This is a genomic window from Arthrobacter sp. KN11-1C, assembly GCF_052180225.1.
Classification (GTDB): domain Bacteria; phylum Actinomycetota; class Actinomycetes; order Actinomycetales; family Micrococcaceae; genus Arthrobacter.
The window spans coordinates 2,786,385-2,843,805 of record NZ_CP197467.1 but is presented as its reverse complement, the minus strand read 5'-3'; the positions used below and the strand labels follow the sequence as shown (position 1 = coordinate 2,843,805).

Below are 57,421 nucleotides of genomic sequence, written 5' to 3'. Positions count from 1 at the left end.
CCCTAGGGTGACCGGCCCGACGTCGTACGTTCCGAAAATTACGGCAGGTGCCGTTCGTCCACGCCGTTGTATGCGCTGAGCGGACGGATCAGGGAGTTCGATCCGAGCTGCTCCATGACGTGTGCGGTCCAGCCGGTGATGCGGCTGGCAACGAACAACGGGGTGAAGGTCGGGGTGTCGAAGCCCATGAGGTGGTACGTGGGTCCGGCGGGGTAGTCGAGGTTGGGCTTGATCGCCTTGGCCTCGTCCATGGCCTGCTCGAGGCCGTTGTACAGGCCCAGGATCTCGGGCCGGCCGTAGTGTGCGATCATCTTGTCCAGTGCGGCCTTCATGGTGGGCACCCTGGAGTCGCCGTGCTTGTAGACGCGGTGCCCGAATCCCATGACCTTCTTCTTCTGCGCCAGGGCGTGTTCCATCCAGGTCTTCGCCCGGCCGGCAGCCTCATCGAGGGATTCCTCGGTGCGGATGCCGATTTCCTCGAAGGTGTGCATGACGGCCTCGTTGGCACCGCCGTGCAGCGGGCCCTTGAGGGCACCGATCGCCGCGGTGACCGCGGAGTGGAGATCCGAGAGGGTGGAGGTGACCACACGCGCCGTGAAGGTGGACGCGTTGAAGGAGTGCTCCGCGTAGAGGATCATCGAGACGTTGAACGCCTTCACGACCTCATCCACAGGATCCTCGCCGAAGGTCATCCACAGGAAGTTCGCGGAGTAGCTGAGGTCCTCGCGGGGATCCACGACTCCCTGGCCGCGCCGGCGTCGCTGGTCGTAGGCGACCACAGCGGGCATGGCCGCGAACAAGTCAATTGCCTTGGTCATGTTGGCCTCGGGCGTGGAATCCTCGGCCAGGGGGTGCCGTGCACCGAGCACCGAAGCCGCCGTCCGGCAAACATCCATGGGATGGGCCGTCGTCGGCAGCGTATCGATGACCTGCTTCACTACAGGGTCAAGGGCGCGGCCCGCACGCTCGCGGGCTGTGAATTCTGCGAGCTCCTCCGGCGTGGGCAACTCGCCGTTCCACAGCAGGAAGGCAACTTCTTCGAAGCTGCACTTGGCGGCGAGTTCCTGTACGGGATAGCCGCGGTACAGCAGCGAGTTGGTGTCCGGGTTGACCTTGGAGATCGCGGTGTAGTCAACCACGACGCCGGCCAGGCCCTTCTTGATCTCTTCAGCAGCCATGCTGAACTCCTTCGTTCATCGGCAAGCACTCCGGAATAGCCGGAGCGCCTGCATCCCTTGGTTGATCCAGTTACCGGCTGAGCCCAGGAACCTGGAAGTTGAAAACGCTCGTGTCGAAGTGGTTGTAAGCCTCGTAGTCCACGAGGTCATAGAGCCGCGCACGGGTGAGCATGTTCTCCACCTGCGCCTCCTGCGTTCCTGTGGCCTTGATCGTTTCCAGCGTACGCTCTGCAGCCCCCATGGCAATGCGGAGCAGGGTGACCGGGTAGATCACCATGTTCACGCCGACGCCTTGAAGCTGTTCCACGGTGAATAGCTCGCTCTTGCCGAACTCGGTCATGTTGGCCAGGATCGGCACATCCACTGCATCACGGATGGCTTGGAACTCGCTGAGATCCTTCATGGCTTCCGGGAAGATCGCGTCAGCGCCGGCATCGACGAGCGCCCGGGCGCGTTCCTGCGCTGCCTCGATCCCGTCGACGGCGCGGATGTCGGTCCGGGCCATGATGAGGAAGTTCGGGTCCCGCCGGGCGTCGGCTGCCGCGCGGATGCGCTTCGCGGCGGTGTCGACGTCCACCACATTCTTGCCGTCAAGGTGCCCGCAGCGCTTGGGGTTGAACTGGTCCTCGATGTGGCAACCGGCCAGCCCGGCGTTCTCCAGCTCCTGGATGGTGCGGGCCACGTTCATCGGTTCACCGAATCCGGTGTCCGCGTCCACGAGGCACGGGAGCTCGGTCATGCGGGCGATCTGCCCTGCACGGGTGGCGACCTCGGTGAGGGTCGTGAGCCCGATGTCCGGCAGGCCGAGGTCGTTGGCGAGGACGGCACCGGAGATGTAGACGCCGGCGAAGCCCTTCTCCTCGATCAGCCGTGCCGAGAGCGGGTTGAACGCGCCCGGGAACTGCTGGATGGTCCCTGAGTTCAGCAGCTCCCGCAGGGCGAGCCGCTTCTGCTCAGGGGTGTTCTTGGAATACAGCATCTAGAACAGCCCCTTCGGTGCGGCGGCGAGGTCGATGACGCCGGGAGCGGCAGTGATGTTCAGCTGGTCCAGCTCGCCCGGGCCGAGCTCCGGGAGGCGCTCGACGGCGTCGAGGAACCTTTCGATCTCGGACGCCTCGACCAAACCGGCAGCAAGCGTGCGGAACTTGTTCACGTACTGTTCGCGGGCGAACGGCCGGGCGCCGAGCGGGTGGGCATCGGCCACGGCGATCTCATCCGTGATGACGGTGCCGTCGTTGAGCGTGATGACAACGGTGCCGCCGAAGGCCTTCTCCGCGATGTCGAGGGAGTGGTAGCGGCGGGTCCATTCCGGGTCTTCCACGGTGGTGACCTTGTGCCACAGTTCCACCGTGTCCGGGCGGCTCGCGCGTTCCGGGCTGTAGGAGTCGACGTGGTGCCAGGAACCGTCCTGCAGGGCGACCGTGAAGATGTACGGGATGGAGTGGTCCAGCGTCTCGCGCGAAGCGGTGGGCGAGTACTTCTGGGGGTCATTGGCGCCGGAGCCGATCACGTAGTGGGTGTGGTGGCTCGTCTTGATCAGGACGGACTTCACGTTGGCCGGGTCCGTGGCCTCCGGGTGCTCACCGTGGAGTTTGCGGGCGAGGTCGATCCAGGCCTGGGCCTGGTATTCGGCGGAGTGTTCCTTGGTGTAGGTGTCCAGGATGGCGCGCTTGGCTTCGCCGGCCTCGGGGAGCGGGACCTCGTAGGAGGCATCCGGGCCGTCGAGCATCCAGGCGATGACGCCGTCTTCGCCTTCGTAGATCGGCACGGGGGAGGTCTGGCCGCGCATGGAGCGGTCCACGGCTTCGACGGCCATCTTGCCGGCGAACGCGGGGGCGTGGGCCTTCCAGGTGGAGATCTCGCCCTTGCGGGACTGGCGCGTGGCCGTGGTGGTGTGCAGGGCCTGGCCGACGGACTGGAAGATCGTCTCGACGTCGAGGCCCAGGAGGGTGCCGATGCCAGCGGCGGCAGAGGGGCCGAGGTGCGCGACGTGGTCGATCTTGTGCTTGTGCAAGCAGATGGCCTTGACCAGGTTCACCTGGATTTCGTAGCCCGTGGCGATGCCGCGGATCAGGTCCTTGCCGCCCGCGCCGACGTGCTGCGCCACGGCGAGGATCGGCGGGATGTTGTCGCCCGGGTGGGAGTAGTCCGCGGCCAGGAACGTGTCGTGGTAGTCGAGCTCACGTACCGCGACGCCGTTGGCCCAGGCGGCCCACTCGGGGGAGACCTTGTCGCTGATCCCGAAGACGGACGAGCCCTTGCCGTTGGTGGTGGGCGCGTGGGTCAAGGCCTGGGCCCGGGCGGCGACGATCGGGGCACGGTTAAGGGAGGCAATGGCAACGGAGGCATTGTCGATGATCCGGTTGATGATCATGTCGGTGACCTCGGGAGTCACGTCGACGGAGTCGGTGGCGACGGTGGCGATCTTGTGCGCCAGCTGCTCCTCGCGGGCAAGGTTTTCTTCGCTCTTATAGACGCGGACGTGGTTGTTCTTCACCATGGTGCTCCTTAGTGAGGTGTGTGGGTGGCTTTGACGTGGGAAAGACTGCGGTGGAGATGAAGGGTGGTGGCCGCTTCGGCGAGCCTGGGGTTGCCTGCCGCGATGGCTTCGGCGATCGTGGCGTGCTCGGCCGCGGCGGCATGGAGGCGTTCGGCGTCGTCGGCTGCGAGGCGGCGGACCCGTACGAGGTGGACGCGCAGGCTGCGCATGGCCTGGGCGAGGTAGGAATTGGAGATGGCTTCGTCGATCGCGTCGTCGAGCCTTCCCACGAGGGCGTAATAGTCGTGCCGTGCGGGATCGCTGTCGTTGAGCATCTCCGGGGCCCGGAGGAGCTCGGTGTGCAGCTGCTCGAACACCGCACGTTCACCCCGCTCGGCGGCGAGGGCAGCGGCTTTGCCTTCCAGGGTTTCGCGCAGCTCGAACAGTTCGTCGATGTCGTCCAGCGAGATGTCGGTGACGACGACGCCGCGGCCGCCTGCCGCCGTCGTCAGCCCTTCCGCGCTGAGCCGGCTCAGCGCCTCCCGGACGGGCGTGCGGGACACGCCCAATCGTTCGGATTGTTCCACTTCCGCGAGGACCGTTCCGGGTGCCAGGCGCCATTCAATGATGTCTTCGCGCAGGGCCGCATAGGCTTTGTCGCTGGCACGCATGGACCCTCCTTCACTGGGTGGACGTCCTCAGTGTATACACAAACGGCGATCAAGCCTAGCTTTTCTGGAGAATACTCGCCAGATGATCGATTTGTGTATACATCTATCGTGAATTGCGGACTAACTTCGGTTCCAGCGGTACTCGTTCTCCGGCCGTCCCGGAGTGCCGTACCGGGCATTCCGCGTGACCATTCCGGCGTCGGCCAGGTACTCGAGATAGCGGCGCACGGTGACCCGGGACATCCCCAGGGCGACGGTTGCCTCGCTCGCGGACACCGGCCGGCCAAGGCTCGCGAGGAGGTCTTTGACGGACTCCAGGCTATGGGCGGAAAGGCCCTTGGGCAGTGGGACTTCGGAGGGTGCGCGGAGACTCGCAAATGCCTGGTCCACATCGCTTTGGGACGCACCGCTCGGCCGCGCGCCCGACGCCGGTGCGGCGAGTTGCTCGCGGAAGGCGCGGTAACTGGCAAGCTTGTCCGCGAACGTCGCGAACGTGAACGGCTTGATGAGGTACTGCACCACGCCGATCGACACCGCGCTGCGGACAATGTTCACTTCCCTGACGGCGGTGATCGCGATGATGTCCGCAAGCAGTCCCGAAGCACGCATCCGGCGGGCAACGTCCAGTCCGTGAAGATCCGGCAGGTTCATGTCCAGCAGGACGAGGTCCACCGGCTGCCCGGCAACAGCGAACTCGTTGAGCAACCGCAGGGCCGATTGTCCGTCAGGGGCCGTTCCCGCAACGGTGAAGCCGTCGATTCGGCCGACGTAGACGCCATGGGCATCGGCGGCGATGGGTTCGTCCTCGACAACGAGGACGCGGATTTCGGTCATTCGGCTTCTTTCCTGGAGTCCGGCGCGGGGAGCGCTACGCGGAAGAACGCACCGCCCAAGGCGCTCGTGGAGTCGCTGATGGACAGCGTACCGCCCAGCCGCTGCACCGCTTGGCGAACCAAGGCCAGCCCCACGCCGCGCGAAGGGGCTCCGGCTTGCCCGCCTTGTCCGACGCCGGCCGCTTTCGTGCTGTATCCGTACTGCCAGACGTCGTCCACGATGCCCGGATCGATCCCGTGGCCGGAATCGACCACCGTGAACGTGGTTCCTTCGGGGCCCGACTCGATGCCCAGTTCCACTTTGCGGGGCGGGGGAGCGGCAGCCGCGGCGTCGAGCGCGTTGTCCAGCAGGTTGCCCAAAATCGTCACGAGGTCCTGGACAGCCAGGCCCTGGAGGCCGTCCCCGCCCGTCACCGTGACCGTGAGCTCCGCCCCGCGTTCGTGCGCCTCGGCGGACTTCCCCATGATGAGCGCACTCAGGACAGGTTCGTCCACCGATGCCACGAGGTGGTCGGTCAGCTGTTGACTCAATTCAAGGTCCTTGGTGGCAAACTCCAGGGCGTCGGTGGTCCGTCCGAGTTCCATGAGGGACACGATGGTGTGCAGCCGGTTGGCATGTTCGTGTGTCTGGGCCCGCAAGGCGTCGGACAGGGTCTTCATGGTTTCGAGTTCGCTGCCCAGGGACTCGATTTCCGTCCTGTCCCGGAGCGTGGCCACGGTCCCGAACACGGCCGGTCGCTGCCGGCCCCTCATTCCCGGGGGTCCCACGGCGGGCGCCTGGTTCACCACCAGGATCCGGGACCCTGTCAGGTGGATTTCGTCGTGCGCTGTCCGGCCGGACTCGAAGAGCCCATGGAGGCTGGGCTCGAGGGGCAGGTCCGCGAGGCGCGGAGCGGCTCCCGCGCCGGGATCGACGTCGGAGCGCTCTAGTCCCAGCAGCTCCGCGGCCTGGTCGTTGTACATGACCACGCGGCCTCCAGTGTCGATCAGGACCACGCCTTCGCGGACCGAATGCAGTACCGACTCGTAGTAGGCGAACAATTGCGCCAATTGCTCCGGTCCCCAGCCACGGGTGACCGAACGCAGGTAGCGGCCCAACAACCAGGAGGCCAGCGAGCCTCCGGCGAGCATGGCCAGGGAGAAGGCGATGATCGTCGTGAGCCGGGCTGAGACCGCGACGTCCACCGTCCGCACCGTCACACCCGCTGCCACCAGGGCCCGGACCTTCCCGGAGGAATCCTCCACGGGAACGATGGTGCGGACGGACGGGCCGAGCGTACCGGCGGTGACCTCGGTGAAGGTCTGGCCGTGGAGGGCGGGGTCGATGGTGCCGATGTAGGGTTTGCCGATTTCGTCGGGGTTCGCATGGGTCCAGCGCGTCCGGTCCGGGGCCATGATGGTGATGAAGTCGGTATGGGCGTTGGCCATGACCACCTGGGCGTAAGGCTGCAGGGCGGCGGAAGGGTTCGGTGTGCCGGCGGCCTGAAGGACGAGGGGGTTGGCTGCGATCGCCGCGGCCACAGCCTGCATGCGCTGGCCGGCGTCGTTGTAGGCCCGGTCCCGGGCGTCCACGAAGGCCACCGTTCCCACGATCGCGGTGAGCGCCAGGATGAACAGCAGATTTGCCACGAAGAGTCTCCGGGCAATGCTCCAGCGTCGGATCACGTGCTCCTTTCCACGGGCCATCCTGTGACCAATATGAACGCAACAGTGATACATGTCACGCCGCGCCTAATGATGGGTATCACAGCAGAGCGACGCAGGGACATTTTGCAGGGACCACGGCGCTTTCCAGAGTATCTATAAGGAGCAAAGCCATGACCTCTCAAAGAGGAGAGATTGCACCCGCGAAGGCCGGGCGCAAGGGGCTGGACAAGTCGCATTACCTTTACATCGCCGTGATCGCCGCAGTTGTGCTGGGCGCCGTCGTCGGCCTGCTTTTCCCCGAAGTGGGCAAATCACTCAAGCCTTTGGGTGACGGATTCATCAAGCTCATCAAGATGATGATCGCCCCCGTCATCTTCTGCACCATCGTCCTGGGCATCGGGTCGATCGCCAAGGCGGCCACCGTCGGCAAGGTCGGCGGCCTCGCACTCATCTACTTCCTGGTGATGTCCACCTTCGCGCTCGCCATTGGTTTGGTGGTCGGCAACATCATCCACCCGGGCGAGGGACTGAAGCTGATCCCTTACAACCCCAATGCGCCTGCTTCTTCGAACAGCACCGCCGACTTCCTGCTGGGCATCATCCCCGGAGACATTCCCGTGCTGCCGACGCTCCTGGTTGCCATCCTGGTGGGCTTCGCGCTGCAGCGCATGGGCTCCCAGGGCCAACCGGTACTCAAAGCCATCCAGCATGGACAGGCGCTCGTCTTCCGCATCCTCATCATGATCATGTGGCTGGCGCCCGTCGGTGCCTTCGGCGCGATCGCCGCGGTAGTCGGCGCCACCGGAGTGAAAGCCATCTTCGGCATGCTCACCCTGATGGTCGCTTTCTACATCACCTGCGCGCTGTTCATCGTGGTGATACTCGGCAGCTTGCTGCGGGTTGTTGCCGGCGTCAGCATCTTCCAGCTGATGAAGTACCTGGCCCGCGAGTACCTGCTCATCTTCTCCACCTCATCCTCCGAAGCGGCGCTGCCCAGGCTCATCGCCAAGATGGAGCACCTCGGCGTTTCCAAGCCGGTTGTCGGTGTCACGGTGCCTACCGGCTACTCCTTCAACCTGGATGGAACCGCCATCTACCTGACCATGGCATCGCTGTTCGTCGCCAACGCCATGGGCATTCCGCTCGACTTGGGCGCCCAGGTATCGTTGCTGGTCTTCATGATCATTGCCTCCAAGGGAGCGGCAGGCGTTTCCGGTGCCGGCCTGGCCACCCTCGCAGCCGGCCTGCAGGCACACCGGCCCGAACTCCTGGGCGGCGTCGGGATGATCGTCGGGATCGACCGCTTCATGTCCGAAGCACGCGCCCTGACCAACTTCACGGGCAACGCGGTGGCCACCGTGCTGATCGGTACCTGGGTCAAGGAAATCGACCGCACGCAGGTCACCAACGTCCTGTCCGGTGCGACGCCCTTCGACGAGCTGACCATGATCAGCCACCACGCCGAAGCCGAGGTGAAAGAGCCGGTAGCCGCATAGTCCGGCACACTGTTTGGAGCATCCACGCAGGCAAGGCAGGAACCCGTCCGGGGACCTGCCTTGCCTGCGTTTTACCGGCACGTTTTGTTGCAGACGGACCCAACCTTCTACCTCAGCTAGAAGGTCAAGGCTCAAACTGCGGGCAATGTCAAGTTCCGCAGAATGCCGTGTCGGGCGCTGTAGCCTAGGTGGGGAGCAGTGCTGGTGCTGGAGACAGCCGCAGGAAATGACCGTCGTGGAGAGAGTGGATAGATACGTGAGCAGCGAACGGGGAACGACTACGCTGGAGGGCACGGATTTCGATCTGGAAGACGCCGTCATGGGGCCCACGGGCCGCCCGTACCGCGACTTCCCCGAGCCCGCGCCGCTGGCCTCCCATGGCCCGGCCCGCGTCATTGCCATGGTCAACCAGAAGGGTGGCGTGGGCAAAACCACGTCGACCATCAACCTCGCCGCCGCGCTCGCGGAATTCGGCCGGCGCGTCCTGCTGGTCGACTTCGACCCGCAGGGAGCTCTTTCCGCAGGCCTGGGGGCGAACCCGCACGAACTCGACCTCACCGTCTACAACGTCCTGATGGACCGCAAGGTGGACATCCGCGACGCCATCCAGAAGACCGGCGTCGAAGGCATCGACCTCCTCCCGGCCAACATCGACCTCTCCGCCGCCGAGGTCCAGCTCGTCAACGAGGTAGCCCGCGAGCAAGTGCTCGACCGCGCGCTCAAGAGCGTCGAGGACGACTACGACGTGGTGCTCATCGACTGCCAGCCGTCCTTGGGCCTCCTGACGGTCAATGCCTTGACCGCTGCGCACGGCGTCATCATCCCCCTGATCTGCGAATTCTTCGCCCTCCGCGCGGTGGCACTGCTCGTCGAAACGATCGAAAAGGTCCAGGACCGCTTGAACCCGCGCCTGCAGGTGGACGGCGTGCTCGCCACGATGTACGACGCGCGCACCCTGCACAGCCGCGAAGTCATTTCGAGGCTCGTGGAGGCGTTCGGGGACAAGGTCTTCGAGACCGTCATCAAGCGTTCCATCAAGTTCGCCGACGCCACGGTCGCCGCGGAGCCCATCACCAGCTACGCCGGAAACCACATCGGTGCCGACGCCTACCGCCGCCTGGCCAAGGAACTGATTTCGCGCGGCGGCGCACCCTAGCCAGCGTGGCAGAGCCACTCACCGCCGAAGCCGCGACCGTCCTGGCGGGCGACGCGCCGCCGTCGTACCCTCCTGAAAGCAACGCGGACGACGCCGGAGCCCCGCCTTCCGGACGGAAGGCCGGCTTCGAAGTCAGGCTGGCGAACTTCACCGGGCCCTTCGATCTGCTGCTCGGCTTGATCTCCAAGCACAAGCTGGATATCACGGAGGTTGCGCTGGCCACCGTCACGGATGAATTCATTAAATACATCCGGCGCCTGCAGGAACTGGGGGAGGACTGGGCCCTGGACGAGGCCAGCGAATTCCTGGTCATCGCCGCAACGCTCCTGGACCTCAAAGCCGCGAGGCTCCTGCCGGCCGGCGAAGTCGAAGATGCCGAGGACATTGCCTTGCTGGAGGCCCGGGATCTCCTCTTCGCCAGGCTGTTGCAGTACAAGGCCTTCAAGCAGGTGGCGGCGATCATGTCCGGCACCCTGGAATCGGAAGCCCGGCGCTTCCCGCGGCAGGTCGCGTTGGAAGGGCATTTCGCGGCGATGCTGCCGGAGTTGATCTGGCGCCACACACCCGAACAGTTCGCCGCGCTGGCGGCCAAGACGCTGGCACCCAAGGACAACACCCCCGAGGAAGTCGGGCTCGACCACCTTCACGGAACACCCGTCAGCGTCAAGGAACAAGCCGAGATCATCGGGTACCGCCTGCAGAGGGGCCAGACCCAATCATTCAGGGCACTGATCGCCGACGCCGAGTCGACGCTCGTTGTCGTGGTCCGGTTCCTGGCGCTCCTCGAGCTGTTCCGCGATCGTGTGGTGGCGTTTGATCAACCGGGTCCGCTCGCTGAACTGACAGTCCGCTGGACAGGGCGCCCCGAAGGGTGGAGCAGCGACAATTTGAGCGACGAGTACGAGCAGATCGACCAAGGAGAGGAACCGCTGTGAGCGAGCAAGATACAGGCGGGGACGGCCTCGCCGAGCTTGAAGCCTTGCCGGGCGGGGCCCGGGCCGCACTCGAAGCCGTCCTGATGGTCATCGACCAACCGGCCACCGCGGAAGAGCTCGCCGCCGGGCTCAACGTGACGGTCGCCGTCGTCGAGGATTTGCTGGAGGGACTGCGGCAGGAGTATAGCGGCTATACTGTTAAAGCCCCGGGCGGGGACGCTGATGACTTGCACACTGATGCAAGTGCCAGCGCTGCACCCCGGGGTTTTGAGTTGCGGAACGTTGCCGGAGGGTGGCGGATCTATTCACGCGCGGATTTTGCCGATGTCGTGGGCAGGTTCGTTCTCGAAGGCCAGACCGCGCGGCTGACGCAGGCAGCCCTTGAAACCATGGCGGTCATCGCGTACCGGCAGCCGGTTTCCAGGGCCAGGGTGTCTGCCATTCGCGGCGTCAATGTCGATTCAGTCGTCCGGACACTTGTCCAACGCGGGCTGATCGAGGACTCGGGTACCGATCCTGAATCGGGGGCCATCCTTTACAGGACCACCTCGTACTTCCTCGAGCGCATGGGCATTGGCTCGGTGGCGGAGTTGCCTCAATTGTCCCCCCACCTTCCGGGGCTGGAGGGCATCGAGGAGTTCTTCGACGCCGAACGCATGTAATCGCGGGAACCCGCGGCCGCAGGCAGCAGAACAACTCAATTTTGCAAGGATCTACAAACGCCCGGCTAGTAGCGGGCAGACACACAGGACAGATATTCTCTGTCCGGCTGGCTTACGTTGAGAAAGAACAAGCCGGCCACCATAACAAAAGGACGGGTCATGACACAGGCGGGACGCCAGGGTTCACCACGTAATAGTTCGGGACGAAACAATTCCGGACGCAACGAGTCGCAAGACTCAGGCCGCAACAATGCAGGCCGCAGCAGCGCAGGAGGCAGCGGCTTCGGTGCCGGCCGGGGTGGCGCAAGCCGTGCCGGTGGCGCCTCCGGAGGCAGCAAGCGCAGCTTCTCCCCGGGCGGAGAACGCCCCTTCAAGCCCACGCGTCCGCGTGAAGAGCGCCCCTTCGACCCGGACAACCCCACGTCGGCCGGAGGTTACGAGCGCCGTGAAGAGGCGAGGCCGGCCAAGGCCCCCCGCAAGCCTGGCTCCAACAAGCCCGGCTTCGGCAAGGCTCCGGGCACGCCGGGCGCATTGAAGCCCAAAGCCAGCAACAAGAAGCAGTACGCTTCCCGCGCCTTCGGCAGTGAGCGCTTCGGCCAGAACCTTGGCCCGATCCGCAAGCCCCGCGGCCGCCGCGGCGAGGTGGCCCAGTCCGAGCAGCACGACGCCGATGGCGTACGCCTGCAGAAGGTCATGGCCCAGGCGGGCGTGGCTTCCCGCCGCGTCTGCGAGGAAATGATCGAGGAAGGCCGCGTCGAGGTCAACGGCCAGCTCACCACCGAGCTGGGCATGCGCGTGGACCCCACGTCCGCCGTGATCCACGTCGACGGCATCCGCATCCAGCTCGATGACACCATGCTCTACATGGTGTTCAACAAGCCCAAGGGCGTCGTTTCCACCATGGAAGATCCCGAAGGCCGTCCCTGCATCAGCGACTTCCTCAAGTCCGCCAAGAACAAGGGCGAGCGTCTCTTCCACGTCGGACGTCTCGACGTCGCCACCGAGGGCCTGCTGCTGCTGACCAACGACGGCGAACTCGCCAACCGCTTGACGCACCCCTCCTACGAGGTGCCCAAGACGTACCTGGTCCAGGTCCGTGGCCCGTTCCCGCAGGGCGTCGGCGCGAAGTTGAAGGAAGGCATCGAGCTCGAAGACGGCATCGCGTCGGTCGACTCCTTCAAGCTGGTGGACTCCACTCCGGGCCACGTCCTGATCGAGGTTGTGCTGCACTCCGGTAAGAACCGTATTGTCCGCCGTCTCTTCGAAGCCGTCGGGTTCCCCGTGCTGCGCCTCGTGCGCGTCAAGATCGGTCCCATCGGCCTGGGCGACCAGCGCCAAGGGAGCATCCGCAACCTCGGCAAGCAGGAAGTCGGACACCTCCTGGCCTCCGTAGGACTGTAAGGCATGTCGGCATTCCACTCGCACGGCCGGGGCCACCTTGACGGCCCGGTGGTCGTTTTCGGCACCGGCCTGCTCGGAGCCAGCATCGGTCTCGGCCTGCGTGGCCGGGGTGTCTCCGTGTTCCTTTCGGACCCGTCGCCAACCAACCAGGCCGTGGCCGTGGATATCGGTGCGGGCAGGCCTCTGTCCGAGCTTGCGAACCCGCCCCAGCTCGTTGTCGTCGCGGCGCCACCGGACGTGACGGCCGACGTCGTCGAGCGTGCCCTGGGTGAATACCCGGAGGCCGTTGTGGTGGATATTGCCAGCGTCAAGCTGGCGATCCAGGTCGAGCTCCGGGGCCGTGGAGTGGACATGTCCCGTTATGTCGGGACGCACCCGATGGCGGGGCGCGAGAAGTCGGGGCCCGTCGCTGCCCGCGGCGAGCTCTTCACGTCCATGCCCTGGGTCCTTTGCCCGTCCGAGGAGACCAGCGCCGACGCGCTTCAGACTGCGCGTTCCCTGGCCGGGGACCTGGGGGCAATAGTTTCCCAGTTCACGGCCGAGGACCACGATGAAGCCGTTGCGCTGGTATCGCATTTGCCCCAGGTGATGTCTTCGCTTCTGGCCAGCCGCCTGCAGGGGACACCGCTCCACGCGCTGTCCCTGGCAGGCAACGGATTGCGGGACACCACGAGGATTGCTGCCAGCGATCCCACCCTCTGGGTGCAGATCCTTGGCAACAACGCCGCGAAGATGGTGGATATCCTTCATGGTGTCCGCGAGGACCTCAACCGCTTGATCGGTACCCTGGAGGATCCCACGGCACCCGGCGCCCGGCTGGACCTTGCCCAGCTCATCAGCGAGGGCAACGCCGGGCAGGCCAGGATCCCGGGAAAGCACGGCGGACCCCCGCAGGCATATTCATGGCTTACAGTTCTGGTAGACGACCGGCCCGGGCAGATCGCCAGGCTGTTGACGGAGATCGGTGAGATCGGCGTCAACGTTGAAGACCTCCGCCTGGATCACTCGTCCGGGCAGAACGTTGGCATGGTGGAACTCTCCGTCATGCCCAACAAGCATGACCTCCTTGTTGAAGCCTTGACCGACCGTGGATGGCGGGTACTCCAGTAATGAGACGTGAACTTTTCGGCCCGGAGACCGTAGTTCGTCCGGGCAAGCCGCTTGTCGTCGCCATCGACGGCCCGTCCGGATCCGGCAAGTCCAGCGTGAGCAAGGAAGTTGCCCGGCGCTTGAAGCTCGCCTATCTCGACACGGGGGCCATGTACCGTGCGTTGACCTGGTACTGCCTCAAGACGGGGATCGACCTCAGCGACGGCGCCGCCGTCGAGCAGGCCTCAAAGGACCTGCCGCTGGAACTCAGCACCAGCGCCAACGCCGAATACGTCAGCGTTGCCGGCGTGGACATCACGGAGGAAATCCGTGAGCCGAGGATCTCATCGTCGGTCAGCGCAGTGGCGACCACCCTGGGCGCCCGCAACGAATTGATTCGCCGCCAGCGCCAGCTGATCGAACAGCACCACCGCCGCATGGTGGTGGAGGGACGGGACATCACTACCGTCGTCGCGCCCTCTGCGGAGGTCCGTATGCTGCTGACCGCCAGCGAGGAAGCGCGGCTGCGGCGACGCGGCCTCCAGTTGGGCGGAACGCAGAGCCACGAGCAGCTCGCCGCCCAAGTGATCCACCGCGATGCCAAGGACTCCACTGTGGTGAACTTCACGCAGGCGGCCGACGGCGTCGTCACCTTGGATTCCTCGGAATTGGACTTCGAACAAACGGTCGAAACGGCGCTGAGCATTGTAGGCAAGGTCATTTACGGTGACTGAAGCCCGGCTCCCGGCACGCTGGACCATGATCTGGAGCCGGCCTGTTGGCTGGCTGTTGGACCATGTCCTGTACCGGACCGCGATTACGGGACGCTCCAATGTTCCAAAATCCGGCCCGGTCATTTTCGCGGGCAACCACATCAGCTTCCTGGACGGGCCGGTGATGTTCGGCGCGGCTCCACGGCCCATGCACATCCTGGTCAAGAAAGAGATGTTCAAGGGTTTCCTGGGAAAAGTGCTTCGTGCCTCGGGACAGATTTCCATCGACCGCACCGGCGACCGCTCGGCGCTCCAGCTCGGAAAGAAAGTGCTCGACGCCGGCCGTTGCGTGGGGATTCTCCCCGAAGGAACGCGGGGGAGCGGCACCGCCGGCAACATCAGCAACGGCGTCGCATGGCTCGCGCTGATGACCGGAGCCACAGTGATACCCGTGGCCATCCTCGGAACGCGGATCGGAGACGAACACCGTGATTACATTCCGAAGTTGCGCCGCCAGCTGCAGGTCAGTTTCGGAGCCCCCTTCAATGTGACCCGCAGAAATGGCGAGTCGGGGCGTGTTTCAATGGACAGGGCGGCCGCGGAGATCCGCGCTGCGCTGGCTGGACACGTCCAGGATGCCGTCAAGACCACCGGTCAGTCCCTTCCGAGGGACTAATGCGCCGGCCCACAGCCAATGCAGCACCGCCAAGAAGAAGTAGCCGGGACGCCGGCAGATCACCACTAAGGAAAGTGCAATGAGCGATACGACTCACAAATCCGGCAACATCGGAGCCGGCGACGACGAATACACGCCCACCGGCACCGACCAGGTGGCTGAAAACCTCGCCGCCCTGGACGACGACGAAGCCGAACTCCGCGCGGCCTCCCTCCGGGCAGGCCTGGAAGACTACGACCTCGACGAGGACGACGCAGCCCTGCTGAGCGGACTCTACGACGACGAAGGCGAAGACGGCCCCCTCAAGCTTGACCCGGTCCTGGCCATCATCGGCCGCCCCAACGTCGGCAAGTCCACGCTGGTGAACCGCATCCTCGGCCGCCGCGAGGCCGTCGTCGAGGACACCCCGGGCGTTACCCGTGACCGTGTCATGTACTCGGCTCACTGGAACGGCCGCAACTTCACGCTGGTGGACACCGGTGGCTGGGAGCACGATGCCAGGGGCATCCACGCCCGGGTCGCCGAGCAGGCCGAGATGGCCGTGGAACTCGCTGACGCCGTGCTCTTCGTGGTGGACTCCGCCGTTGGCGCCACCGCCACGGACGAGGGTGTCATGAAGATGCTGCGCAAGTCCAAGAAGCCGGTCATCATGGTGGCCAACAAGGTCGATGACTTTGCGCAGGAAGCCGACTCGGCAACGCTTTGGGGCCTTGGCTTCGGCGAGCCGTATCCGGTGTCCGCGCTGCACGGCCGCGGCGTTGCCGATCTCCTGGACCACGTCATGGACACCCTGCCGGAGTTCTCCACGGTGGAAGGCGTCGAGCGCTCCGGCGGTCCCCGCCGCATTGCCCTCATCGGCCGCCCGAACGTCGGCAAGTCCTCCTTGCTGAACAAGCTGGCCGGCTCCGAGCGCGTCGTCGTTGATCCCCTCGCCGGGACCACCCGCGACCCCGTGGACGAGTTCATCGAACTCGGTGGCCGCACCTGGCGCTTCGTGGATACCGCAGGCATCCGTCGCCGCCAGCACATGGCACAGGGCGCGGACTTTTACGCTTCCCTGCGTACGCAGTCCGCGCTCGAAAAGGCGGAGGTCGCCGTCGTGCTCCTGGCCGTCGACGAGGTGCTCAGCGAGCAGGACGTCCGCATCCTGCAGCTCGCCATCGAGTCCGGTCGCGCGCTGGTGCTCGCGTTCAACAAGTGGGACCTGCTCGACGACGAACGCCGCCGCTACCTTGAGCGTGAAATCGAGCAGGACCTGGCACACGTTGAGTGGGCTCCGCGCGTCAACATCTCCGCCAAGACCGGCTGGCATAAGGACCGTCTGGTGCCCGCTCTGGACCTCGCCTTGGAGAGCTGGGACAAGCGCATCCCCACGGGTCGCCTCAACGCGTTCCTGGGCGAGCTCGTGGCTGCCCACCCGCACCCGGTCCGCGGCGGCAAGCAGCCCCGCATCCTGTTCGGCACCCAGGCATCCAGCCGTCCGCCGAAGTTCGTGCTGTTCACCACGGGCTTCCTGGACCCCGGATACCGCCGGTTCATCACCCGCCGGCTGCGCGAAACCTTCGGCTTCGACGGCACGCCGATCGAGGTCAACATGCGCGTCCGTGAAAAGCGCGGCAAGAAGCGTTAATTGAGACGCGCATCACAGATGACACCCACCAAGGTGTCATTGAGAACCTCGAACATCGTGTAAGCTTTTTGAGGTGGTTCGGCCGGACTGCTTAGGTGAAAACCTAGGCGGAGAACGGCAGGACTGACGGGCTGTAGCGCAGCTTGGTAGCGCACTTGACTGGGGGTCAAGGGGTCGCAGGTTCAAATCCTGTCAGCCCGACCAATGAAAGCCGTGGGAACTCTAGAGTTCCCACGGCTTTTGCGTTTAAGCGTTGATGTTGCCTCGCCAATGCGGCGGATTCTGCCGTCCGGATGGGGTCGTCAGTGCCCGGATGTCGGATTCTGCTCAATCATTCGAATGGATAAATTCCGTGTCCGCGGAATCACAGGGCCGGCAACGTCGGCGAAGCGAGTGATCCAGCAGAATCCGACGGTGTCCGTAGATCGTCGAACCAGCTTCGCTTACCGGAGCTAGTTGCCAGGCGGGAACGTGCGTCAACGGAATGACTGGGCCGTGCCGAACGAAGCAATCCTCGCCTGGCCGGAGGTGCCCAGCCACCAGCCAAGGAACACTTCCAGTTCAGCGCGCCCGCTGACATCCGGGCGTTCACGCGAGCGGCTCGGCCCGCATTTCAGACACTGGTAACGCTGCATGCCGGCGGCCGTTCTCCCGTTCCGTACCAGGGCCTGACCACAGATCAAACATTGCAGAAGTATGCAAGCCCCCAGTCACACGAAGCTCCGAAAGCTTAGCTACCCCGGAATTCGCCCGCCCGCACTGGGAAGCGAGCCCCTCCCATGTCGGATTCTGCTGTCCGGATGGGGCCGTCTGCGCACGGATGTCGGATTCTGCTCAATCACTAGAATGGATCAATTCCGTGTCCGCGGAATCACAGGGACGGCAACTTCGGCGAAGAGAGTGATCCAGCAGAATCCGACGCCGCCCCCGTGATTCCCGCCCGACCTGAACGCGCCGTCCTGACCTTGTTTGAAGGTCCAGAGGGTTGAAACGACGTGACTCGCCGTGTCGAAAGCGATTTCCCAAACCAAAGAAGGTCAGGACGGCGCATGCATCGAGGTGCGTGCGATTCTGCTGGATCACCGGTTCTGGCAAGTCCCGCAACCCCGGAATCACGCAGTGAGAACGTTTGAGGGGCGGCATGATCCGGCAGAATCCGGTGGTCTCCGAGGAAGGCGTACTCATTTCCAAGGCCATGAGGACAGCTCTGAAGCCGATTAACTCAAAGTACCCGGGAATCCACTGGTTCGGGAGCGTTCCATAGAGAAGCATCAGTTCGGCCCTGCCAGGCGCCGGATACCTACGAAAAGAATCAGCGTCAGGTAGATCCAGGCAGAAGAGAAGATGCTCAGCCCGGCCTGTTGGCTTGCCGCTAAATGCAAGGGTTCGGCGAGAATTGTCGACATTGCACGCGCCACCAGCCCAGGTAGGGCGCAGACTGTCATCAGTGCGAAAAGCCTGGGCGAGCGAAGGTATATGCCGACGAGCAGCCATCCGAGGGCGAGCCCCCATAGCGGCAATTGCACGGGTCGCACACCACCTTTCGATTTCTTGGCCATCAGCAATCTATGGCCGACATATGGCGTCTCAGTGGCCAATCCCAAGAATTAAGTGGTCTGTAGTTCCTGTCTACGTGTTCAATTCCGCGAGATCCCGGGATTCTCCCCGGGCGTCTCCGTGTGCCAAGGCCGCCGTCTACGTGTTGGAACGGCCCCAACTATCATTGGACGGTGAGCGAAACACTTCCCCCTTGCCCCGAATGCGCCAGCGAATACACCTACGAGATGGGTGCCTTGCTGGTCTGTCCTGAGTGCGCGCACGAATGGTCGCCGGCCGCGTCTGATGAAGCGGAAACTGAGTCAGCGGAGATCAAGGACGCCGTGGGAAATGTCCTTGCAGACGGGGACACTGTCACGGTGATCAAGGACCTCAAGGTCAAGGGGAGCGCAACAGCGATCAAGGTCGGAACCAAGGTCCGCAACATCCGCCTCGTGAACGGCGTGGGGGAGCACGACATCGACTGCAAGGTGGACGGCTTCGGGCCCATGCAGCTCAAGTCCAGCGTCGTCAAAAAGGTGTAACGCGCCGTCGCACGCGGCCCAACGGCACGCCTCGCCACGCGCCCCAACGCGCCGCCGCAACCCGCGCCCCGCCCCGCGAAAGAAACCTCAAGCCCCCTGCAGCGCCCCCAACGCCTTGACTAGGGGCTCAAGCTCCGGCACCGATTCTGCGGCCGCCAGCGATTCCGCGAGGGTTTCGTCGTGCACCGGCCGGGCCGCCAGCAAGAGCTTCTGGCCGGCCTCGGTAAGCTCCGTGTAAATGCCGCGGCGGTCGTCGGCGCACAGGATCCTGGTCAGCAGTGCACGGTCTTCGAGTCGGTTCACCAAGCGCGTCGTCGCGCTGCTGGACAGGGCCGTCGCCCTCGCGAGTTGCTGCATGCGCATGTGCCAGCCGTCCTGGCGGCTCAATGCGTCAAGCACGGTGTACTCGACCACTGAAAGATCAGCGGCGGACTGCAACGCCTTCTCCAGGGCTGCCTCGATGTTGCCGTGTAGCGCCGCGAGAGTCCGCCACCCCTGCGCGCGTACCTCAACGGCGTCGTCCTTGATGCCCATGTCTGCCGAAACTCCTGCCGATTGATGAAGAACCAGACGCACGCAAAGTAGTTGCTTGCGCAATTACATGGCGTGTGCAACTATATATGCAGCGTCTGCAACTAATATTCTACGGTTCTCGGCGGCGCACTTCCACTCTCACGGGAATCATCCCCACAAAGGAGCAACAACATGCCCGCAGGGTTGATCGCCCTTGCCCTAGGCGGATTCGGCATTGGCTTGACCGAGTTCGTCATCATGGGCCTCTTGCCCGAGATTGCCACGGACTTCGGAGTCAGCGAAGCGGCCGCCGGCTGGTTCATCACCGGCTATGCGCTGAGCGTCGTTGTCGGCGCCCTCCTGGTGACAGCGGCAGTCACCCGCTTGCCGCGCAAGCCCGTGCTGATCGGGCTCCTCGTCCTGTTCATCGCCGGCAATTTCCTCTCCGCCATCGCGGACAGCTACCAGGCAATGCTGATCGGACGCGTTGTCGCAGCGCTCTGCCATGGAGCCTTCTTCGGCATCGGCTCAGTGGTCGCAGCCGGCCTGGTCCCGGCCCATAAAAAGGCCGGCGCCATTGCCATCATGTTCACGGGCCTCACCGCCGCCAACGTGCTGGGCGTGCCCTTCGGAACCTTCCTTGGCCAGAACCTCGGTTGGCGGTCCACCTTCTGGGCCATCACGATCATCGGCGTCCTCGCCCTTATCGGCATCGCCCTCATGGTCCCGCGCACCGAAGAAGGGGCAGCCGCCAGCAGCCTCCGCAGCGAGCTCGGCGCGTTCAAGTCCGGCCAGGTCTGGCTGTCGATTATCGTCACAATTCTCGGATTCGGCGGCATGTTCGGTGCCTTCACCTACATTGCCTTCACCCTGACCGACGTCTCCGGGTTTGATCCCCGCGCCGTCCCGTGGCTCCTGGTCCTGTTTGGCGCCGGGCTGTTCGTCGGCAATATCGCCGGCGGCAAAGCGGCCGACAAGTCCATCGACAAAACCCTCACTGTCATCCTCGCGGGCCTGGTGGTGGTGCTCGTGTTCTTCGGACTCACCGCCGCGAGCCCGGTGGCCACCCTGTTCTCGCTGGCACTCATGGGCGGCTTCGGCTTCGCCACCGTTCCGGGACTGCAGATGCGCGTCATGCACTTTGCCGCCACCGCACCCACCCTCGCCTCCGGTGCGAATATCGGCGCCTTCAACCTGGGCAACGCACTCGGCGCCTGGCTGGGCGGCGTCACCATCACCATGGGACTGGGCTACACCTCGCCGATCTGGGCCGGTGCCGCCATCACCGTAGCAGCCCTGCTCGTCATGATCGCGGCCGCGGCGGCTGCGCGCCGTGGGGGAGCGGCGCAGTCCGTTTCCGCACAGCAAGCAGCCCCCGACGTCGTACGCGAACCTGAGGAGGCACCGGTCGCCTAAGCGAAAAGCGGGTCCCTGAGGATCAGTTGTCGCCCGAGCCGCGTTTGGCGAGGATCTCGCCGTCGGTCTGGCACGTGGGGCAATACTGCAAGGAGGTCCCCACGAAGGCAACTTCACGCACCGTGTCCCCGCAGACCGGGCAAGTCTCGCCGGTCCGGCCGTGCACGCGCATCGAGTCTTTCTTTGCCGCCTTCAGCTCTTCTGGCTTCTTGCCCGAGAACCCCTTGATGGCACCCGTGAGAATGTCCTGCATTGCGGTGAAGAGACGCTTCACGGCGTCCGGGTCCAACGAAGAAGCGTGAGCAACGGGAGAGAGCTTCGCCGCATGGAGGATTTCGTCACTGTAGGCGTTCCCGATACCCGCCATAAGCTTTTGGTTCTTCAGGATTCCCTTGATCTGCTGCCTGTGCGTAAAAAGCCGGCTGAACTCGTCCAGGCCGAAACCGGGGTCAAGGGGATCCGGCCCCAGTTCCGCAATGCCGTGGACTTCCGCCGGCTCGCGAACGATGAAGAGGGCCAATCCCTTCCAGGTTCCGGTGTCGGCAAGCGTGATGCCAAAGTCGCTGCCATCGTTCGAAAAGTCCAATTGCGCCGCGAAATATCCACCCACGGCAGTTGATTCGCTACCGGGCTGTTTGTCCGAGAAGGTGAGCCAGCCGGACTTCGCGAAACTGACGATCAAGTACAGGGGCTCTGCCGAGTCTCCGCTGTCCGGAGCCTCGGGAGCGATCTCGACAACGATGAATTTGCCCCGCCGTCCGACGGATTCGACAGTCCGCCCGACCAGGGATTCGTGGGGAACATCCGCTACTTTCAGGGGGAACGCCGATGGTAGCAGCACCTGCGTGAGCTGAGCCCCGGCCAGCTTCTCGTCCAGAAAGTCGCCCAGGGCAGTGATTTCGGGCAGTTCCGGCATGATCGCGCTCCTTCGACTGCGTTGCGGGAATATGCGTCTCGAGTCTGCTTCCAATCATTCCAGACACCTGTGGGGAGGGGGCATGGATGTGCTTATACTTTCAGCGGTGGCCGGATGACCGGGCCGCCGTCGTGGTCCGAAATGTCCCGATGAAAGGCGACTCATGAGCAACATTCCTGCCGATCTTTCCTACACCGCCGAACATGAATGGGTCAGTGCCCCGAATGCAGACGGCGTTGTGCGCGTCGGCATCACGGACTTCGCCCAGGATGCCCTCGGCGATGTCGTCTACGCCCAGCTTCCCGAGCCCGGCACCACGGTGAAGGGCAACGACGTCGTGGGTGAAGTGGAATCCACGAAGAGCGTGAGCGACATATATGCCCCGGTCAGCGGCGAAATTGTCTCCCGCAACGAGGCTCTCGACACCGACTCTGCCCTGATCAACTCGGATCCCTACGGTGACGGCTGGCTGTTCGAAGTAAAGCTTTCGGAAGCTGACGCCATCGAGACCCTTCTCAGTGCATCAGAGTACGAACAACAGGTAGGCTAAATGGTATCTGGCCCGCCAAGTCGGTTCTCCCCGGAACAGGGGAGCGACGGCGGCGGGCCAGCGACCTGTTTGGCCCGGGGGAACCGGGCAGTTGCGTAACCGGCAGTTGGTGACAACGGCCGGCGGATGAGGAGGAATTCCATGGTTGGCGGTAAGCGGAACCACGCCCGGGACGAGCACGGTGCTGTAGGACAGCCAACCTCGGAGACCACCTCGATCCAGCTCACCCCGGTGCGCCATCACGAGCCGGATGATCGCCCGCCCCTGGCAGCCGAAGAACGCGCCGCGGTGCAGGCATTGCCTCCTGGCTCGGCCTTGCTCATTGCCCACACCGGCCCCAATGCTGGTGCGCGTTTCCTCCTGGACTCGGACACCACCACCGCCGGCCGACACCCGGATGCGGACATCTTCCTGGATGACGTGACGGTTTCGCGCAAGCACGTGGAGTTCGTACGCACCCCCGAGGGCTTCGAAGTCGTCGACACCGGCAGCCTCAACGGCACCTACGTCAACCAGGACCGGGTAGACAACGTGCTGCTCAAGAACGGCAGCGAGGTTCAGATCGGTAAGTTCCGCCTCACCTACTACCTGAGCCCTGCCCGCGCAGCAGGCCAAGACTGATTCCGGGTACGCCTGTGGCACTGCCCCAGCCGGAACGGCGAGGACCGCAGGTCCTCAACATCGGAGAGGTCCTCGCGCAGCTCAGCGACGACTTTCCTACCATGACGGCGTCCAAGATCCGTTTTCTTGAGGAAAAGGGACTGATCAATCCGAAGCGTACGCCCGCCGGGTATCGGCAATACGCCGAGAGCGACGTCGAACGCCTGCGCTTCGTGCTGGCCCTCCAGCGTGACCAGTACCTGCCCCTCAAAGTCATCAAGGACTACCTCGACGCGATCGACCGTGGAGAGCGCCCCGAAAACCTCCCGCCGGGGGTGTCGGTTTCCCCCCGGATTGTCTCCGACGAGCTCGCGGCCGAGCTGCAGGGCCGCGCACGCGCCCTGAGCGAGGAACAGCTGCGGACGGAATCCGGCGCCAGCGTTCCGCTCCTGCAGTCACTCCTCAGCTATGGGCTCATCAGCCACGTCAACGGCAAATTCGACGAACACGCCCTCCAGGTGGCGCGCGCGTGTGTCCAACTTGAAAGCCACGGACTTGAACCGCGGCACCTCCGTCCCTTCCAGGCGGCAGCCGAGCGCGAGTTCGGCTTGGTGGAGCGGGTTGTCGCTCCCTTGACGTCCCGCAAGGATGCGGCATCGCAATCCCGGGCTGCTGAAGCCGCCCGGGAAATCAGCGAACTCTGCCTCAGCCTGCATCGAGCTTTGGTGCAGGACCGTATCTCCCGTATGGACGCATGATGATTGAGGTCGAGATCGTTGGAGTGCGGATTGAACTGCCTTCAAACCAGCCCTTGGTCCTCTTGCGTGAGATGCACGGGGAACGCCATGTTCCCATCTGGATCGGCACACCCGAAGCCAGCGCCATCGCCCTGGCTCAACAAGGCGTGGTCCCGCCCCGCCCCATGACCCACGATTTGATGATCGACGTCGTGGAGGCGCTCGGCCACACGATCATCAGCGTCAACATCGTGGCAGTCGAGGACAACATCTTCTACGGCCAGCTCCAGTTCGACGACGGCACGGTGGTGAGTTCGCGCGCTTCCGACGCGCTGGCGCTTGCGTTGCGGGCGAAATGCCGTATCTGGTGCGCCGACGCCGTGATGGATGAAGCCGGCGTCAGGATCACCGAACACGACGAAGGCGAAGACACTGAACCGGGTCCCGAGGTCGACGAAGAGCGGGAATTGCGCCGCTTCCGGGAGTTCCTGGACGATGTGGAGCCAGAGGATTTCGAAGGCTGAAGGCAGCCTAAGGTTAAAGTTGAGGATGAAAGTTTCGACACGATCCGAAAAGGGCCCGGACGTCTTTGACCTGAGGCCCCGGCACGCCTAACGTCGAAGATATCAAGTTCCCGTTGCGTACAGGACCCGCGCAGGTCACACTGAAAGGTGCGGACGCGTTGAAATTACACGAGTGCATTTCCCTTTTTCGTGTTGCCCCCGTATGCACCATCCCCAAGGGAACTTCTGACAAGGAGGGTCACGTGAGTCCCAAAGGCGAAGCAGGCGAGCTAAAGCAGGCCTCGACAGGCGTTGCTGTACCCGCAAGCGGTGCCCAGGGTCTGCTTTTCACCGAGGACCTTCCGGTCCTGGACGAAGATGCCGGCTACCGTGGCCCCACCGCGTGCAAGGCGGCAGGGATCACCTACCGTCAGCTGGACTACTGGGCACGTACTGGACTTGTTGAACCCGCAGTGCGGGGCGCCGCCGGTTCCGGATCGCAGCGGCTCTATGGCTTCCGGGACATCCTGGTACTCAAGGTCGTCAAGCGCCTCCTGGATACAGGTGTGTCGCTTCAGCAGATCCGTACGGCCGTTGAACATTTGCGCGAACGCGGAGTGGAAGACCTGGCGCAGATCACGCTCATGAGCGATGGCGCGAGCGTCTATGAATGTACTTCCGCGGACGAAGTCATTGACCTGGTGCAGGGTGGCCAGGGCGTATTCGGCATCGCGGTAGGCCGTGTGTGGCGCGAAGTCGAGGGCAGCCTTGCCGCCCTTCCGAGCGAGCACGCCGCAGAACAGTCCTTTCCGGACGACGAACTCAGCAAGCGCCGCTCCGCGCGCCGGACAGGCTGAACCGCCGTCGGGATTGCCGCCAGAGGCCACAGAAGATTCCACCGAAGACCAATGAAGCCGCCTTCCAACAGGAAGGCGGCTTCATGGCTTTTCTCGACGATCGTTTTTCTCGAAAGGGCGGCTTCTGCCCCGAGGACTCCCGTCAGCGTTTGCGGCGTTCCCGCGTGCCGTTGTGGGAGGACAACATGTTCCCCAGAAGCGTGTCGAACAGCTTGGCGGTGTTCTTGGCGGAGTCGCCCGGCCAGTGGTGGACTGCGTGGGCGGCCCCTTGGATTTGCTGCCAGTTGGCCTGCTCCGGAATGTGCGGTGCCAGCAAGAGCTCGCCGAACATCGATTCCATCTCGGCGAGGCGGAAGGTGTGCTCTGACGAGGCGGGCCGGACGCGGTTGGCAACGATCCCTGCCGGAGCCAGCTGGGGAGCGAACTCCTGGCGGAACAGTTGGATGGCGCGCATGGTGCGTTCCGTGCCGGCTACCGAGAAGAGCCCCGGCTCGGCGACAAGGACCACGCGGTCACTCGCGGTCCAGGCCATGCGGGTGAGGCCGTTCAGGGACGGCGGACAGTCCACGAGCACCAGCTCGTACTTTTCGGCCGCGGCAAGGACTGCAGTCAAGCGGCGGAGATCGCGGCGCCCAAGGTCCGGCCGATCGTAGATTCCGGTGTAGGCGGATCCGACGGCGACATCAAGGGCTGTCCCTCCGCCATTGCCGCGGGGGTGGTCGACCCAGCCGCTGCTGACCACGTTGTCCAAGAGCCTCGCCTTGCGGGGGTTCTTCAGCATGCGGCCAATGTCGAGTTGGTCGCCGGCCTGGACGCCGAGGGCCGTGGTGGCGTCGGCGTGGGGATCCAGGTCCACGACAAGGGTGGGGATCCCTGCGGCCAATGCGGCCGAGGCTAGCCCAGTGGTTACGGATGTCTTGCCCACGCCGCCTTTGAGGCTGCTGATGCTGACTACTTGCACTTGAAAACCCAAAACCTAACGCCGGTTGCCGTGTCGCGGTGCTTGTGTTCCGGCCTTGCCGGAACCGGGGCTCTGCCGCTGCCCTTCAACATCATATGTTGAGTGGCCGCTGTTTCCTGCCTTATCGGCCCGGAACGGCTTCGGCCGCCCGAAGTCGATCGCCTCTTAGCATGTGAAACTGCATCGTGCGCGAAGGTACACTGCTCGTGACGAATTCCCGTGTGACAGTCACCACAAAGATTTGTGTTTGGGTATGGAGGTCTTACACACTGTGACCACCGACCGTTACACCCGCAATGATGCAGGAGAAGCATGTTTTCCAAGATTCTGGTGGCTAATCGCGGCGAAATCGCGATCAGGGCCTTCCGCGCCGGCTACGAACTCGGCGCCAAGACCGTAGCGGTCTTCCCGTATGAGGATCGCAATTCGATCCACCGTCAGAAGGCTGATGAGGCCTATCTGATTGGCAAGGAGGGCCATCCGGTCCGCGCTTACCTGGACGTGGACGAAATCGTCCGGGTCGCCAAGGAAGCGGGTGCGGACGCAATCTACCCTGGCTACGGATTCCTGTCGGAAAACCCTGACCTCGCCCGGGCAGCCAAAGCCGCGGGCATCACGTTTGTCGGCCCTCCGGCGGAGGTGCTTGAGCTCGCGGGCAACAAGGTCGCCGCTCTCGAGGCCGCCCGCAAGGCCGGCGTGCCGGTCTTGAAGTCGAGTGCTCCGTCCCGCGACATCGATGAGCTCATCGCCGCGGCGGACGAGGTCGGATTCCCGATCTTCGCCAAGGCCGTCGCCGGTGGCGGTGGCCGCGGCATGCGCCGGGTGGAGACCCGCGAGGACCTTCCGGAAGCCCTCCAGTCGGCCATGCGTGAGGCGGACGCCGCGTTCGGCGATCCCACCATGTTCCTGGAGCAGGCCGTGCTCCGTCCTCGCCACATCGAGGTACAGATCCTGGCCGACGCCGAGGGCAATGTCATGCACCTCTTCGAGCGCGACTGTTCCCTGCAGCGCCGCCACCAGAAAGTCGTGGAAATCGCCCCGGCCCCCAACCTGGACGAGTCCATCCGCCAGGCGCTATACCGGGATGCCGTGGCTTTCGCGAAGGCCCTGAACTACGTCAACGCCGGAACGGTCGAGTTCCTCGTGGACACCGAGGGCGAACGGGCCGGCCAGCACGTGTTCATCGAGATGAACCCGCGCATCCAGGTTGAGCACACGGTCACCGAGGAAATCACGGACGTGGACCTCGTCCAGGCGCAGATGCGCATTGCCTCGGGCGAGACACTCGCAGACCTCGGCTTGAGCCAGGAGTCGGTATCCATCAAGGGTGCCGCCCTGCAGTGCCGCATCACCACGGAAGATCCTGCCAACGGCTTCCGGCCCGACGTCGGAAAGATCACCGGCTACCGTTCGGCCGGTGGCGCCGGTGTCCGTCTCGACGGCGGCACGGTCTACTCGGGTGCCGAGATCAGCCCGCACTTCGACTCCATGTTGGTCAAGCTGACCTGCCGCGGACGCGACTACCCGGCCGCAGTGGCCCGTGCCCGGCGCGGCCTGGCCGAGTTCCGGATCCGTGGCGTGTCCACCAACATCCCCTTCCTCCAGGCCGTCCTCGCGGACCCCGACTTCATTGCCGGCAACGTGGCGACCGACTTCATCGACAAACGCCCTGAACTGCTGAAGTCCCACGTCTCCGCGGACCGCGGGACCAAGCTGCTGACCTGGTTGGCCGACGTGACGGTCAACAAGCCCAACGGCGAACTCAAAGTCCACACGGACCCCGCAGCCAAGCTCCCTTCGGTTGCAGGGATCGTCGCACCGGCCGGCTCGCGCCAGAAGCTGCAGGAGCTTGGTCCCGTTGGCTTTGCGAAGGCGCTGCGCGAGCAGACCGCGGTCGCCGTCACCGACACCACGTTCCGCGACGCGCACCAGTCGCTGCTCGCCACCCGTGTCCGTACCCGCGACCTCGTCGCGGCCGGCCCGGCGGTCTCCGCGCTGCTGCCCGAACTGCTGTCGGTCGAAGCCTGGGGCGGGGCCACCTACGACGTCGCCCTGCGCTTCCTCGGCGAGGATCCGTGGGACCGGCTGGCCGCCCTGCGCAAAGCCCTGCCCAATGTCTGCCTGCAGATGCTGCTCCGTGGCCGCAACACGGTCGGGTACACGCCCTATCCGGAGGAAGTCACCGAGGCATTCGTCAACGAGGCAGCCGCAACGGGCATCGACATCTTCCGCATCTTCGACGCCCTCAACGACGTCAACCAGATGGCTCCGGCGATCCGCGCAGTGCGGGCCACGGGCACCGCGGTAGCTGAGGTGGCGCTCTGCTACACCGGCGATCTCCTCGACCCGAACGAGACCCTGTACACCCTCGACTACTACCTGGACCTCGCCCGGAAGATCGTCGACGCCGGTGCGCACATCCTCGCCATCAAGGACATGGCCGGACTGCTTCGCCCGGCGGCCGCAGCCAAGCTTGTCAGCGCCTTGCGCGAACGCTTCGACCTGCCTGTCCACCTGCACACCCACGACACCGCAGGCGGCCAACTGGCCACCTTGCTGGCGGCTGTGGATGCCGGCGTGGACGCCGTCGACGTCGCGTCAGCGTCCCTGGCGGGTACCACGAGCCAGCCGTCCGCGTCGGCCCTCGTGGCCGCGTTGGCACACACGCCGCGCGATACCGGGCTCAGCCTGGCCAGCGTCAGCTCCATGGAGCCCTACTGGGAAGCGGTCCGCAGGGTCTACGCGCCGTTCGAGTCCGGGCTTCCCGGTCCTACTGGCCGGGTCTACCAGCACGAAATCCCTGGTGGCCAGTTGTCCAACCTGCGCCAGCAGGCCATCGCTCTAGGCCTTGGCGAGCGTTTCGAGGCCATTGAGGACATGTACACCGCCGCGGACCGTATCCTGGGCCGCTTGGTCAAGGTGACGCCGTCGTCCAAGGTGGTCGGTGATCTCGCGCTGCACCTCGTGGGAATCCATGCGGATCCTGCGGACTTCAACGAGAACCCGCAGAACTACGACATCCCGGACTCCGTCATCGGCTTCCTGTCGGGTGAACTCGGAGATCCTCCCGGAGGATGGCCGGAGCCGTTTCGCACCAAGGCGCTCCAGGGCCGCAGCATCAAGGTCCGCGACGTCGAGCTGAGTGCCGAAGACGGCGCGGCGCTCAAGGGTGATTCGAAGTCCCGCCAGAGGACCTTGAACCGGCTGCTGTTCGCGGGCCCCACCAAGGACTACCTCAAGAGCGTGGATACATACGGCAACCTGTCGGTGCTCGATACCCGCGACTACCTCTACGGTCTCCAGCTCGGCACCGAACACGTCATGGAGCTCGAAAAGGGCGTGCGCCTGATCGCTTCCCTGGAAGCAGTCTCGGAGCCTGACGAAAAGGGCATGCGCACCGTCATGTGCAAGCTCAACGGCCAGTCCCGCCCCGTGGTGGTCCGCGACAAGTCCGTCGTCAGCAACGTGAAGGCGGCGGAGAAGGCGGATGCGTCCCAGCCCGGCCAGGTCGCAGCGCCGTTCGCCGGCGCCGTGACCCTGACCGTCAAAGCAGGGGACACCGTCAAGGCCGGCGACACTGTCGCCACCATCGAGGCAATGAAGATGGAGGCTTCCATCACGACACCGGTGGCTGGCACGGTCTCGCGCCTCGCCATCAACAACGTGGAGCAGGTCCAGGGCGGCGATCTGCTGATCGTGGTCGAATAGCGGCCCGCTCCTCCGCGGAGCACACATGAAGGAAGGTCCCGGGCTATAAGCCCGGGACCTTCCTTCATGCTTTGGCCGATGCGTCGCGTGCGGCGCGTCAGGACGCCTTGGGCGCCGAGTACATTTCCTCGATCACGGCGTCGAAGTCCTTCATGACCTGGGCTCGCTTGACCTTCAACGACGGCGTGAGGTGGCCGGAAGCCTCGGTGAAGTCGGACGGCACGATCCGGAACGACTTGATGGCCTCCGCATGCGAGACGGACTGATTCGCGTGGCTGATCAGTTCCTGGACCGCGGCCCGGACAAGCGCGTTGTCCGCGGCAGCCGTCGTCGTCGTGGATGAGGGAAGGCCATGGCGCTCCAACCAGCCGGGCAGGGCTTCCTCGTCGAGGGTGACCAGCGCGCCGATGAAGGGCCGGTTGTCGCCGATGACGAGGACCTGGGACACCAGGGCGTCCGCGCGGATCTGGTCCTCCAGCAGGGCGGGCACCACGTTCTTGCCGCTGGCAGTGACGATGATTTCCTTCTTGCGGCCGGTGATCTTCAGGAAACCCTGTTCATCCAGTTCGCCGATGTCACCTGTGCGGAACCAGCCGTCCACGAAGGTTTCCGCGGCAAGGTCATCCCGCTTGAAGTAGCCCCTCATGACGCAGACGCCCTTGGCGAGGATTTCGCCGTCGTCGGCGATCCTGACCGCATTGCCGGGGAGCGGCGCTCCCACCGTGCCGATCTTGATCAGGGACGGGGTGTTGACTGAAATGGGTGCCGTGGTCTCCGTGAGGCCGTAGCCTTCCAGGATCTGCAGGCCGATACCGTGGAAGAAATGGCCGAGCCGTTCGCCGAGCGGGCCGCCGCCGGAGACTGCGTGGCTGACATGGCCACCCATGGCAGCGCGAAGCTTCCCGTACACCAAGCGGTCGAAGACTGCGTGCTTGAGCCTGAGCACCAATCCGACCGATCCCGACTGCTGCGCCTTCGAGTACGCGATCGCGGTGTCCACGGCCTTGTGGAAGATGGCGCCCTTGCCACCGTCCTCTGCCTTGGTGAGGGCCGAGTTGAAGACCTTCTCGAAGACGCGGGGGACAGCCAGGATGAAGGACGGCTGGAAGCTTTGCAGGTCCGCCAAGAGGTTCTTGATATCAGGCGTGTGCGCCACTTGGGCCCCCGCGGCGACCGCCAGGACCGAGATGAAACGGGCAAAGACGTGGGCCAGCGGGAGGAACATGATGGTCTTGGCGTTCTCGTTGACGACGTCACCGAGGGAGGCCAAGGCGTTCTCCGAGAGTTCCACGAAGTTGCCGTGCGTGAGTTCGCAACCCTTGGGGCGGCCCGTGGTGCCGGAGGTGTAGATGATCGTGGCGACGTCGGCCAGTTCCGCGCTGCTGCGGCGCGCCTCGAGTTCCTCGTCGGTGACAGCGCTGCCGGCGTTGCGGAGTGCGTCAAGGCCGCCGCCTTCGAGCTGCCAGACATGGGCGACCGAGCCGAGGCCTTCGGCCGTGACGGCCTGCCGGATCACGTCTTCGTGGTGCGGGGACTCGGCGAATGCGGCCACCGCGCCGGAATCGCCGAGGTTCCAGGCAACTTGCGACGGCGACGACGTTTCATAGATCGGGACTGAAATGCCGCCGGCAAACCAGATGGCGAAGTCCACGAGGGACCACTCGTAACGGGTCCTGGACATGATGCCCACGCGGTCGCCCACGCTGACACCGCTTGCGATCAGTCCCTTGGCGAGGGCCGACACGTCCTCGAGGAAGTCCGTTGCCCGGATATCCTGCCATTGGCCGGCGCTGTTGAGCTTGGCAAACAGTGCCGGGTTGGACGCCTTGGCGGCCTGACGAACCACGAGGTCCGTGATGTTGGTTTCGGGGGCAACATTCACCAGGGGCGGAACACTGAATTCACGCACGATAGCTCCTTCGATATCAACAGACCATTGCGGGGCTGCTCTAACTCTATACGGCCAAGTAATGGGTGTGTCGCAATTCACGATACTCAAGTTACTGATGAGTAACTTTACGTGAAGCGTGGAATTCCGCCAATGCGGGCACGCGAACGCTCCCTCCACACAGCGTCCATGTCAGTACATATGCGGCACGCGGAATAGGATGGCGACATGCCCTTGAATTCATCCAACGACCAGATCCCGGCAAGAGTTCGGAAGATTTCCTGGTCCGGTTCGAACGCAACCGGCCGGCGCTCCGGCTCCGCACTCGGAGGCCTTCGTTGGGAATCGGTGCCGTGGGCCGCCCGGCGTTCCCATCTCGGCCGCAGGGGCTTGGCAATCGGCATCGACATCGGCGGCACGAAGGTGGCAGCCGGAGTTGTGGATCCCTCGGGCCGGGTGGTCGAGGAAGCGTGGCGCTCCACGCCCGGCAATGACGCCCGGGCAGTAGAGCAAGTGATCGTCGAGCTGGTCCAGGAGTTGGGCAGGAGCCAACGCATAGCCTCCGTGGGGATCGGCGCCGCCGGCTGGATGGACCTCGACGGCGGCACGGTGCTTTTCAGTCCGCATCTCGCCTGGCGAAACGAGCCGCTTCGTGAAAACCTGCAGCACCTGCTGAGGCGCCCGGTCCTCGTGACCAACGACGCCGACGCTGCTGCCTGGGCCGAATGGCGCTTCGGCGCGGGGCAAGGGGAGAGCCGGCTCGTCTGCATCACGCTGGGCACAGGCATCGGTGGCGCCATGGTCATGGACGGTCGGGTGGAGCGTGGACGGTTCGGCGTGGCGGGGGAGTTCGGCCACCAGATCGTGGTGCCCGGCGGCCATCGCTGTGAATGCGGCAACCGGGGCTGCTGGGAGCAATATGCTTCCGGCAACGCGCTCGGCAGGGAAGCCCGGGAGCTTGCCCTGCGGAATTCACCGGTTGCCTTCGAATTGCTCAAGGCTGCCGGGGGCTCTGCCGGGAACATCACGGGCGTCACCGTGACGGAGCGGGCAAAAGCCGGGGACTCCGCTTCGAGGGAGCTCTTGGAAGAAGTGGGGCACTGGCTTGGGCTCGGCCTTGCAAACCTCGCGGCTGCCCTTGACCCGGGGACATTTGTGATCGGCGGTGGGCTGTGCGACGCCGGTGAGCTTCTTGTGGGCCCCGCGCGGACTGCCTTCGCCCGGAACCTCACTGGCCGCGGCTTCCGTCCCGCGGCCGCCATCAAGCTTGCCGCACTCGGACCGCGGGCGGGGATGATCGGTGCCGCCGACCTGTCAAGGGTCAGCGGCCGTGCACGCGGCTAGTACGGCCTCAGCCGCGAGGGGATGCGCAGGGCGGCAGCCCGCTTAGACGCGGGCGCCGTCGTCGTTCTCGTCTTTTTCCTGGGGCAGCTTCATGATGAGGTAGACAACGGAGGCCAGGAAGGTCGCCAGGATGCCCATCACGGCCAGGAGCGGCGCCGAGCGCCAGAACATCGCGGTGAACAGCAGGGCAAGCGGGCCGCCCACAGCTCCGAGCCAGGCGAGCATGGTCAGCGGTTCGGTGCCGGCCAGGCTCGGCGGATCCTCCGGGACGAAGCCGTTTTCGTCGTCGACGTCGTAGTCGCGCGGACCGGCAGCTCCGCTGCCCCCGGATTCGTCGGCAGCGCCTCTTTTCGACATTCCAGACAACCCGAGGGGATCGAAGTCCTGGAAGGAACGGGACGACGATCGGCCGGGCACGTCCTGCGGACCTGTACCTGTACCCGTACCCGTCTCGGTTCCGGAATCGCTGGCGGACGTCTCCGCCGTCGGCGCTTCGTCGAGCGCCGAGGAAGGCATCGACTCGAGCCGGGCCACCAGATCGAGCCAGACGGCGTCGTCGTCCTTGTTGGCGCTCTGGTCGGGGGAATCGGGCCCTGGCCTATTCATGGGGTGAATCCCGAAGCTCGGTGCCGGACTGGCTGGCGGGGGCTGAACTGCTTGCCAGTCCTGCCATTGTCTTCCTGATGAACTCGGCCGATCCCCGGAAAATCTCCGGCGCATCGTTGTCCAGCGTGGCCACGTGGTAGCTGTTCCCCAGGGTGCTGAACTCCGTCGGAGCCGTGACCCGCTCCTTCAACTGCCTGATGCTTCGATCCGAAACCACGTGGTCCACGGAGGAACGGAAGACGCGCACCGGCGCGGAAATCCGGGGCAGCAGCGTGACGGTGTCCTTGTACATCTTTTTCAACTCATGGGCGGCGGCAACCGGTGTCCGGGGGTAGGCGCCTTCGTCCATGCCCGGTTTGAGGATGTCATTGGCAATGGCCGGGGTGGATTTCATGACGTGCTTGAGGATGCCGACCACGGCAGCGCGCGGGTCGTCGATCACCAGTCCGGGATTGACGACGACGGTGCCGGCCACGGGCCGCGTGGCCGCGATACGCAGGGCCAGCGTTCCTCCCATCGACAGGCCGGCGGCGAAGACGAAGTCACATTCGGCCTGAAGCTCGAGATAAGCGGCATCCACCGCATGGTGCCACTCCTGCCAGTGCCTCGTTGCCATGTCCTGCCACGTTGTCCCATGGCCTGGAAGCAGCGGGAGGCGGACCGCGTAGCCCTCCGCGGCCAGATACTCCGCCCAAGGGCGCATGCTGTGCGGACTGCCCGTGAAGCCGTGGCTCATCACGACGCCGATGCTGGGTCCACTACCGGTGAAGTCGCTGGCGTACGGCGAGGGATCGGGGAGAGTTTTCATGATGACTCCGAGGCTACTCTGTTGGCGGCACTGCTTTCCGTGATGAGTCCATCGTGTCACTGTTCCGGACATTTCTCACTGGAGTAGGGTGGCTTCTGAATGCGGACCGGGACCGTCCGGACGCCTTGCAGACGCCGCCCCGGAGAGGAACCAACGTGTTCTATTGGGTCATGAAGCGGATCTTTTTGGGTCCGCTTCTCAAATTGCTGTTCCGCCCCTGGGTCAAGGGCCTCGACAATGTTCCCCACGATGGCGCCGCGATTCTCGCTTCGAACCATTTGTCCTTTTCGGACTCGATTTTCATGCCGGTGATGGTGCCCCGGCGCGTGAGTTTCCTTGCCAAGTCCGAGTACTTTACGGGCACCGGGCTCAAAGGAAGGCTGACGGCCTTGTTCTTCCGGCTCACCAACCAGTTGCCGATGGACCGTTCGGGCGGGGCCGCGTCCGAGCTGTCCTTGCAGGCAGGCAGGGACGTCCTGGCCGACGGCGGACTGCTGGGCATCTACCCAGAGGGCACCCGCAGTCCCGACGCCAGGCTTTACCGGGGCAAAGTCGGGGTAGCGAAACTTGCTCTCCAGACCCGGGTGCCCGTTGTTCCCGTGGCGATGATCGGTACTGAGAAGGTCCAGCCCATCGGCAAGCGTTTGCCCAATATCCGCCGGATCGGGATCATTTTCGGTCAACCGATGGACTTCAGCCGGTATTACGGCCAGGAGGAAGACCATTCCGTTCAACGAGCCGTGACCGACGAAATCATGTACGAACTCATGCGGCTCTCCGGGCAGGAATACGTGGACGAGTACGCCGCCGTCGTCAAGCAGCGGCTCGCCGGGCAGCTTCCGGAGCCGGCCGGCGGGCACGAAGGGAATCCACGCGACGGCGGTGAAAAGGGGAGGCGGCTCCCCGGCAACGGTTCGGAGCCGGACGGCGACGGCGCGGTGGCCGGGAAAGTGTGACGGCGGTCGAATAAGGGTTACGGAAGCCTTGCCCCGAACAGCGGGCAAGGCAACTAGTCTTGGAGAGTGACTGAGCTATCCGCGAACCCCGCACCGTCCGTGACGAGCCCCTTGACCAGTTCCCTGGGCAGCCCCCTGACCAGCACCGCGCAAAGCGGCGCGGCGAACTATCCCGGCTTGGACGATTGGCGCCAGCTGCCTATCTCGCAGCAACCCACCTGGACCGACAGGGGTGTCTTCGATGCCTCCGTCAAAGAACTCTCCGTGCTTCCGCCGCTGGTCTTCGCCGGCGAAGTGGACATTTTGCGCGAGCGTCTGGCGGCTGCGGCCCAGGGCAAGGCATTCCTGTTGCAGGGCGGCGACTGTGCCGAGACTTTCGAGGACGCCACGGCCGACAAGATCAGTGCCCGGGTCCGCACCATCCTGCAGATGGCCGTTGTCCTCACCTACGGTGCGGCCATGCCGGTCATCAAGATGGGCCGCATGGCCGGCCAGTTCGCCAAGCCCCGCTCGTCGAACGACGAAACCCGCGACGGCGTGACCTTGCCCGCCTACCGCGGCGACATCGTCAACGGCTACGATTTCACCCCGGAATCCCGAGCCCACGATGCCGGCCGCATGCTGAAGGCCTACCACACCTCGGCTTCCACGCTGAACCTCATCCGCGCCTTCACGCAGGGTGGGTTCGCCGATCTTCGCCTGGTGCACCTCTGGAACAAGGGCTTCACCGAAAACCCCGCCCATGCCCGCTACGAGTCCCTGGCGCGGGACATCGACCGAGCCATCAAATTCATGGCATCCTGCGGTGCCGATTTCGAAGCCCTCAAGCGCGTGGAGTTCTTCGCGAGCCACGAGGCATTGCTGCTCGACTACGAGCGAGCCCTGACCCGCATCGACTCCCGCACGGGGCTTCCGTACGACACCTCAGGGCACTTCCTCTGGATCGGTGAGCGCACGCGCGAGCTTGACCACGCGCATGTGGACTTCCTGTCCCGCGTGCGCAATCCCATCGGCGTCAAGCTCGGTCCCGGGACCTCCGGGGACGATGCGCTGCGGCTCATTGACAAGCTGGACCCGAACCGCGAGCCTGGCCGCCTCACCTTCATCACCCGGATGGGCTCCAAGAACATCCGCGAGAAGCTGCCCGCCGTCGTCGAGAAGGTCACTGCCTCGGGCGCCCAGGTTCTCTGGGTCACGGACCCGATGCACGGGAACACGGTCACCTCGCCCAACGGGTACAAGACCCGCAACTTCGACGACGTCGTGGACGAAGTCCGCGGCTTCTTCGAAGTCCACCACGCCCTGGGCACGGTACCGGGTGGCCTGCACATGGAAATGACCGGCGACGACGTCGCGGAATGCCTCGGTGGCGCCGATCCCATTGACCAGGACGCTTTCCTGGACCGCTACGAGTCGGTGTGCGACCCCCGCCTGAACCACATGCAGTCCCTCGAGATGGCCTTCCTCGTAGCCGGGGCGCTCACCAAGCGGTAGTCCCGACGTGCACGGCATACAGGAAAGGCGATCCGGAATATTCCGGATCGCCTTTCCTGTCTGCGTGCGTCCTACACCACTGTCAAGGTGACGACGGAACCCTCCGGCGCATCGCTGTCCACGGGGTTCTGGTCACGGACGGTCCCGAAGAAGCCACCCAGGATGTTGTTGACCTTGACGTCGAATCCGAGCGACTCCAGGGCTTTGCGGGCGGCGTCTGCCTGCTTGCCGATGAAGTTGGGGACATGCACCATTTTCGGGCCCTTGGACAGGGTCAACGTGACGGAGTCACCGCGGACCAGAGTGCCGTTGGCGGGGCTCTGGCTGACCACGGCGCCTGCTGGGACCTTCTTGTCATTGACGGGTTCCGGCGCAATTTTCGCGGTCAATCCGGCGTCGCTGATCGCCTGGACGGCTTCTTGCTGGTTCATGCCCCGGACATCGGGAACGGGGAGGGGCTGCGGTCCCTTGGAGACGACGAGCGCCACTGGCGTACCGTGGCGGACGGCGGTGTCCTGCGGCGGGGACTGGGAGATGATCGAGCCTGAAGGCACTTTGTCGTCATACTGCCCGGTGACTTGGCCGAGTGCCATCCCGGCCACGCCCAGGGCATTCTTTGCCTGGTCGAGTGTCAATCCCGACATCGACGCAAGCGGAAACAACTGTGGGCCCTTCGAGACGAACAGCGACACCGCCTGGAACTTCCGGACCACCTGGCCGGACGCGGGCTCCGTTCCCACCGCCAAACCGGCCGTGACGTCGTCGTCGTACACGTCCTTGGGCTCGGATTGGAAGCCGGCGGTTCTGAGCAGTTGCTGTGCCTCCGCCACTGTCTTGTTCTTGGTGTCCGGAATGGTTCCGGGCGAGCCGGGCCCCATCCCGAAGAACCAGCCTGCCGCGGTGGCCAGGATCGCCAGGACAATCACCACAATCGTCCAGATCACCGCCCGGCGGCGCGGGTTGCCTTCACGCAAAGAGCGCGACGGCGTGGCCGCGGCCCGGACGCGGTCCTTCTCTTCTTGGCGCGCCATCCGTTTGACGTCGCGTTTGCTCGCCGGGGCTTCGTCCGGGGCCCCGGGCTCCCGGTCCTGCGGCACCTGCATGTCGAATGCCGTGGCGCCGGGGGAGAATCGCGACGGTGGAAGCACAGTGGTTGGATTGCGCTGGTTGGAGATGATCTCCGTCGGGCGGCCGATCCGTTCGAGCGGCTCCGTGCGTGCGGCGTGGAAAGGCGCGACGACGGCGGTTGCCCCGGCCGCATCTTGGTGGCCTTCCGGAATTGCCGCCTTGGCAGCAGGCGGGTTGATGTCCAGTTGCGCGTCGCTCAACGTTGTACGGATGTGCCGCAGTTCCGACAACAGTGCCGAAGCGTCCACTGGCCGCTCTTCGGGTTCCTTCGCGGTGCACCACTGGACGAGCTCGTCCACGTCTCCGGCAAGTCCGGGCACAGCGAGCGACGGCGGAGCGACGGCCGAATTGACGTGCTGGTAGGCCACCTGGATGGGAACCTCGCCCGCATAGGGTTGGCCGCCGGTCAGCATTTCGTAAAGCATGATGCCTGTGGAGTAGATGTCGCTCCGGGCGTCGGCGGGCTTGCCGAGGACGAGCTCGGGAGCCAAATACGCGACGGTGCCGATCAGGGCACCGGTGCTGGTTGTCGCGGTGACCGCACGGGCCAGGCCGAAATCGCCCACTTTGATGCGGCCGTCGTCGGCGATGAGGACATTCTCCGGTTTCACGTCGCGGTGTATCAGCCCCGCCGAGTGGGCCGCGGCGAGCCCTTCAATGACAGGATCGATCAGTGCAAAGGCCAGCCGGGGCGGAAGCGCTGCCTTCTCGTTGAGGACGTCCCGCAGGGTGTGGCCCTTGATGTACTCCATGACGATGTACGCAATGTGGCCGTCCTGTCCCTGGTCGAGGACCCCCACGACGTGCGGGTGGGAAAGGCTCGCCGCGGCCCGGGCCTCGCGTTGCAGGCGGTCCAGGAAATTCTGGTCGTTGGCCAGGTGCGGATGCAGCACTTTGAGCGCCACGTCGCGATCGAGCCGCTCGTCGGTGGCGAGATAGACGGTTGACATTCCGCCGCCTGCAAGGCGCGATCGCACCAGGTAGCGCCCGTCCACGAGGGATCCAAGGAGATGGTCCGAAACTTGTTCCTGCACCCTACGATCCTAGTTGAGCAAAAACACGGGCCCGAATCGACATGCGATCCGGGCCCGGGTTATGCGATGTGATTTTAGCTGAAGTTCTTCTTCAGGGCAAGGATCGATGCGACGTAGGCCTTGGTGTCGTCGTACATGCCGTGCTTGCTCACCGAGTACTGGCCCTGGTAGTAGCCTGCGATGGCGGTGGGCAGGTCCTTGCTCGTGTTGACGAGGGCCCGGATGATGGCGACGCCGGCGGTGACGTTGTCATAGGGGTCCAGGATGTTGAGCTTGCGTCCCACCAGTTGGGAAGCCCATTCACCTGACGAGGGAATCACCTGCATCGTGCCGATGGCGTTGGCGGGAGAGACCGCACGCTGGTTGAAGCCCGACTCCTGGTAGGCGAATGCCATGGCCAACGACGGGTCCACTCCCATCCGGCGGGCGGTGTCAGCCACGATGCCCTTCATCTGGGCGGTGCTGGGGACCGGGGATGCGTTGAGCAGGGCCTTGTTCGCGTTGGCTGAGCTGACCACGGCCTCCGGGTAGGTGTAGCCCAGGAACGTGCTCGGGACCAGGGGGGTGCTGACGGGAGCCGGAGCCGGTGCCGGTGCCGCGGGAGCGCCAGGAATGGCGAGCTTCTGCCCCGGATAGATGATGGTGCTCATCGACAGCTTGTTGGCCGTCAGCAGCGAGGACAGGGACACGCCAAGGCGGTTCGCGATGCCGCCCAGGGTGTCGCCCGATTTGATGGTGTACGAGCCGGTATTGGCAAGCGCAGGTGCCGCCGGCGCCGCAGGGCGGGCGGGAGCCGCCGGGGCCGGAGCCGCGGGCGCCGGTGCGCTCGTTCCCGCGCTCACCCTGATCTTCTGTCCCGGGTAGATGATGGACCGGCCATTGAGGCCGTTCCAAGTGAAGACGTCGGACAGCGCGACGCCGTGGCGGGCGGCAATGCCGCCCAGGGTGTCCCCGGGGACCACCGTGTAGCTGGCAGCCGACGACGACGGCGCCGGGCCGGGTGCCGGCCTTGGTGCGGGCGCCGGCGCGCTTGGAGCAGCCGCGGAATCGGACAACTTGATCTGCTGTCCCGGGTAGATGATGGTGTTGGCCGAGAGCCCATTGAGCTGCAGGACGGTGTTGGTGTTCAACCCGTAGCGGGCCGCGATGCCGCTGATGGTATCGCCCCGGACGATGGTGTACGTGGCCGGAGCCGCGGGTGCCATGGGCTGCATGGCGGCCGGAATGGTCGCGGCAACCGCGGACGCGGGAATGACGTTTGCGGGCACGGCCGAGGCCTGAGCCTGGGCTTGCATGGCCGCAGCCAATGATGCGGGAATCTTCTGGGTTTGTACCGCCGGAAGCGCGGTTGCCGGTTGGGCGAGCGCCAGTGAAGAGAGCATGACGGCGGGCAGCGCCGCTGTGGTGGCCGCAATTATGGGCATGCTCGTTGTCTTCTTGGGCGAGCGGGGCGTCGTCATGGGAGCAATCCTCATCTCAGCAGCGGACGTTGGGAATGCCGCTGTTGCCAGTGTTACTAAAGTGAGTAGTGATGCAAATGTGATCAATGTGAATCTCTCACATTTTTCGATTCCGCACAAGAAATCACTGTGCATTCGATTCTTGGGCAATTCGAAGGCACAAATTCGGCCCCTGCTGTCCGTCTGGCTAGGCGCAAAGCGCGAGGGCGTGGCAATCTTGATCCGTGAGTAATGTAGAAAGCCTCGTTTCCGAATGGCTGCCGCTGCCCGATGTGGCAGAGCTGCTGAACGTTTCAATCACCAAGGTCCACGGTCTTCTGGATGAGCGTGCAGTGGTGGCTGTGAGAGTGGGCGAACGCAATATCCGTTCGATTCCTGCCCTCTTTATCCAGGACGGTCATGTGGTGGATAGCCTGAAAGGCACCATCGCAGTGCTTGGCGATGCCGGGTACACGGATGAGGAGCTCATTGTGTGGCTCTTCACCCCGGATGAGTCGCTGCGTGGCCGCCCTGTCGATGCGCTCCGTGAAGGTCGCAAAACAGAAATCCGACGCAGGGCCCAATCGCTCGCCTGGTAAGGGAATCCTGCCTTAAATACAGTGGTGGCGATCAGCAAGCTGATCGCCACCACTGTATTTAAGCCGGGTATTCAGGCTGCCCTTAACCTGGATTTATCCAAGATTTCACGCGGCGCGGCTCACGGCGGCTTCGGCCAACTGCCTGAGTGCGGTCAGCGGGAGTTCGGCCAGGGGGAGGCGTTCCAACGCCTCGAAAGCCTCGTTGCTCAATTCTTCGATCATCGATTCCGTGGCTTCGAGCGCTCCGCAATCCACAATGATCCGCCTGATCTCGGCAACCTCGGCCTCGCCAAGGTCCTGCCTTCCGAGCATGGTATCGATGTACTTCGAATCAGCGGCACCGGCCTGGTTGATGGCGAAGCCCACCAGCACGGTCCGTTTGCCCTCGCGTAGGTCATCTCCAGCGGGCTTCCCGGTGGTTCCGGGGTCTCCGAACACTCCCAGGACGTCGTCGCGCAGCTGGAAGGCCTCACCCAATGGCAACGCGAAGGCTGAATAGCCTTGCAGGAGTTCTTCGCTGGCACCGGCCAGGGCGCCTCCAAGGGCCAAGGGGTGTTCGGTCGAATACTTCGCCGACTTGAAACGGATGATGGACTGGGCACGGTGGACGGCGCCTGCGCGGTCCCGGACCGGGCCGGCGACTTCCTCCAGGATGTCCAGGTATTGGCCGGCCATGACCTCGGCACGCATCAGGTTGAAGATCCGTCGCGCGGGTGTACCGGAGGCGGCCCGGCCGCCAATCTCCGTGAAGGCCTCCTCGCTGAAGGACAGGCACAGGTCTCCCGTGAGAATCGCGGCCGCATGACCGAACCGTTCGCTGTCCAAGGCCCAGCCTTCGCCCTCATGGAGCTGGCTGAACCGCTTGTGGACGCTGGGGCCTCCGCGCCGCGTGTCAGAGCGGTCGATGATGTCATCGTGGATCAGGGCTGCCGCCTGAAAGAGTTCCAAGGCGCAGCCGGCTGTGATGATGTCCGGATGTGCGGACTCGCCTCCGGCGCCGCGCCACCCCCAGTAACACATCAGGGCCCGGAGCCGTTTGCCACCTGTCACAAGGCTCGAGATCGAACCCATGAGGGGAGCCACGTCGGGGGAGATGGTGGCCATGGTTTCCTGCTGCATCCCGAGGAAGCCGTTGAGTCTGGCGGCGACATCGGCCACGAAACGGCTTTGTTCCGAGCCGAGGTTCTCCGTGGTCACTTGATCGACCCGGCGGCCACGTTGGCGCCGATGGTGAACGTGGATTTGCCTGCGGTTTCCACCACCGAGATATTCACGGTTTCATTGTCGCCGCGAAGGAAGTCCTTTGATTTGATACTTCCCACAGTGTTGCCGGGAACTTCCTTGAAGCCCTGCGCGGTGAGCGCAGAGGTATAAAAGGCCACGACTGCGTCCGACGGGGACGAAACAGTGCCGACCAAGGCCACCGATGCCGGGGAGGAGTTCTTGTCGAAGCTGCTGGATTCGACCGCCGCCTGGGGCATCAAGGGAATCAGCTGCTGCGGGAATCCAGGGACCAGGGCGCCGACCGTCGCCGAAGCTCCGGCGGCGGGTGTGGACGTAGTAGCCGGCGCCGGACTTGCCGAGGCAGTGACCGCCCCTGACGATGTTGGCGCCGCCCCTTGGGATGCCGTGCTTGCCGGGGACGACCCGCAAGCCGATATGGTCAACGCGACGCCCGTGGCCAACAGGGCCAGGCTGACGGGTTGAGGCTTTCCAAAGAGCTTCACAGGGATTTCCTCCTGGGGACGACGCCGGATGCTGCCTCCAGTTTAGGACGCCGGACGCGGCGTCCAGTAACCAGTGCCGCGGCATAGGATTTCCCTGTGAGACCACAAGCAGAGGACAACGGGCCGGGACCCCGCCAGGAAGTCGCCCCGGATCCCGCTGCTCTGCGGGAACTGAGGCGCACCAGCATCCTCCACGTGGACATGGATGCCTTTTTTGTCTCGGTGGAATTGCGCACCCGGCCCGAACTCAAGGGAAAGCCCGTCATTGTGGGCTTCCCGGTGGATCGCTCGGTTGTCCTGTCCGCTTCCTACGAAGCGCGCGCGCTGGGCGTGAAGTCTGCGATGCCCATGGCCAACGCCATGCGGATGTGCCCCAGGGCGGTCATCATCGAGCCCCGCCACAGCCTCTACTACGAGGTGTCCGGGCAGTTGATGGGAATATTCGAATCAATAACGGACCTCGTGGAACCGTTGAGCGTGGACGAAGCCTTCCTGGACGTTGGCGGCGCGATACGGAGGCTTGGTCCGCCCCTCCAGATCGGCCATTTGATCCGGCGCCGCGTTGCGTCAGAGCTGGGAATCACTGCGTCGGTGGGTATTGCCGCCAATAAGTTCGTTGCCAAAATTGCCTCTACGCGCTGCAAACCCGACGGATTGCTGCTGATTGAGGCCGGACAGACGGTGGCCTATTTGCACAGCCTGCCCGTAAACGCCTTGTGGGGAGTCGGGGCGAAGACCGCCGATGTGCTCGCGAGACTGGGCATCCGGACCGTGGCCGATGTTGCGGCCACGCCGCTTTCTTCCTTGAAAAAGGTCCTCGGAGCTTCGGGAGAGCATGTCCACCGGTTGTCGATGGGCCTGGACCCGCGGCCGGTCACGCCCACGCGCCTCGAAAAGAGCATCGGCTCCGAGGAAACGTTCGCTATTGACACCCCGGATGACGCGCTCCTGCACCGTGAGTTGCTCAGGCTCTCCCACCGGACCGCTTCACGGCTGCGGACAGCGGGAATGGTGGCCAGGACCATAGCGCTGAAGCTGCGGTATGCGGATTTTTCGACCATCAGCCGCAGCAAGACAATGCATACGCCGGTGGACAGCGCGCAGCTGATCTATCAGGTGGCGAGCCAGTTGCTGGCGTCCTTGGGGGAGCGGCCCATGAGCGTGCGCCTTGTTGGAGTCAGGGCCGAGCAGCTCGAACCGGCAGAACATGCCTCGCTGCAGTTGAGCCTCGATCGAAGGGACGACAACTGGCGTGCGGCCGAGCAGGCGCTTGACCGTGTCACCGAGCGATTCGGCAACAAGACCGTGCTTCCGGCGACACTTCTGGAACCGCATGCGGAGCCCGATGAACCGGGCTCTCCGTAGGCGGCAACGAGCCCCTCACGCGCCTCCGGCGTGTCTTTCAGAACAGCGGCCAACAAACTATCCTAGAGATACACAGATTTAGACCGTCTGGATAAATTGCTCTGTTGTGTCTGTTCCGTGAGACCGTGTTCACAAGACCCGGTCTTCGGGAACCCTTTTTTGGGTTCATCCGTTTCTAGGGAACAGAGGCAACGGCCGCGGCGTATCCAGACGCTGGCCGACTAAAGGAGGTCGCGATGCCCCTATCGGAGCACGAACAGAAGCTCCTCGAGCAACTCGAGAAGCAACTGCATGAGGACGATCCGAAGTTTGCCAATTCAATGGGCTCTGACCCCATTCGCTCATGGTCGACCAGGCACATCGTTATTGGCGTTCTAGGCACTATCGCCGGGATTCTCTTGTTGTTGGTGGGTGTGTCCTTGCAGAACATCTTCCTTGGCGTGTTGGGCTTCATTGTCATGGGCACCGGCGTGTACTTCGCCACCCTGAGAAGGGCAGCCGGCGGTAAGTCGAAGAGTGCCAAGCCGGGTAAGGCTAGGAACTCGTTCATGAGCAACCTTGAGGAACGCTGGGACGAGCGCCGCCGCGGCGAGGAGTAAGAGCGCTTCATCCGGGGGTTCGTCTTTCACGAATGACGAGTCCTCCACATTGCACCACCAGGCCCAAGCCTGATTGCGAAAAGACCCGAATATCGGGTCTTTTCGCATTTAACCCCGGGTTCGCCGCGCCTCGCGAGCCAGGGCACGCGACCCCGGAGCCGCCGTCGTGCGGTTACCCGCAGCGCCCCGCGAAGTCCCCTCCACCGCCAACCACCCCGGGATTCCCTATGTTTTCAGGCTCCCGCATTCGAAAGTGGGGCAGAAACACGCCGGATTGCGTTGACTGTGGGGGCTTGTGGAGTAAAGTGGAGCGAGTAAGAGGGTAGTGGCGGCGTGGGGCAGGTACGGGCACCTTTACGGATGGGGGCGGTGGGCCAGTGTTTCTTGGCACGCATTCTCCCCGTCTGGACGAAAAGGGCCGGATCATCCTTCCCGCCAAGTTCCGCGAGGAACTTGCTGACGGCTTGGTGCTCACAAGGGGCCAGGAGCGTTGCATCTACGTCTTCAGCCAGCGGGAATTCGAACGTATTCACGAATCCATGCGGGAGGCCCCTATCTCCTCCAAGCAGTCACGTGACTACATCCGGGTTTTCCTGTCCGGAGCCTCTGACGAGGTACCTGACAAGCAGGGGCGCGTGACGATTCCGCCGGCGCTCCGGAGCTACGCAGGTCTTGAGCGGGAATTGGCGGTCATCGGCGCCGGAACCCGCGCAGAGATCTGGGATGCCCAGGCTTGGGACGAGTACCTGGCCGAGAAGGAAGCCGCCTTCTCGGAGACCGACGACGACAACCTTCCCGGGTTCATTTAGAAACCGGGACAGGAAGCAGCAATGCTTCTTGGACGGGATCTCCAGCCGCCCATCACATTGTTTTCCTGGCTCACCTTCCCCGGAGCCAGGCAGACGCTGCGATAGGCGCGGATGGGGATCCGGCTCAAGAAGCGACCCACCCGACGGACAGACGAACAATTCAGCTCTGAGGAGGCCGCATGGAGGAGCAAGACGCGCCAAAACCAACCTCGGAGCGACATGTACCGGTCCTGAAGGACCGGTGCATCAATTTGTTGGCCCCCGGTTTTGAAGCGGCCCGCAGCCGCGGCGAAACGCCGGTGGTCATCGACGCCACGTTGGGAATGGGCGGCCACTCCGAAGCGATGCTGCAACGGTTCCCCGACCTGCACCTTGTCGGGATAGACCGGGACGAAGAGGCCCTCGCCCTCGCCGGAGAGCGGCTGCAACCGTTTTCGGCCCGCACCGACCTCGTCCATGCGGTCTACGACGAGATCGAAGATGTCCTTGCCGACCTTGGCATCCCCGAGGTGCACGGGATCCTCATGGACCTTGGCGTATCTTCCCTTCAACTGGACGAGCGGGAGCGCGGCTTTGCCTACTCCTACGACGCGCCCCTGGACATGCGGATGGACACCAGCCGCGGCCAGACTGCCGCCGACGTGGTCAACAACTACTCCGAAGAAGACCTGGTCCGGATTATCCGCAAGTGGGGCGAAGAGAAGTTTGCGGGCAGGATCGCCAACCGCATCGTCACGGCGAGGGCCGCCAAGCCATTCGCCACCACCGGCGAACTCGTCGAGCAGATCCGCGGGGTTGTTCCCGCGGCGGCTGCGAAGTCCGGTGGGCACCCGGCCAAGCGGACTTTCCAGGCCTTGCGGATTGAAGTCAACGAGGAACTCGACGTCCTGGAGAGAGCTGTTCCTGCCGCTCTCTCAGCCTCCGCAATGGGGGGACGGGTCGTCGTGATGTCTTACCACTCCCTCGAAGACAAGATCGTCAAGTCAGTCTTCCAGTCCCGGTCCAAGTCATCGGCCCCGCTCGGTTTCCCGGTGGAGCTGGAGGAACACAAACCGGAATTCAAGACCTTGACCAAGGGCACGGAAGTGCCGACACCCGAAGAAATCGCCGAAAACCCGCGTGCGGCATCTGCCCGCCTGCGGGCCGTGGAACGCATCAAAGCGAGGAGAACAGCATGAGCACCGCTGCCGCGAAGATCCTGCCGACCACTGTGGGCAACACCGCGCGTGCCCTGCCCGCCCGAGGACCGGAGCGCGACGCGACCCGCAAGGCGCGGACTCCGCTCTCTCTCGTGCAGAGTGTTCCCGGACGACGGCGGACTCCCTTCGTCGTCTTTTGCTTCGGCGTGCTTGCGGCCGCCTTGATGACGGTCCTTGTGCTGAACATCTCGGTTTCCACGGCCCAATACGACTTGGTGAAGCTCAGGAACGACGATGCGTCCCTGAACAAGCAGAACCAGGATCTGACACAGCAGGTCCAGAACTACCAAGCTCCCCAGAATCTGGCCGCCAAGGCCGCAGAATTGGGAATGGTAGCTTCCACTGCCACGGGCCAGATCGATTTGGACAACCTGACAGTCACAGGTAAAGCCACGCCGGCAACCAAGGGACAGAATCCCGGTGCCGTCATTGCTGCTCCTGCGGTTGCAGGCCAGTCCAGCGTGCAACCTTCCGCGCCCGCCAAGAATGATTCGCTCGACAGCCGCAAACCCAGCGGGACGGCCGACCCGACGCCGGCCAAACCGCAGGCGCCCGTGGTTCCTGCGGCACCCAAGCCGCCGGTTGTGGATCTTCACGGTGGTTCGGTCCCGGTTCCACAGCAGAAAGTACCCGGGCAGTAGCGTCCAGCCGACCTGATTTCAGGTAAACAGCAAGGCAAGCAGCAAGGAATCGACGTGGTGCAGAAAACCGGCAAACCGAAGAACAAGAGAACGCCGGTGGCGAAGAAGCGCCTGCGCATCGGCCTCGGAATCATGCTGACCCTGCTGTTGGTGGTCGGGGGCAAGCTGTTCCTGGTGCAGGGGCTCGACGTCGGAGGCCTTGCCGAGGCGGCCTATAACAACAGGCTGACCACCACCATCCTGCCGGCCGAACGCGGCAAGATCCTTGACGCCAACGGCACGGTGCTCGCGAGCAGTGTGATCCGCTACGACATCGTGGTGGACCAAACGGTCAATACGAACACCGATCAGTTTCCTCGCTTCAACACCCAGACCCAAGCCATCGACACGATCTCCAGGTCCCAGGGCATTGCGGAACTTGCCAGCGCCTTGGGGATGGACGTCAACCAGGTCACCCAGGCGGTGACCGGCGTCAAGAAATACAACGTCGTGGCCAAGGAAGTGAAGCCGGACGTCGAAGACCGGATTTCACAGCTGCACATCCCCGGGGTGGTTTCGGAAGGCGTCAGCAAGCGTGTCTATCCCAACGGGAGCGTCGCCGGGGGCGTCATCGGCTTCCTCAAGGACGGCACCACGGGCCAGGCCGGCCTTGAGCAGACCCAAGATGATCTCCTTCGCGGCAAGGACGGCAAGCGGGTCTTCGAAATCGGCGCCGACGGGCTTCGCATTCCCGTGGCGACCGACCTGCTGACACCCGCCGTGAACGGCCAGGACGTCAAACTCACCCTCAACACGGACATCCAGTACTTTGCGCAGCAAGCGATTCAGACGCAGGTCAACCAGCTCAATGCCGAGTGGGGCTCTATCGTCGTCGAGGACGTCAAGACCGGCAACATCATCGCGATGGCGGACACGAACGCTCCCGACCCCAACGACCCAGGGAAGGTCGCGGCCGCTGACCGCGGCGTGCGGTCCGTGACGGCTGCCTACGAGCCTGGTTCCGTCGAGAAAATGATCACGGCATCGGCCGCCATCAATGAAGGCAAGTCCGGCCCGCTGGACACCGTGACGATTCCGCCGGCCCTGACCATTGACGGTCAGACGTTCACCGATGCCTTCGTGCACGGCACTGAACAGAGAACGCTCGCCGGTATCCTCGGCTATTCAATGAACACCGGTACCGTGATGATCGGCAGCCGCCTGAGCAAGCAGCAGCGTTATGACTACCTCACACGCTTCGGCATCGGCGAAGCTCCGGACATCGGACTTCCCGCCGAATCGACCGGCATCCTCGCCAAGCCGGATCAATGGGACGACCGGCAGCAATACACCGTGTTGTTCGGCCAGGGTGTTTCCCAGTCGACGCTCCAGACAGTCCGGGCCTATCAAAGCGTGGCCAACGGCGGCGTGATGATCCAACCGCGGCTGATCGATGGCTACGTGGGAGCCGACGGAGTGGAGAACAAGGTGCCCGCGAAGGATTCCCGGCAGGTTGTCACCCCGGACACGGCCCAACAGGTCCGTGACATCCTCGAGAGCAACGTCACGATGGGCGAAGTGAAAGACGCCGGCATCGACGGTTACCGGGTGGGTGCCAAGACCGGAACCTCCGAGGCGCCCCGTGAAGACGGCCTGCCCGGATTCGACGGCTACACGGCGTCCATTATCGGAATGGCTCCCATGGAGAATCCACGGTTCATTGTCGAGGTGGTTGTCCAGCGCCCCAAGGGGAACATCTACGGCATCACCCAAGGACCGATTTTCCGCTCGGTCATGGGCCAGGTGCTGCGCACCTACAACGTCCCGCCGTCCACCGGCACTCCGGCGCGGTTCCCGCAGTACGGCAAGTAGCCAGCCCGGCAAACAACGCCAGGACGGCAAGTAGCTCAGTTTCGCCAAGTAAGCTTGTTGGGCATCTGTCCGGCCACTTTACGATCCACCCATGCCGTTCCGGGAGTCCCATGATTCTCCCGCGGCCAGTATTACGAGTACCAACGGAGACCACCTTGTCAGAGCAGAATGACGCCGTATCGATCCCTACAGGGAACCCGCCGGCTACGGACAATCCCGGCTTCCGTCCAGCCGTCGTGGCGCCTGTTCCCCTCGAGGCCATCGCTGCCTCGCTCGGAATCGCGCTGCCCGCGGACACGGGCGGCACCTCGGTGACCGGTGTATCCCTCAACTCGCGCACGGTCGAGCCGGGGGATCTGTACCTGGCCCTGCCTGGAGCCACACGCCACGGGGCAGACTTCGTCACCCAAGCGGTGGCTGCCGGTGCCGTGGCGGTCCTGAGCGATGAAGACGGCGCCCGGCAATTGGCACTTGACGACCTTGCCGTTCCAGTGCTGATCGTTGAGAACCCCAGGGCCGCCGTCGGGACCCTCGCTGCCCTCATCTACTGCAGCCAGCCGCTCGATGGGGATTCGCCCACACTTTTCGGAGTGACCGGTACGAACGGCAAAACCACCACGACGTATTTCATCAACTCCCTCCTGCGCGCCCTGGGCATGAACCCCGGCCTCATCGGGACGATTGAAATCCTTGCCGGGGGCGACGCCATCCCGAGCCTGCTGACGACGCCCGAGTCCACGGATGTCCATGCCTTGCTCGCTCTCATGCGTGAACGTGGCCTCGACGCGGCTTCCATGGAGGTGTCCTCGCACGCGCTGTCATTCCACAGGGTCGACTCGGTGATGTTCGATGTTGCCGGTTTCACCAACCTGACACAGGACCACCTCGACCTGCACGGAAGCATGGACGAGTACTTCCGGACCAAGGCTGAGCTCTTCACGAGCGCGCGCGCACGGCGTGCCGTTGTGACCGTGGACGACCCCTGGGGGCGCTTGCTGGCCGACGAGGCGGGAATTCCCGTGACCACGCTGTCGGCGACGCCTGGAGGCGACGCTGACTGGACGGTGGAGTCTGCCAAGCAACGCGGGCTTGGAACGGACTTCGAATTGCGCCACCGGGATGGAACGGTCCTGAGTGTCCATACAGGGCTGCCGGGGGACTTCAACGTCGCCAACGCGGCCCTGGCCACCATCATGGTGCTCGACTCCGGCGTCGATCCGCAGGCCCTCCAGGCGGCACTGGACAGGCACGATCCCTTCACCGTTTCCGTGCCGGGCAGGATGCAGCTGATCTCGGAAGCCCCGGCTTCCGTCGTCGATTTCGCGCACAACCCGGACGCCCTCGCGCGGGCGCTGAAGGCCGTACGTTCGCAAGCACCCGGATCCCGCGTGATTGTCGTTTTCGGGGCCACAGGACAGCGTGACCAGGGCAAACGGCCGACCATGGGCGCCATCGCCGCCCGGCTCGCCGACGTCGTGATTGTCAGCGACGACGACCCCCATGACGAAGATGCCGCGACGATCCGTGCGGAAGTCCTCGCCGGGGCGCGTGCCGCCCGCGAATCAGAGGACCTGGCGTGCGAAATCGTCGAAGCGTTCCCCCGGGACGCTGCCATCCGCCAAGCCGTGGACCTGGCCTCTGAAGGGGACACCATCCTGATCGCCGGGCGGGGCCATGAAGTCTGGCAGGAAGTGAAGGGTGTCAACCTTGCCCTCGATGACCGGGTGGAGCTCCGGGCGGCCTTGACAGCCAGGGGATTCAAGGTTTCCACGGACGAGCGGATAGAGTCCTAGACCGAGATGATTGCACTTACTGCGGTGGAGATCGCCGATATTACCAATGGCCGATTGGCTGCGGACCCGGGCATTGTCCCGGTGTCCGTCGTTACCGATTCCCGTGAGGCGGCTACCGGATCGTTGTACGTGGCCAAGCCCGGAGAGAACGCCGACGGCCATGCCTACGTGGGCGCCGCGTTTGAGCGCGGTGCCGTTCTGGCGCTGACCGAGCGCGACGTTTCCGACGACGACGGACGGCCCTACCCCGCCGTCGTCGTCGATGACGCCGTGATCGCGATGGGTGCCCTGGCCGCAGAGTCCGTGCGCCGCATCCGTGCCGCACGTGCCGCGCAGGGGGAGCCGTTCACGGTCATCGGCATCACGGGCTCGGCGGGCAAGACCACTACCAAGGACCTGCTCGCGGGCATTCTTTCCCGGGCCGGAGCCACTGTGGCCCCGCAGGGTTCGTACAACGGAGAGGTCGGCGTTCCGCTCACCGTGTTCGGCGCAGATGCCGGCACCCGCTACCTCGTGATCGAAATGGGCGCCACCGGCGTCGGCCACATCAAGTACCTTGCCGAAATGGTCAAACCGGACATCGGCGTCGTTCTGTGCGTCGGCAGCGCCCACGCCGGCGAGTTCGGTGGCGTGGAGAACATCGCGAAGGCCAAGGGCGAACTCGTCGAGGCGCTGGGCCTCGATGGAACCGCCGTCATCAACCTCGACGACGCGCGGGTCGCGGCGATGGCCTCCCGCACCCGGGCCACCGTGCTCGGAACCACGGCCACGGGCGTATCCGGTTCCGCGGTCGAAGCGAGGAACGCCGATATCGACGGCGACGGCCACCCCGAATTCGAACTCCATCTGCCCGACGGCGGGGTCCCGCACCGGGTCCACAGCAAGCTCATCGGTGCGCACCACATCACCAACCTGCTGGCCGCGGCGGCCGCGGCATTCGCGGCAGGCCTCCCCGCCGCCGCGATTGCCGACTCGCTGAGCGAGCAGTCGGCGGCCAGCCGGTGGCGAATGGAACGCACTGAGCGGGCAGACGGCGTCACCATCATCAACGACGCCTACAACGCGAATCCGGAGTCCATGCGCGCAGCCTTGCGCACCCTCGCCGACCTCGGCCAGGGACGCCGAACCTGGGCGGTGCTGGGCGCGATGCTGGAGCTTGGCGAAGACTCCATCCGCGAACACACGGCAGTGGGCACGCAAGTGGTCCGCTTGAACATTTCACGGCTCGTCGTGGTTGGCCGGGAAGCCCGGGCGCTGTACATTTCCGCGATCCAGGAAGGCTCCTGGGGCGAGGAATGCAGTTTCACCGAGACGGCCGACGAGGCCTACGAACTGCTGCAGGCCGAGCTCGCACCCGGTGACCTGGTGCTTTTCAAGTCCTCCAACGGGGTGGGCCTAAGGTATTTGGGGGATCGGATAGCATTACCCCCACAGGCCGGAACGAGTGCGAACAGCGCGGCTACTACTGCCGCCAATGAAGGGAACGAGCTGCTGTGATTGCACTGTTGATCGGCGCGGGCGTCGCCCTCCTGGTGGCTCTGGTCGGTACGCCACTCTTTATCCGGTTCCTCGTCACCAAGGGCTACGGCCAGTTCATCCGCGACGACGGACCCACGTCCCACCACACCAAGCGCGGTACTCCCACCATGGGCGGTACCGTCGTCGTGGCCGCGGTGCTCATCAGCTATGGGTTGACCCACCTGATCATGTGGATGATGAATCCCCGATCGGCGGGGCCGTCTGCTTCGGGCCTGCTCTTGTTGTTCCTCATGGTTGGGATGGGATTCGTCGGCTTCCTCGACGATTTCATCAAGATCTCCAAGCAACGCAGCCTCGGACTCAATGCCAAAGCCAAGTTGATCCTCCAGGCCTTCGTCGGCATTGTGTTCGCGGTGCTGGTCCTGAACTTCCCCGACTCGCAGGGACTCACGCCGGCCTCCACGCATATTTCCCTCGTGCGGGACATTCCCTGGCTGAATCTGGCCTTTGGGGGGACGGTTCTTGGGGCCATCCTGTTCGTCATCTGGTCGAACCTGATCGTCACTGCCGCAACCAACGGCGTCAACCTCACGGACGGGCTGGACGGCCTTGCCGCCGGCGCCTCGATCATGGTCTTCGGGGCGTACACGCTCATGGGGATCTGGCAGAACAACCAGGCCTGCGGTTCACCCCGCGAGGCGGGCAGCGGCTGCTATTCGGTCCGCGACCCGCTCGACCTGGCGCTCTTGGCGGCCATTTGCAGTGCCGCCCTCGTGGGCTTCCTGTGGTGGAACACGTCTCCGGCGAAGATCTTCATGGGAGACACCGGTTCCCTGGCTATCGGCGGCGCGGTGGCCGGCTTTGCGATCCTCTCGCGCACCGAACTCCTCCTCGGCATCATCGGCGGACTCTTCGTCCTCATCACGCTGTCGGTCATCATCCAGGTGGGCTACTTCAAGGTCACCAAGGGCAAGCGTGTCTTCAAGATGGCCCCCCTCCAGCATCACTTCGAACTCAAGGGCTGGGCCGAGATCACGGTGGTTGTCCGATTCTGGATTCTTTGTGGCCTGTTCGTGGCCGCGGGCCTGGGGATTTTCTATGCTGAATGGGTGGTGCTGCTGTGAGCGCAAGTCCTCAAACGAAGCCATCGGCGAATGAACGGCTCCGGAACCTCGTCAGTTGGGATTCCGACTGGAAGGGCCTGCGCGTCGTCGTGACAGGCATTGGCGTCTCCGGTTTCGCGGCCGCCGATACTTTGATCGAACTCGGCGCACGGGTAGTGGTTGTTGACGCCGCCACCAGCGCAAAAGCCCTCGCCCAGGCTGACACCTTGAAGATCGTCGGCGCAGCCGACGTCCTCCTTGGCCAGGACGCCGTCGCAACGCTTCCCCGTGTGGACGGTGAAAAGGCCGAACTCGTCGTGACGTCTCCCGGCTGGCGGCCCGACCAGTCCCTCCTGGCAGCGGCCAAGCGGGCCCACGTGCCGGTGTGGGGCGACGTCGAACTCGCGTGGCGGGTCCGCGAACGCAAGGGCCGCAAGACGGCGGACTGGCTCACGATCACGGGCACCAACGGCAAGACCACCACGGTGGGCATGACGGAAGCCATGCTGCAGGCAGCCGGGCTCAAAGCAATCGCCGTGGGGAATGTGGGCACTCCCATCCTGGACGCGCTCCGTGATCCCGTGGAGTACGACGCTTTCGCGGTTGAGCTTTCCAGCTTCCAGTTGCACTGGATCGAATCGCTTTCCCCGGTGGCCAGCGTCTGCCTCAATGTCGCCGAGGACCACGTGGACTGGCATGGCTCCTACGAGTCCTACCTTGCGGACAAAGCACGGATCTTCGAGAACACCCAGAAGGCGTGCATTTACAACGCTGAACAGATCGAGACCGAACGCATGGTGGAAAACGCGGACGTGGTCGAGGGTTGCCGGGCAATCGGCTTCACTACCTTGACGCCGGCCGTCAGCATGCTCGGCGTCGTCGAGGGGTTGCTCGTGGACCGCGCCTTCATCGAGGAGCGCAAGAGTTCGGCTGAGGAACTTGCGTCCATGGCTGATCTGGGCCCGGCTGCGCCGCGCCACATGGTTGCCAACGCGCTGGCCGCGGCCGCGCTGGTGCGGGCCTACGGCGTCGAACCGTCGGCAGTGCGCCAGGGACTCAGGAACTATCTTCCGGGAGACCACCGCATCCAGCCTGTGGCCAAGCAGAACGGCGTGCTCTGGGTCAACGACTCCAAGGCGACCAATCCACACGCCGCGTCGGCCGCCCTCTCGGCGTTCACCAAGGTCGTCTGGATTGCGGGCGGTTTGTCCAAGGGCGTCAACTACGACGAGCTGGTCAAAAGCAACGCGACCCGGCTCAAGGCGGTGGTGCTCATCGGCTCCGACACCACGGACCTGGAAGCGTCCCTCAAGCGACACGCGCCGGATGTGCCCGTAATCGGGCAGCCCAAGGGCGACACTGAAATGGTGCAGTCCGCCGATTCAGCTGGTGCCGCCGCGGAACCGTCTCCGATCTTCGGCGACACCGTGATGGCCCATGCTGTCGAGTCGGCAGCGGGTATCGCCGAGTCCGGCGATACTGTGCTGATGGCCCCGGCGGCTGCCTCCATGGACCAGTTCTCTTCCTACGCTCACCGTGGCGATGCTTTCATCCGGGCAGTGCGCGAGCTTGTGGAAGGCCAGGCACAGACCACCGAGGAGTAACAATGGTCAGCACGCCCACGCGCAGCGGTCCCGGGCGGACCCGGGCCGTCAATGCAGGCCCCGCTGGACGCGCGGCCGGCGTTGCCCGAGCCTCGCTGCTGTCCCGCATTCGCTCCGGGATAACGGGTTTCTGGTCAACGCTTGAGGGAAGCGGCAAATCCAGGAACGGGTCCACGTACTACCTGATTCTCGGGGCATCGCTTGCGCTCACGGCAATCGGGATCATCATGGTCCTCTCTGCGTCCAGTGTCGAAGCGATTGCGGCCGGCGAGTCTCCCTATTCGATCGCCACCAAGCAAGGCATGTTCGCCGGCATCGGCATCGTTGCGATGCTGGTGCTTTCACGGGTCAACGTCCTGTGGCTGAAGAGATTCGCGTGGCCCTCGATCATTCTTGCCGGTGCCTTGTTGGTGCTGGTCCTCGTTATCGGCAAACGTGTGCTGGGCAACCAGAACTGGATCGAGATCGGGGGCTTCACCTTCCAGCCATCGGAATATGCCAAGTTCGCGCTGGTGCTCTGGATGGCGACGGTCCTGTCCGTGAAGGCCAAGCTCCTCGACAAGTGGACGCACGCACTGATCCCGATCGTCCCGGTCTCCGGCGTGATCATTACCTTGATTGTCCTGGGGCACGACCTTGGAACGTCGTTGGTGGTCATGTTGATCATGGCGGCCGGCTTGTTTTTCGGTGGCGTCAACTTGAAGCTCTTCGCCGGGGCCGGGGGTGTTGCCGCTGCAGTGGCACTGATACTCGCGGTGACCAGCGGAAACCGGATGTGCCGGATCACCTCGTGGATGGGGCAGAGCTGCGCGGGGGCGAGTGACATCGGCTTCCAAAGCGAACAGGGGCTCAGCGCCCTTGCCTCGGGCAGCTGGTTCGGAGTTGGCCTTGGCCAGAGCCGGCAAAAATACCAGTGGATTCCCGAAGCCCACAACGACTTCATCTTCGCGGTCATCGGGGAGGAACTCGGCCTCGTGGGGACCATCGTGGTCCTGGTGCTTTTCGCGCTGCTTGCCGTTGCCATCTACCGGGTTGTCAGCCACCAGGAAGACTTGTTCGCCCGCGTGCTCGGCGGCTCGATCATGGCGTGGATGCTTGGCCAGGCCGCGATCAACATGGCCATGGTGGCCGGCCTGCTGCCGGTGATCGGCGTTCCCCTGCCGTTCATTTCCTATGGCGGTTCGGCGTTGGTGATGTCCCTATGCGGCGTGGGCGTAGTCTTGTCTTTGGCCCGCGCCCAAATGGCTCCTGCCAGCCGTTCCAAGCCGCGCTGGCGACTTGCGAAAACTGCACGAAAGCGTACATAGCACTCCATGAATTCCCATACCAAGGATTCCCAGCCCAAACCCCTCTCCGTGGTCCTCGCCGGCGGCGGGACCGCCGGACACATCAGCCCGTTGCTCGCCATTGCAGATGCGATCAAGTCGCTGCGGCCGGATGCCAGGATCCTTGCCGTCGGCACTCCCAATGGCATGGAAACGCGGCTCGTTCCGGCCGCCGGCTACGAGTTGGCCACCATCGATCGGGTTCCCTTTCCCCGGAAGCCTTCCGCGGATCTGTTCAAACTGCCCGGCAGGCTGGCGGCGGCAGTCAAGCAAGCCGGACGAATTCTGGACGACGCACACGCCGACGTGCTCCTCGGCGTCGGCGGCTACGTCTGCACGCCGATGTACCTCGCGGCCTGGCGTCGCAGGATCCCCATCGTCATCCACGAGGCCAACACGCGCGCCGGGCTCGCCAACCGGGTGGGAGCCATGTTCACAAAGCATGTCGGGGTGGCCTTCCCCGAGACCCGGCTGCGGCATGCCCGCCACGTGGGGATGCCGATGCGCAAGGCCATCGCCGGTCTGGACCGTGAGGCTTGGCGCGCGGAGGCCCGGCAGTCCCTGGGCCTGGACGCCGGACAGCCAGCACTCATCGTGACGGGCGGCTCCTCCGGTGCCCAGAGCATCAACCGCACCATCGCCGGCGCGGTCGCCGCTTTGGCGGAAGCCGGCATCCAGACGCTGCACATCACCGGCCGGGGGAAGGCAGTGACCAACGACGACGGCGCCCCCCTGTCCGCCGACGGCTACCACCAGGTGGAGTACGTGGACGCCATGGAGAAGGTCTACGCGGCAGCAGACGTCCTGCTTGCCCGGTCCGGCGCGGCAACGGTGAGTGAGGTGGCCGCCGTCGGGCTCCCCGCGGTATTCGTTCCGCTGCCCATCGGAAACGGCGAGCAGGCAATGAACGCCTCCGCCTTGGTCAATGCCGGGGCGGCGCTTCTGGTCGACGACGGGGCCCTGACCGCGGAATGGCTCAAAGCCGAGGTGATTCCCTTGCTCACGGATCAGGCCCGCCTCGAGGACATGGCCAGCAAGGCAAAGGGACTTGGCATCAGAAATGCTGATCAGCGGATGGCTGATCTCGTCTTGGAAGCGGTAAGCGAATGACCCAGCCCCTCGCAGACATTGGTTCCCTTGGCCGGGTGCACTTCATCGGCATCGGGGGCGTGGGCATGTCCGCCATCGCACGCATCATGGTGGCCCGGGGCGTACCCGTGAG

At 64.4% G+C, this 57,421-nt stretch carries 51 protein-coding genes, 1 tRNA gene and 2 pseudogenes (1 of these 54 running past the window's edge); 36 read left to right on the top strand and 18 right to left on the bottom strand.

Annotation, left to right across the window (positions count from 1 at the left end):
* Positions 1 to 38 precede the first annotated feature (38 nt).
* From ACSBOX_RS13315 to ACSBOX_RS13290, 6 genes and pseudogenes are all read right to left on the bottom strand, one after another.
* Positions 39 to 1,178: a bifunctional 2-methylcitrate synthase/citrate synthase gene (locus tag ACSBOX_RS13315; protein WP_442542872.1), complete on the bottom strand. Its 1,140-nt coding sequence runs from the start codon at positions 1,176 to 1,178 to the stop codon at positions 39 to 41.
* A gap of 70 nt (positions 1,179 to 1,248) precedes the next feature.
* Positions 1,249 to 2,157, bottom strand: a complete 909-nt coding sequence (gene prpB, locus ACSBOX_RS13310; protein ID WP_442542871.1) for a methylisocitrate lyase — start codon at positions 2,155 to 2,157, stop codon at positions 1,249 to 1,251.
* Complete coding sequence (locus ACSBOX_RS13305) at positions 2,158 to 3,678, bottom strand: MmgE/PrpD family protein (protein WP_442542870.1); 1,521 nt, start codon at positions 3,676 to 3,678, stop codon at positions 2,158 to 2,160.
* A pseudogene (locus ACSBOX_RS13300) lies at positions 3,647 to 4,328 on the bottom strand (GntR family transcriptional regulator). Before ACSBOX_RS13300 ends, ACSBOX_RS13305 begins: the two are co-directional and overlap by 32 nt.
* 120 nt (positions 4,329 to 4,448) lie before the next feature.
* Entirely contained in the window at positions 4,449 to 5,162 is a 714-nt protein-coding gene (locus ACSBOX_RS13295; RefSeq protein WP_442542869.1) for a response regulator, read from the bottom strand.
* The gene (locus tag ACSBOX_RS13290) at positions 5,159 to 6,826 is read right to left on the bottom strand and encodes an ATP-binding protein (protein WP_442542868.1); all 1,668 of its coding nucleotides are present in this window, start codon (positions 6,824 to 6,826) and stop codon (positions 5,159 to 5,161) included. The genes ACSBOX_RS13295 and ACSBOX_RS13290 overlap by 4 nt, the downstream gene beginning before the upstream one ends.
* A 152-nt stretch (positions 6,827 to 6,978) precedes the next feature.
* On the opposite strand from ACSBOX_RS13290, the gene ACSBOX_RS13285 reads away from it, so the two are divergent.
* The 10 genes and pseudogenes from ACSBOX_RS13285 (at position 6,979) to ACSBOX_RS13240 (ending at position 16,770) form a co-directional block, all read left to right on the top strand.
* A complete protein-coding gene (locus ACSBOX_RS13285) occupies positions 6,979 to 8,304 on the top strand; it encodes a cation:dicarboxylate symporter family transporter (RefSeq protein ID WP_442542867.1) in 1,326 nt (441 codons plus the stop codon).
* A gap of 256 nt (positions 8,305 to 8,560) precedes the next feature.
* On the top strand, positions 8,561 to 9,460 hold the full coding sequence (locus tag ACSBOX_RS13280; protein ID WP_284751736.1) for a ParA family protein: 900 nt from the start codon (positions 8,561 to 8,563) through the stop codon (positions 9,458 to 9,460).
* Positions 9,461 to 9,501: 41 nt separating this feature from the next.
* On the top strand, positions 9,502 to 10,395 hold the full coding sequence (locus ACSBOX_RS13275) for a segregation and condensation protein A (RefSeq protein ID WP_442546029.1): 894 nt from the start codon (positions 9,502 to 9,504) through the stop codon (positions 10,393 to 10,395).
* Positions 10,392 to 11,057 (top strand): SMC-Scp complex subunit ScpB, encoded by a 666-nt coding sequence (scpB, locus tag ACSBOX_RS13270; protein WP_442542866.1) that lies wholly within the window; start codon positions 10,392 to 10,394, stop codon positions 11,055 to 11,057. Before ACSBOX_RS13275 ends, scpB begins: the two co-directional genes overlap by 4 nt.
* A gap of 159 nt (positions 11,058 to 11,216) precedes the next feature.
* A complete protein-coding gene (locus ACSBOX_RS13265; protein ID WP_442542865.1) occupies positions 11,217 to 12,458 on the top strand; it encodes a pseudouridine synthase in 1,242 nt (413 codons plus the stop codon).
* A gap of 3 nt (positions 12,459 to 12,461) precedes the next feature.
* Positions 12,462 to 13,568, top strand: a complete 1,107-nt coding sequence (locus ACSBOX_RS13260; protein ID WP_442542864.1) for a prephenate dehydrogenase — start codon at positions 12,462 to 12,464, stop codon at positions 13,566 to 13,568.
* Positions 13,568 to 14,281, top strand: a complete 714-nt coding sequence (cmk, locus tag ACSBOX_RS13255) for a (d)CMP kinase (RefSeq protein ID WP_442542863.1) — start codon at positions 13,568 to 13,570, stop codon at positions 14,279 to 14,281. Before ACSBOX_RS13260 ends, cmk begins: the two co-directional genes overlap by 1 nt.
* A 25-nt stretch (positions 14,282 to 14,306) precedes the next feature.
* A pseudogene (locus ACSBOX_RS13250) lies at positions 14,307 to 15,005 on the top strand (lysophospholipid acyltransferase family protein).
* Positions 15,006 to 15,015: 10 nt separating this feature from the next.
* Positions 15,016 to 16,566, top strand: coding sequence for a ribosome biogenesis GTPase Der (gene der / locus ACSBOX_RS13245; protein WP_442542862.1), 1,551 nt, complete (start codon positions 15,016 to 15,018; stop codon positions 16,564 to 16,566).
* Positions 16,567 to 16,693: 127 nt separating this feature from the next.
* Positions 16,694 to 16,770 (top strand) — tRNA-Pro (locus tag ACSBOX_RS13240).
* A 272-nt stretch (positions 16,771 to 17,042) separates the two neighbouring features.
* Here ACSBOX_RS13240 and ACSBOX_RS13235 read toward each other — a convergent pair.
* Complete coding sequence (locus tag ACSBOX_RS13235; RefSeq protein WP_442542861.1) at positions 17,043 to 17,249, bottom strand: transposase-like zinc-binding domain-containing protein; 207 nt, start codon at positions 17,247 to 17,249, stop codon at positions 17,043 to 17,045.
* A 588-nt stretch (positions 17,250 to 17,837) separates the two neighbouring features.
* Positions 17,838 to 18,125, bottom strand: a complete 288-nt coding sequence (locus ACSBOX_RS13230) for a hypothetical protein (RefSeq protein WP_442542860.1) — start codon at positions 18,123 to 18,125, stop codon at positions 17,838 to 17,840.
* Between the two features lie 171 nt (positions 18,126 to 18,296).
* On the opposite strand from ACSBOX_RS13230, the gene ACSBOX_RS13225 reads away from it, so the two are divergent.
* Positions 18,297 to 18,647: a zinc ribbon domain-containing protein YjdM gene (locus ACSBOX_RS13225; protein ID WP_442542859.1), complete on the top strand. Its 351-nt coding sequence runs from the start codon at positions 18,297 to 18,299 to the stop codon at positions 18,645 to 18,647.
* Between the two features lie 87 nt (positions 18,648 to 18,734).
* On the opposite strand, the gene ACSBOX_RS13220 is transcribed toward ACSBOX_RS13225, so the two are convergent.
* Entirely contained in the window at positions 18,735 to 19,181 is a 447-nt protein-coding gene (locus ACSBOX_RS13220) for a MarR family winged helix-turn-helix transcriptional regulator (protein ID WP_284751744.1), read from the bottom strand.
* 171 nt (positions 19,182 to 19,352) lie between these two features.
* Between ACSBOX_RS13220 and ACSBOX_RS13215 the strand changes: the two genes are divergently transcribed.
* Positions 19,353 to 20,576 carry an MFS transporter gene (locus ACSBOX_RS13215; protein WP_442542858.1) on the top strand — a complete coding sequence of 408 codons (1,224 nt, stop codon included), beginning with the start codon at positions 19,353 to 19,355 and terminating at the stop codon, positions 20,574 to 20,576.
* Positions 20,577 to 20,598: 22 nt separating this feature from the next.
* Here the strand turns inward: ACSBOX_RS13215 and ACSBOX_RS13210 are convergent, their stop codons facing one another.
* Entirely contained in the window at positions 20,599 to 21,492 is an 894-nt protein-coding gene (locus ACSBOX_RS13210) for a DNA-formamidopyrimidine glycosylase family protein (RefSeq protein WP_442542857.1), read from the bottom strand.
* A gap of 163 nt (positions 21,493 to 21,655) precedes the next feature.
* Between ACSBOX_RS13210 and gcvH the strand changes: the two genes are divergently transcribed.
* The 5 genes from gcvH (at position 21,656) to ACSBOX_RS13185 (ending at position 24,739) form a co-directional block, all read left to right on the top strand.
* The gene (gene gcvH / locus ACSBOX_RS13205) at positions 21,656 to 22,042 is read left to right on the top strand and encodes a glycine cleavage system protein GcvH (protein ID WP_078105597.1); all 387 of its coding nucleotides are present in this window, start codon (positions 21,656 to 21,658) and stop codon (positions 22,040 to 22,042) included.
* 141 nt (positions 22,043 to 22,183) lie between these two features.
* Positions 22,184 to 22,663 (top strand): FHA domain-containing protein, encoded by a 480-nt coding sequence (locus tag ACSBOX_RS13200; RefSeq protein WP_241710265.1) that lies wholly within the window; start codon positions 22,184 to 22,186, stop codon positions 22,661 to 22,663.
* Positions 22,664 to 22,683: 20 nt separating this feature from the next.
* Positions 22,684 to 23,400: a transcriptional regulator FtsR gene (ftsR, locus tag ACSBOX_RS13195; protein ID WP_059389162.1), complete on the top strand. Its 717-nt coding sequence runs from the start codon at positions 22,684 to 22,686 to the stop codon at positions 23,398 to 23,400.
* Entirely contained in the window at positions 23,400 to 23,903 is a 504-nt protein-coding gene (locus ACSBOX_RS13190; protein ID WP_234753890.1) for a bifunctional nuclease family protein, read from the top strand. The genes ftsR and ACSBOX_RS13190 overlap by 1 nt, the downstream gene beginning before the upstream one ends.
* A gap of 242 nt (positions 23,904 to 24,145) precedes the next feature.
* Positions 24,146 to 24,739, top strand: coding sequence for a MerR family transcriptional regulator (locus ACSBOX_RS13185; RefSeq protein WP_078105594.1), 594 nt, complete (start codon positions 24,146 to 24,148; stop codon positions 24,737 to 24,739).
* A 142-nt stretch (positions 24,740 to 24,881) separates the two neighbouring features.
* On the opposite strand, the gene ACSBOX_RS13180 is transcribed toward ACSBOX_RS13185, so the two are convergent.
* Positions 24,882 to 25,700: a ParA family protein gene (locus ACSBOX_RS13180; RefSeq protein ID WP_442542856.1), complete on the bottom strand. Its 819-nt coding sequence runs from the start codon at positions 25,698 to 25,700 to the stop codon at positions 24,882 to 24,884.
* A gap of 312 nt (positions 25,701 to 26,012) precedes the next feature.
* On the opposite strand from ACSBOX_RS13180, the gene ACSBOX_RS13175 reads away from it, so the two are divergent.
* The gene (locus ACSBOX_RS13175; RefSeq protein ID WP_442542855.1) at positions 26,013 to 29,408 is read left to right on the top strand and encodes a pyruvate carboxylase; all 3,396 of its coding nucleotides are present in this window, start codon (positions 26,013 to 26,015) and stop codon (positions 29,406 to 29,408) included.
* 97 nt (positions 29,409 to 29,505) lie between these two features.
* Here ACSBOX_RS13175 and ACSBOX_RS13170 read toward each other — a convergent pair whose 3' ends face one another.
* Complete coding sequence (locus ACSBOX_RS13170) at positions 29,506 to 31,317, bottom strand: AMP-dependent synthetase/ligase (RefSeq protein WP_442542854.1); 1,812 nt, start codon at positions 31,315 to 31,317, stop codon at positions 29,506 to 29,508.
* A 207-nt stretch (positions 31,318 to 31,524) separates the two neighbouring features.
* Between ACSBOX_RS13170 and ACSBOX_RS13165 the strand changes: the two genes are divergently transcribed.
* Positions 31,525 to 32,640 (top strand): ROK family glucokinase, encoded by a 1,116-nt coding sequence (locus tag ACSBOX_RS13165; protein ID WP_442542853.1) that lies wholly within the window; start codon positions 31,525 to 31,527, stop codon positions 32,638 to 32,640.
* Positions 32,641 to 32,682: 42 nt separating this feature from the next.
* Here the strand turns inward: ACSBOX_RS13165 and ACSBOX_RS13160 are convergent, their stop codons facing one another.
* Positions 32,683 to 33,246, bottom strand: coding sequence for a hypothetical protein (locus tag ACSBOX_RS13160; RefSeq protein WP_442542852.1), 564 nt, complete (start codon positions 33,244 to 33,246; stop codon positions 32,683 to 32,685).
* The gene (locus ACSBOX_RS13155) at positions 33,239 to 34,054 is read right to left on the bottom strand and encodes an alpha/beta hydrolase (protein WP_442542851.1); all 816 of its coding nucleotides are present in this window, start codon (positions 34,052 to 34,054) and stop codon (positions 33,239 to 33,241) included. The genes ACSBOX_RS13160 and ACSBOX_RS13155 overlap by 8 nt, the downstream gene beginning before the upstream one ends.
* A gap of 155 nt (positions 34,055 to 34,209) precedes the next feature.
* Here ACSBOX_RS13155 and ACSBOX_RS13150 point away from each other — a divergent pair, with 155 nt between their 5' ends.
* Both ACSBOX_RS13150 and ACSBOX_RS13145 read left to right on the top strand, forming a co-directional pair.
* The gene (locus ACSBOX_RS13150) at positions 34,210 to 35,010 is read left to right on the top strand and encodes a lysophospholipid acyltransferase family protein (protein WP_442542850.1); all 801 of its coding nucleotides are present in this window, start codon (positions 34,210 to 34,212) and stop codon (positions 35,008 to 35,010) included.
* A 66-nt stretch (positions 35,011 to 35,076) separates the two neighbouring features.
* Complete coding sequence (locus tag ACSBOX_RS13145) at positions 35,077 to 36,504, top strand: class II 3-deoxy-7-phosphoheptulonate synthase (protein ID WP_442542849.1); 1,428 nt, start codon at positions 35,077 to 35,079, stop codon at positions 36,502 to 36,504.
* Between the two features lie 71 nt (positions 36,505 to 36,575).
* On the opposite strand, the gene pknB is transcribed toward ACSBOX_RS13145, so the two are convergent.
* The gene (gene pknB, locus ACSBOX_RS13140) at positions 36,576 to 38,666 is read right to left on the bottom strand and encodes a Stk1 family PASTA domain-containing Ser/Thr kinase (protein ID WP_442542848.1); all 2,091 of its coding nucleotides are present in this window, start codon (positions 38,664 to 38,666) and stop codon (positions 36,576 to 36,578) included.
* A gap of 74 nt (positions 38,667 to 38,740) precedes the next feature.
* A complete protein-coding gene (locus ACSBOX_RS13135) occupies positions 38,741 to 40,048 on the bottom strand; it encodes a LysM peptidoglycan-binding domain-containing protein (RefSeq protein WP_442546028.1) in 1,308 nt (435 codons plus the stop codon).
* Here ACSBOX_RS13135 and ACSBOX_RS13130 point away from each other — a divergent pair.
* Both ACSBOX_RS13130 and ACSBOX_RS13125 read left to right on the top strand, forming a co-directional pair.
* Entirely contained in the window at positions 39,960 to 40,358 is a 399-nt protein-coding gene (locus ACSBOX_RS13130) for a hypothetical protein (RefSeq protein ID WP_442546097.1), read from the top strand. The genes ACSBOX_RS13135 and ACSBOX_RS13130 overlap by 89 nt on opposite strands.
* Positions 40,351 to 40,704 (top strand): Rv2175c family DNA-binding protein, encoded by a 354-nt coding sequence (locus ACSBOX_RS13125; protein WP_059389151.1) that lies wholly within the window; start codon positions 40,351 to 40,353, stop codon positions 40,702 to 40,704. The genes ACSBOX_RS13130 and ACSBOX_RS13125 overlap by 8 nt, the downstream gene beginning before the upstream one ends.
* Before the next feature lie 105 nt (positions 40,705 to 40,809).
* Here ACSBOX_RS13125 and ACSBOX_RS13120 read toward each other — a convergent pair whose 3' ends face one another.
* Both ACSBOX_RS13120 and ACSBOX_RS13115 read right to left on the bottom strand, forming a co-directional pair.
* Complete coding sequence (locus ACSBOX_RS13120; protein ID WP_415987197.1) at positions 40,810 to 41,823, bottom strand: polyprenyl synthetase family protein; 1,014 nt, start codon at positions 41,821 to 41,823, stop codon at positions 40,810 to 40,812.
* 74 nt (positions 41,824 to 41,897) lie between these two features.
* Entirely contained in the window at positions 41,898 to 42,431 is a 534-nt protein-coding gene (locus ACSBOX_RS13115) for a hypothetical protein (RefSeq protein ID WP_442542847.1), read from the bottom strand.
* Between the two features lie 162 nt (positions 42,432 to 42,593).
* On the opposite strand from ACSBOX_RS13115, the gene dinB reads away from it, so the two are divergent.
* From dinB to murC, 13 genes are all read left to right on the top strand, one after another.
* Complete coding sequence (gene dinB, locus ACSBOX_RS13110; protein WP_442546027.1) at positions 42,594 to 43,796, top strand: DNA polymerase IV; 1,203 nt, start codon at positions 42,594 to 42,596, stop codon at positions 43,794 to 43,796.
* Positions 43,797 to 44,032: 236 nt separating this feature from the next.
* Entirely contained in the window at positions 44,033 to 44,395 is a 363-nt protein-coding gene (locus tag ACSBOX_RS13105; protein WP_442542846.1) for a DUF3040 domain-containing protein, read from the top strand.
* Between the two features lie 377 nt (positions 44,396 to 44,772).
* Entirely contained in the window at positions 44,773 to 45,204 is a 432-nt protein-coding gene (gene mraZ / locus ACSBOX_RS13100) for a division/cell wall cluster transcriptional repressor MraZ (RefSeq protein ID WP_059389147.1), read from the top strand.
* 179 nt (positions 45,205 to 45,383) lie between these two features.
* Complete coding sequence (gene rsmH / locus ACSBOX_RS13095) at positions 45,384 to 46,382, top strand: 16S rRNA (cytosine(1402)-N(4))-methyltransferase RsmH (protein WP_442542845.1); 999 nt, start codon at positions 45,384 to 45,386, stop codon at positions 46,380 to 46,382.
* Entirely contained in the window at positions 46,379 to 47,044 is a 666-nt protein-coding gene (locus tag ACSBOX_RS13090) for a hypothetical protein (protein WP_442542844.1), read from the top strand. Before rsmH ends, ACSBOX_RS13090 begins: the two co-directional genes overlap by 4 nt.
* Before the next feature lie 54 nt (positions 47,045 to 47,098).
* Entirely contained in the window at positions 47,099 to 48,895 is a 1,797-nt protein-coding gene (locus ACSBOX_RS13085) for a peptidoglycan D,D-transpeptidase FtsI family protein (protein ID WP_442542843.1), read from the top strand.
* 155 nt (positions 48,896 to 49,050) lie between these two features.
* On the top strand, positions 49,051 to 50,688 hold the full coding sequence (locus tag ACSBOX_RS13080; RefSeq protein WP_442542842.1) for a UDP-N-acetylmuramoyl-L-alanyl-D-glutamate--2,6-diaminopimelate ligase: 1,638 nt from the start codon (positions 49,051 to 49,053) through the stop codon (positions 50,686 to 50,688).
* A gap of 6 nt (positions 50,689 to 50,694) precedes the next feature.
* Complete coding sequence (locus ACSBOX_RS13075; protein ID WP_442542841.1) at positions 50,695 to 52,185, top strand: UDP-N-acetylmuramoyl-tripeptide--D-alanyl-D-alanine ligase; 1,491 nt, start codon at positions 50,695 to 50,697, stop codon at positions 52,183 to 52,185.
* Positions 52,182 to 53,291, top strand: a complete 1,110-nt coding sequence (gene mraY, locus ACSBOX_RS13070) for a phospho-N-acetylmuramoyl-pentapeptide-transferase (protein WP_442542840.1) — start codon at positions 52,182 to 52,184, stop codon at positions 53,289 to 53,291. The genes ACSBOX_RS13075 and mraY overlap by 4 nt, the downstream gene beginning before the upstream one ends.
* The gene (gene murD, locus ACSBOX_RS13065; protein ID WP_442542839.1) at positions 53,273 to 54,874 is read left to right on the top strand and encodes a UDP-N-acetylmuramoyl-L-alanine--D-glutamate ligase; all 1,602 of its coding nucleotides are present in this window, start codon (positions 53,273 to 53,275) and stop codon (positions 54,872 to 54,874) included. Before mraY ends, murD begins: the two co-directional genes overlap by 19 nt.
* 2 nt (positions 54,875 to 54,876) lie before the next feature.
* Positions 54,877 to 56,181 (top strand): putative lipid II flippase FtsW, encoded by a 1,305-nt coding sequence (ftsW, locus tag ACSBOX_RS13060; RefSeq protein WP_442542838.1) that lies wholly within the window; start codon positions 54,877 to 54,879, stop codon positions 56,179 to 56,181.
* A gap of 6 nt (positions 56,182 to 56,187) precedes the next feature.
* Entirely contained in the window at positions 56,188 to 57,309 is a 1,122-nt protein-coding gene (murG, locus tag ACSBOX_RS13055) for an undecaprenyldiphospho-muramoylpentapeptide beta-N-acetylglucosaminyltransferase (protein WP_442542837.1), read from the top strand.
* Positions 57,306 to 57,421, top strand: the 5' portion of a protein-coding gene (gene murC, locus ACSBOX_RS13050) for a UDP-N-acetylmuramate--L-alanine ligase (RefSeq protein ID WP_442542836.1). It continues 1,258 nt past the right edge of the window; only the first 116 of its 1,374 coding nucleotides appear in the window; its start codon is at positions 57,306 to 57,308; the stop codon falls past the right edge of the window. Before murG ends, murC begins: the two co-directional genes overlap by 4 nt.

Excerpts from the sequence above, each read along its gene's own strand:
- ACSBOX_RS13175 (WP_442542855.1), top strand. The coding sequence starts at position 26,013 with ATGTTTTCCAAGATTCTGGTGGCTAATCGCGGCGAAATCGCGATCAGG.
- ACSBOX_RS13200 (WP_241710265.1), top strand. The coding sequence starts at position 22,184 with ATGGTTGGCGGTAAGCGGAACCACGCCCGGGACGAGCACGGTGCTGTA.
- ACSBOX_RS13220 (WP_284751744.1), bottom strand. The coding sequence starts at position 19,181 with ATGGGCATCAAGGACGACGCCGTTGAGGTACGCGCGCAGGGGTGGCGG.
- ACSBOX_RS13130 (WP_442546097.1), top strand. The coding sequence starts at position 39,960 with ATGGCCGCAGCCAATGATGCGGGAATCTTCTGGGTTTGTACCGCCGGA.
- ACSBOX_RS13155 (WP_442542851.1), bottom strand. The coding sequence starts at position 34,054 with ATGAAAACTCTCCCCGATCCCTCGCCGTACGCCAGCGACTTCACCGGT.
- murG (WP_442542837.1), top strand. The coding sequence starts at position 56,188 with ATGAATTCCCATACCAAGGATTCCCAGCCCAAACCCCTCTCCGTGGTC.
- ACSBOX_RS13315 (WP_442542872.1), bottom strand. The coding sequence starts at position 1,178 with ATGGCTGCTGAAGAGATCAAGAAGGGCCTGGCCGGCGTCGTGGTTGAC.
- rsmH (WP_442542845.1), top strand. The coding sequence starts at position 45,384 with ATGGAGGAGCAAGACGCGCCAAAACCAACCTCGGAGCGACATGTACCG.
- ACSBOX_RS13305 (WP_442542870.1), bottom strand. The coding sequence starts at position 3,678 with ATGGTGAAGAACAACCACGTCCGCGTCTATAAGAGCGAAGAAAACCTT.
- ACSBOX_RS13090 (WP_442542844.1), top strand. The coding sequence starts at position 46,379 with ATGAGCACCGCTGCCGCGAAGATCCTGCCGACCACTGTGGGCAACACC.
- ACSBOX_RS13260 (WP_442542864.1), top strand. The coding sequence starts at position 12,462 with ATGTCGGCATTCCACTCGCACGGCCGGGGCCACCTTGACGGCCCGGTG.
- der (WP_442542862.1), top strand. The coding sequence starts at position 15,016 with ATGAGCGATACGACTCACAAATCCGGCAACATCGGAGCCGGCGACGAC.
- ftsW (WP_442542838.1), top strand. The coding sequence starts at position 54,877 with ATGGTCAGCACGCCCACGCGCAGCGGTCCCGGGCGGACCCGGGCCGTC.
- ACSBOX_RS13210 (WP_442542857.1), bottom strand. The coding sequence starts at position 21,492 with ATGCCGGAACTGCCCGAAATCACTGCCCTGGGCGACTTTCTGGACGAG.
- gcvH (WP_078105597.1), top strand. The coding sequence starts at position 21,656 with ATGAGCAACATTCCTGCCGATCTTTCCTACACCGCCGAACATGAATGG.
- ACSBOX_RS13215 (WP_442542858.1), top strand. The coding sequence starts at position 19,353 with ATGCCCGCAGGGTTGATCGCCCTTGCCCTAGGCGGATTCGGCATTGGC.
- ACSBOX_RS13190 (WP_234753890.1), top strand. The coding sequence starts at position 23,400 with ATGATTGAGGTCGAGATCGTTGGAGTGCGGATTGAACTGCCTTCAAAC.
- ACSBOX_RS13230 (WP_442542860.1), bottom strand. The coding sequence starts at position 18,125 with ATGGCCAAGAAATCGAAAGGTGGTGTGCGACCCGTGCAATTGCCGCTA.
- ACSBOX_RS13160 (WP_442542852.1), bottom strand. The coding sequence starts at position 33,246 with ATGAATAGGCCAGGGCCCGATTCCCCCGACCAGAGCGCCAACAAGGAC.
- ACSBOX_RS13075 (WP_442542841.1), top strand. The coding sequence starts at position 50,695 with ATGATTGCACTTACTGCGGTGGAGATCGCCGATATTACCAATGGCCGA.
- ACSBOX_RS13265 (WP_442542865.1), top strand. The coding sequence starts at position 11,217 with ATGACACAGGCGGGACGCCAGGGTTCACCACGTAATAGTTCGGGACGA.
- murD (WP_442542839.1), top strand. The coding sequence starts at position 53,273 with ATGGGTGGTGCTGCTGTGAGCGCAAGTCCTCAAACGAAGCCATCGGCG.
- ACSBOX_RS13135 (WP_442546028.1), bottom strand. The coding sequence starts at position 40,048 with ATGCTCTCTTCACTGGCGCTCGCCCAACCGGCAACCGCGCTTCCGGCG.
- ACSBOX_RS13165 (WP_442542853.1), top strand. The coding sequence starts at position 31,525 with ATGCCCTTGAATTCATCCAACGACCAGATCCCGGCAAGAGTTCGGAAG.
- cmk (WP_442542863.1), top strand. The coding sequence starts at position 13,568 with ATGAGACGTGAACTTTTCGGCCCGGAGACCGTAGTTCGTCCGGGCAAG.
- ACSBOX_RS13105 (WP_442542846.1), top strand. The coding sequence starts at position 44,033 with ATGCCCCTATCGGAGCACGAACAGAAGCTCCTCGAGCAACTCGAGAAG.
- ACSBOX_RS13120 (WP_415987197.1), bottom strand. The coding sequence starts at position 41,823 with ATGCAGCAGGAAACCATGGCCACCATCTCCCCCGACGTGGCTCCCCTC.
- prpB (WP_442542871.1), bottom strand. The coding sequence starts at position 2,157 with ATGCTGTATTCCAAGAACACCCCTGAGCAGAAGCGGCTCGCCCTGCGG.
- ACSBOX_RS13295 (WP_442542869.1), bottom strand. The coding sequence starts at position 5,162 with ATGACCGAAATCCGCGTCCTCGTTGTCGAGGACGAACCCATCGCCGCC.
- ACSBOX_RS13285 (WP_442542867.1), top strand. The coding sequence starts at position 6,979 with ATGACCTCTCAAAGAGGAGAGATTGCACCCGCGAAGGCCGGGCGCAAG.